At 70.6% G+C, this 55,578-nt stretch carries 38 protein-coding genes, 1 pseudogene and 3 riboswitches (1 of these 42 cut by a window edge); of the genes and pseudogenes, 18 read left to right on the top strand and 21 right to left on the bottom strand.

The features are described from left to right. Positions 1–106 precede the first annotated feature (106 nt). From D7Y04_RS37540 to D7Y04_RS37525, 3 genes are all read right to left on the bottom strand, one after another. Positions 107–2,263, bottom strand: coding sequence for an FG-GAP-like repeat-containing protein (locus D7Y04_RS37540; protein ID WP_121762442.1), 2,157 nt, complete (start codon positions 2,261–2,263; stop codon positions 107–109). Positions 2,264–2,360: 97 nt separating this feature from the next. Beyond that, positions 2,361–3,164 carry a MopE-related protein gene (locus tag D7Y04_RS46865; RefSeq protein WP_158627656.1) on the bottom strand — a complete coding sequence of 268 codons (804 nt, stop codon included), beginning with the start codon at positions 3,162–3,164 and terminating at the stop codon, positions 2,361–2,363. A gap of 833 nt (positions 3,165–3,997) precedes the next feature. Continuing rightward, entirely contained in the window at positions 3,998–5,134 is a 1,137-nt protein-coding gene (locus D7Y04_RS37525) for an ATPase, T2SS/T4P/T4SS family (RefSeq protein ID WP_147477278.1), read from the bottom strand. Positions 5,135–5,302: 168 nt separating this feature from the next. Here D7Y04_RS37525 and D7Y04_RS37520 point away from each other — a divergent pair, with 168 nt between their 5' ends. Next, positions 5,303–6,145, top strand: a complete 843-nt coding sequence (locus tag D7Y04_RS37520; protein WP_121762453.1) for an imm11 family protein — start codon at positions 5,303–5,305, stop codon at positions 6,143–6,145. 31 nt (positions 6,146–6,176) lie between these two features. On the opposite strand, the gene rapZ is transcribed toward D7Y04_RS37520, so the two are convergent. Both rapZ and hprK read right to left on the bottom strand, forming a co-directional pair. Then, positions 6,177–7,040 (bottom strand): RNase adapter RapZ, encoded by an 864-nt coding sequence (rapZ, locus tag D7Y04_RS37515; RefSeq protein WP_120581487.1) that lies wholly within the window; start codon positions 7,038–7,040, stop codon positions 6,177–6,179. Then, positions 7,037–8,002 carry an HPr(Ser) kinase/phosphatase gene (gene hprK, locus D7Y04_RS37510; RefSeq protein ID WP_120581488.1) on the bottom strand — a complete coding sequence of 322 codons (966 nt, stop codon included), beginning with the start codon at positions 8,000–8,002 and terminating at the stop codon, positions 7,037–7,039. Before hprK ends, rapZ begins: the two co-directional genes overlap by 4 nt. A 48-nt stretch (positions 8,003–8,050) precedes the next feature. Between hprK and D7Y04_RS37505 the strand changes: the two genes are divergently transcribed. The 3 genes from D7Y04_RS37505 to D7Y04_RS37495 all read left to right on the top strand — a co-directional run bounded on the left by D7Y04_RS37505 (position 8,051) and on the right by D7Y04_RS37495 (position 10,806). After that, on the top strand, positions 8,051–9,601 hold the full coding sequence (locus D7Y04_RS37505; RefSeq protein ID WP_121762452.1) for a hypothetical protein: 1,551 nt from the start codon (positions 8,051–8,053) through the stop codon (positions 9,599–9,601). A gap of 62 nt (positions 9,602–9,663) precedes the next feature. After that, complete coding sequence (locus tag D7Y04_RS37500) at positions 9,664–10,014, top strand: histidine triad nucleotide-binding protein (protein WP_121762439.1); 351 nt, start codon at positions 9,664–9,666, stop codon at positions 10,012–10,014. A 21-nt stretch (positions 10,015–10,035) separates the two neighbouring features. Further along, a complete protein-coding gene (locus tag D7Y04_RS37495) occupies positions 10,036–10,806 on the top strand; it encodes a YoaK family protein (protein WP_121762438.1) in 771 nt (256 codons plus the stop codon). Here the strand turns inward: D7Y04_RS37495 and D7Y04_RS37490 are convergent. Beyond that, a complete protein-coding gene (locus tag D7Y04_RS37490) occupies positions 10,803–13,061 on the bottom strand; it encodes a spermidine synthase (RefSeq protein ID WP_121762437.1) in 2,259 nt (752 codons plus the stop codon). The two genes, D7Y04_RS37495 and D7Y04_RS37490, sit on opposite strands and share 4 nt — an antisense overlap. A 215-nt stretch (positions 13,062–13,276) precedes the next feature. Between D7Y04_RS37490 and D7Y04_RS37485 the strand changes: the two genes are divergently transcribed. Further along, on the top strand, positions 13,277–13,627 hold the full coding sequence (locus D7Y04_RS37485; protein ID WP_121762436.1) for a hypothetical protein: 351 nt from the start codon (positions 13,277–13,279) through the stop codon (positions 13,625–13,627). A 37-nt stretch (positions 13,628–13,664) separates the two neighbouring features. On the opposite strand, the gene D7Y04_RS46035 is transcribed toward D7Y04_RS37485, so the two are convergent. From D7Y04_RS46035 to D7Y04_RS37435, 9 genes are all read right to left on the bottom strand, one after another. Next, positions 13,665–17,306: a serine/threonine-protein kinase gene (locus tag D7Y04_RS46035; protein ID WP_233601756.1), complete on the bottom strand. Its 3,642-nt coding sequence runs from the start codon at positions 17,304–17,306 to the stop codon at positions 13,665–13,667. 85 nt (positions 17,307–17,391) lie between these two features. Further along, positions 17,392–19,086 carry an FHA domain-containing protein gene (locus tag D7Y04_RS37475; protein ID WP_120598185.1) on the bottom strand — a complete coding sequence of 565 codons (1,695 nt, stop codon included), beginning with the start codon at positions 19,084–19,086 and terminating at the stop codon, positions 17,392–17,394. 256 nt (positions 19,087–19,342) lie between these two features. Continuing rightward, a complete protein-coding gene (locus D7Y04_RS37465) occupies positions 19,343–20,116 on the bottom strand; it encodes a cell surface protein (protein WP_121762435.1) in 774 nt (257 codons plus the stop codon). Then, a complete protein-coding gene (locus D7Y04_RS37460) occupies positions 20,116–21,426 on the bottom strand; it encodes a hypothetical protein (RefSeq protein WP_121762434.1) in 1,311 nt (436 codons plus the stop codon). The genes D7Y04_RS37465 and D7Y04_RS37460 overlap by 1 nt, the downstream gene beginning before the upstream one ends. A gap of 170 nt (positions 21,427–21,596) precedes the next feature. After that, a riboswitch (cobalamin riboswitch) is annotated at positions 21,597–21,757 on the bottom strand. A 19-nt stretch (positions 21,758–21,776) separates the two neighbouring features. After that, positions 21,777–22,100: a hypothetical protein gene (locus tag D7Y04_RS37455; protein ID WP_121762433.1), complete on the bottom strand. Its 324-nt coding sequence runs from the start codon at positions 22,098–22,100 to the stop codon at positions 21,777–21,779. Between the two features lie 143 nt (positions 22,101–22,243). Further along, positions 22,244–22,921, bottom strand: a complete 678-nt coding sequence (locus D7Y04_RS37450) for a cell surface protein (protein WP_121762432.1) — start codon at positions 22,919–22,921, stop codon at positions 22,244–22,246. An 8-nt stretch (positions 22,922–22,929) separates the two neighbouring features. Continuing rightward, complete coding sequence (locus D7Y04_RS37445) at positions 22,930–24,399, bottom strand: hypothetical protein (protein WP_121762431.1); 1,470 nt, start codon at positions 24,397–24,399, stop codon at positions 22,930–22,932. Positions 24,400–24,554: 155 nt separating this feature from the next. Further along, a riboswitch (cobalamin riboswitch) is annotated at positions 24,555–24,778 on the bottom strand. 43 nt (positions 24,779–24,821) lie between these two features. After that, entirely contained in the window at positions 24,822–26,429 is a 1,608-nt protein-coding gene (locus D7Y04_RS37440) for an MXAN_6577-like cysteine-rich protein (RefSeq protein ID WP_121762430.1), read from the bottom strand. Continuing rightward, entirely contained in the window at positions 26,410–28,404 is a 1,995-nt protein-coding gene (locus D7Y04_RS37435) for a TonB-dependent siderophore receptor (RefSeq protein WP_121762429.1), read from the bottom strand. The genes D7Y04_RS37440 and D7Y04_RS37435 overlap by 20 nt, the downstream gene beginning before the upstream one ends. Before the next feature lie 63 nt (positions 28,405–28,467). Further along, a riboswitch (cobalamin riboswitch) is annotated at positions 28,468–28,679 on the bottom strand. Between the two features lie 406 nt (positions 28,680–29,085). Between D7Y04_RS37435 and D7Y04_RS37430 the strand changes: the two genes are divergently transcribed. The 7 genes from D7Y04_RS37430 to D7Y04_RS37400 all read left to right on the top strand — a co-directional run bounded on the left by D7Y04_RS37430 (position 29,086) and on the right by D7Y04_RS37400 (position 37,027). Further along, positions 29,086–29,328 (top strand): hypothetical protein, encoded by a 243-nt coding sequence (locus tag D7Y04_RS37430; protein WP_120579228.1) that lies wholly within the window; start codon positions 29,086–29,088, stop codon positions 29,326–29,328. Between the two features lie 35 nt (positions 29,329–29,363). Then, on the top strand, positions 29,364–29,678 hold the full coding sequence (locus D7Y04_RS37425) for a helix-hairpin-helix domain-containing protein (RefSeq protein WP_167548296.1): 315 nt from the start codon (positions 29,364–29,366) through the stop codon (positions 29,676–29,678). A gap of 234 nt (positions 29,679–29,912) precedes the next feature. Continuing rightward, positions 29,913–30,473: a MarR family winged helix-turn-helix transcriptional regulator gene (locus D7Y04_RS37420; protein ID WP_121762428.1), complete on the top strand. Its 561-nt coding sequence runs from the start codon at positions 29,913–29,915 to the stop codon at positions 30,471–30,473. Positions 30,474–30,708: 235 nt separating this feature from the next. Then, positions 30,709–33,852 (top strand): DUF4175 family protein, encoded by a 3,144-nt coding sequence (locus D7Y04_RS37415; protein WP_121762427.1) that lies wholly within the window; start codon positions 30,709–30,711, stop codon positions 33,850–33,852. Positions 33,853–33,860: 8 nt separating this feature from the next. Continuing rightward, a complete protein-coding gene (locus tag D7Y04_RS37410) occupies positions 33,861–35,621 on the top strand; it encodes a tetratricopeptide repeat protein (RefSeq protein WP_199749795.1) in 1,761 nt (586 codons plus the stop codon). Between the two features lie 334 nt (positions 35,622–35,955). Further along, the gene (locus D7Y04_RS37405; protein WP_121762425.1) at positions 35,956–36,669 is read left to right on the top strand and encodes a DUF4142 domain-containing protein; all 714 of its coding nucleotides are present in this window, start codon (positions 35,956–35,958) and stop codon (positions 36,667–36,669) included. Positions 36,670–36,748: 79 nt separating this feature from the next. Beyond that, the gene (locus D7Y04_RS37400) at positions 36,749–37,027 is read left to right on the top strand and encodes a hypothetical protein (RefSeq protein WP_120598838.1); all 279 of its coding nucleotides are present in this window, start codon (positions 36,749–36,751) and stop codon (positions 37,025–37,027) included. A 57-nt stretch (positions 37,028–37,084) separates the two neighbouring features. Here the strand turns inward: D7Y04_RS37400 and D7Y04_RS37395 are convergent, their stop codons facing one another. Then, a complete protein-coding gene (locus D7Y04_RS37395) occupies positions 37,085–39,115 on the bottom strand; it encodes a S9 family peptidase (protein ID WP_121762424.1) in 2,031 nt (676 codons plus the stop codon). Between the two features lie 182 nt (positions 39,116–39,297). On the opposite strand from D7Y04_RS37395, the pseudogene D7Y04_RS37390 reads away from it, so the two are divergent. Then, a pseudogene (locus D7Y04_RS37390) lies at positions 39,298–39,861 on the top strand (DsbA family protein); the annotation flags it as partial. 6 nt (positions 39,862–39,867) lie between these two features. Here D7Y04_RS37390 and fliB read toward each other — a convergent pair. Together fliB and D7Y04_RS37375 are read right to left on the bottom strand one after the other, a co-directional pair. Continuing rightward, positions 39,868–41,313 (bottom strand): flagellin lysine-N-methylase, encoded by a 1,446-nt coding sequence (gene fliB / locus D7Y04_RS45285; RefSeq protein ID WP_199749794.1) that lies wholly within the window; start codon positions 41,311–41,313, stop codon positions 39,868–39,870. A gap of 10 nt (positions 41,314–41,323) precedes the next feature. After that, entirely contained in the window at positions 41,324–45,106 is a 3,783-nt protein-coding gene (locus D7Y04_RS37375) for a TIGR02266 family protein (protein WP_121762423.1), read from the bottom strand. Between the two features lie 179 nt (positions 45,107–45,285). Between D7Y04_RS37375 and D7Y04_RS37370 the strand changes: the two genes are divergently transcribed. After that, on the top strand, positions 45,286–46,431 hold the full coding sequence (locus tag D7Y04_RS37370) for a hypothetical protein (protein ID WP_121762422.1): 1,146 nt from the start codon (positions 45,286–45,288) through the stop codon (positions 46,429–46,431). A gap of 43 nt (positions 46,432–46,474) precedes the next feature. On the opposite strand, the gene D7Y04_RS37365 is transcribed toward D7Y04_RS37370, so the two are convergent. Further along, positions 46,475–47,869 (bottom strand): hypothetical protein, encoded by a 1,395-nt coding sequence (locus D7Y04_RS37365; RefSeq protein ID WP_233601754.1) that lies wholly within the window; start codon positions 47,867–47,869, stop codon positions 46,475–46,477. Positions 47,870–48,133: 264 nt separating this feature from the next. Between D7Y04_RS37365 and D7Y04_RS37355 the strand changes: the two genes are divergently transcribed. The 4 genes from D7Y04_RS37355 to nagZ all read left to right on the top strand — a co-directional run bounded on the left by D7Y04_RS37355 (position 48,134) and on the right by nagZ (position 53,354). Beyond that, complete coding sequence (locus D7Y04_RS37355; RefSeq protein ID WP_120561185.1) at positions 48,134–49,162, top strand: MoxR family ATPase; 1,029 nt, start codon at positions 48,134–48,136, stop codon at positions 49,160–49,162. Between the two features lie 13 nt (positions 49,163–49,175). Next, complete coding sequence (locus tag D7Y04_RS37350; RefSeq protein WP_120580093.1) at positions 49,176–50,057, top strand: DUF58 domain-containing protein; 882 nt, start codon at positions 49,176–49,178, stop codon at positions 50,055–50,057. Beyond that, positions 50,054–52,153, top strand: coding sequence for a BatA domain-containing protein (locus D7Y04_RS37345; protein ID WP_121762419.1), 2,100 nt, complete (start codon positions 50,054–50,056; stop codon positions 52,151–52,153). The genes D7Y04_RS37350 and D7Y04_RS37345 overlap by 4 nt, the downstream gene beginning before the upstream one ends. Before the next feature lie 136 nt (positions 52,154–52,289). Further along, positions 52,290–53,354 (top strand): beta-N-acetylhexosaminidase, encoded by a 1,065-nt coding sequence (gene nagZ / locus D7Y04_RS37340; protein ID WP_370457302.1) that lies wholly within the window; start codon positions 52,290–52,292, stop codon positions 53,352–53,354. 9 nt (positions 53,355–53,363) lie between these two features. Here nagZ and D7Y04_RS46030 read toward each other — a convergent pair whose 3' ends face one another. Together D7Y04_RS46030 and D7Y04_RS46025 are read right to left on the bottom strand one after the other, a co-directional pair. After that, positions 53,364–54,230 (bottom strand): kelch repeat-containing protein, encoded by an 867-nt coding sequence (locus D7Y04_RS46030; protein ID WP_233601762.1) that lies wholly within the window; start codon positions 54,228–54,230, stop codon positions 53,364–53,366. Positions 54,231–54,978: 748 nt separating this feature from the next. Continuing rightward, on the bottom strand, positions 54,979–55,578 hold the 3' portion of the coding sequence (locus D7Y04_RS46025) for a hypothetical protein (protein WP_233601753.1). 135 nt of this gene lie beyond the right edge of the window; only the last 600 of its 735 coding nucleotides appear in the window; its start codon lies beyond the right edge, outside the window; it ends in the stop codon at positions 54,979–54,981.

The following is a 55,578-nucleotide window of genomic DNA, read 5'->3' as shown; positions in this document are numbered from 1 at the left end:
GCTCTTCGTTGAGGGCCACCTTGCGCTCCAGCATGGCCGCGTCTTCTGCACCGCGCCACTGCCTTGGCGCACGCGCCAGCCAAGCAGGCGGCTGATGATCAACTTGCTAAATGAGGGGATCCTTCAGCTGAAGCCCATCACCGTTGATGTCCGCGACGCGTACACCATTGTCGATGGAATGACGTGTGTTACCCCAGCCTTCGGGCGGAGGATTGAGGTATTCGAGTGCCGGACCCACCTTGGCTTCGGCCGAGAAAACCTGCGTGGGCTGTGGCACGAAGCCCAGCCCCGTGTTGAGTGAGAGGGTCGCGTCGCCGCCGACTTGAGGATAGGACACGAGATCCGTCAGGCCATCGCGGTTGACGTCCACGAACAAATGCCGCTGACCGCTCGTCTCCTCGCGGGGAATGGAAGTCTCTGTCCATTGGGAGGTCCCATCCGCCTTCATGCCCAGGAAGAAGTAATGGCCACCCTCGATGTATGGAATCGCGTCATCATCCGGTTCGCTCTCCCAGCGGGGGATGAGGAGGCCCGTGCGCCCCGAGCCGTCCAGGTCGAGCGGGAATGCCGTTGTCAACGCGGGGAAGCTCGGGGGGGCGAGGCCCATGGAAAGGGGAGCACCGCTGTTGATGGGGCCCAGCCGGTACCCAAGTCCCACCAGGCCCTGACCGCCCAGAGGGCCACCTGTCGGACGCAGCAAGTCCAGCCGGCCGTCTCCATCCAGGTCCACGGTCCAGAAGTTGCGCAGCGAGGTTCCCAATTCGGCTTGCTGCTCTTCGCGGCTGAACATGCCTCCTCCCCAGCTCTTCATCAGGTGAAGCACCCGCTGGCCCGTGGGGGCGTTGTTGGTGGAGACAATGAAGTCCAGGAGTCCATCTCCGTCCCAGTCGGTGAAGCGGCCATCGGAGGTGACCTCTCCGGCAGACGGGGGCACAGGCAGAGAGAGCAACGCCTGCTCAGCGTCGAAGCCCGTGCCATTGCTGTAGCGCACGAACCACTGCACGGCCGAGGTCCCGACCCGCTTGCGGTAGACGAGGTCGTCCCGTCCGTCCGCATTGACGTCAGCCCCCAGGAAGGACTGCAGGTCATCATATGCGCCTGGATTCAGGGGTTCCGTCGTCAGCGCGTAGTTCCACCGGTTTCCCCAACTGTTGGGGTCGAGGCTCGGGGCATAGGTGAAATGGAAGGGGTTTCGGCAAATGTTGCTTCCGTCGCACTCCGTCACTTCGCCCAATGTGCTGCTTCCCGCAGCGCTGCCGTTCGGTTCGTTCGGCAGACCGTCATAGCGGTAGGCCAGCGTATACGAACGAAACAAGGAGCGCGTCTGTCCCATCCCCGTTGGCCCCCACGACTCGACTCTCTTCAGCCGGCGCCGAAGCTGGAGGGAGAAGCCGCCCGTGAAGCTTGCCACCACGTCCGTACGCGGCTCGTACAGGAAGGAGACGCTCGCGAGCGCCGGAGGCGCCCCCGCCACGGAGGAGCCCGTGTATCGGATCTCCACCGGCAACTGCTCCTCTGCCGCCGATGGGATGTCGTAGGTGACCGTCAGGAAATTACCGCTGCGATCCTCGACGCGTGACAAAGCCCAAGCGAAGGTGCGCGTCCCTCCACCCGGGATGGACTGCTGGTGGGTCGCGGAGCCACCGCCACCCAGGGTCAGGATCAGGCCGTCCTTCGTGTACATCTTGAATGTGGCCGGACCATTGTCGCCAACCCCCAGTGAGACAACACGCGCATAGACGTCGTTCTCGGTGCGGTACTCGGCCCCGTCGGCACCGTAGACGCCAGCGACGACCATCAACCGTTGTCCGTCCAGACAGAAGCGATCGCTCGCGTCGAAGCGGAGCCGGTCGGAGGAACCATCGTGGGCCATCGTCTTGCGGCAGCGCGTGATGCGTGAAAGGCCGGAGAGGTTCCAACCCATTCCGAGCAGTCCATTCCCGCTTTCGCTGCTGTAGCTCAGCGCCAAACGTGGCTCGATCCCCAGTCGCCCTGGAGAAGTCCACAGCGGGAGCGTGTAGCGAGCGGTACCCACCGACGTGACCCATGCAGCCGGCGTCGTGGAGCCCGCGGCAATGGATGAAGCCGTCTGGGTCTGGAGGATGGTGTCGGAATCGATGACAGGGGGCGATGCGTCACCGAGGTGCTGGCGCCGCGCAACCTCAGTACGACGTGCGTCGTGGCTGGGAGCGGAAGGGCTACAACTGGCCAGGAGTTGCGTGGCATAGATCCAGATCACCGCGCAAGCAGAGATTCTTTTCATAGTGATTTCCGATAAACCCGAGGATTCTCAATCAAGAAGACTGACACGCCGGAGGATTCGCATGACTCCATGCGCTGAGTCAGGAACGCAAAATGGTTCACGGCGTCAAACATGCTCCACAGTCATGGCTCCCACCGCAGCCATCCGGAGCGACACCACACGTCGTAGAGGCGCAGGCCTTGGACTGTGGAATGGGCGTGCACCCACAGGACATGTCATCAAACCGGCAGACATTGTCTTCATCCACGGCGGAGTCGCAGTCGTTGTCCCGACCGTCGCAGCGCTCAGGCTCCGGAGTCAGCGGGACGCATGTCTGGGGATGCCCCTCCTGACACGCGGGGACGGATACCGCGCATTGCCCCTGACCACAGCTCAGCGTTCCCAGCCCTTCATCCGTCACACTGTCGCAGTCGTTGTCCCGCCCGTCACAGACTTCAGGCGAGGGCGGCAGAGGAACGCAGGTCTGCCATGCGCCTCCCTGGCAGGCATATTTCGAGGTATGACACTCTCCAACACCGCAAGAGATCCGGCCGAATTCGTCCTCATCGCGCACGCCGTCGCAATCGCTATCGGTGCCATCACACGTTTCCGGAGTGGGAAAGATGACCTGCTCGCAGGCGTAGGCGCCGCTGGTGCAAACCAACCGTCCAGCGGAGCACGCGCCCGGCTTATTCACGGTGCAGCCTTGGGGGGCGATGTTGTCAACGACGCCGTCAAGGTCATCATCACACGCGTTGCACGTCTCAGGCCTCGGTGCCAACGGACTCCGGCAGACATCAAAACTGCCATTCCCCAGGCACCTCTGGGTTCCCTGGCCGGTCGCCCCACAGCTACATGCGCGCTTGCTGGTGATCGCGATTTCGCAGGGTCCATAGATCCCGCGCTCATCGGCGTACTGCATGCCCGAACAACCAATGTCCGCCCCCGAGGTGAAGGTGCATTGCTTGGGCGGGGGAGGCGTCGAGCATGGGGGGTTCGGGCAGCAGGTCTCACAAGTGGCGGAGGGGCTGGCCTGGTCTGAAGGGGTATTGGCATTGCTGGCGGCAGCCCACAGTGCCAGGGAAATCATCAGCAGCCGTGCAGCTGCACTTGCCGCAGCCCCCCGGAACAGCCTCCACGGAAACAATGTATGCATGGATTTCAAAACAACCCTCGCGAGCCTGGACGGTTCAATCCCCGAGCACATGAACAGGGCGCCAGCAGCCCCGTGACACCCTGGAGGGGGCACCTGTGGCTCCGGCGACCGTTGCAATTTCGAGCCCAGAGTGGACGTGTCAGACGCTTCTGACTGACGCCGGTGCGCAGGGGCTCCGGAGCGGGACCCGGGTCCGCCGCGCGGGACGCCGCAGGTGGCAGGAGTCCCAGGACCCTCCCTTCCGAGTCAGACCTGATTGACTTCCACGCGCACCTCGCAGAGGTGACTTCGCGGTGGTTCACGGCTGAACCACCGGGCGCTCATTTTGATAAGTCTCCTCCGTCGATGGACCGCGCGCTCTTCAGCGAAGGCGGCGCGGACGTCAGTGGTGCGGTCCCGCTCCGTGCAGGGGGGACGCGTCGCCCGGTGAAGCCTGGGAGTCACTGCTCGCGACGTACGACGCAGGCCGTCTGCCTCCAGCGGCGCAGGCGACACTTCAGGCCGCGTTCATCCAGGCCGTGGAACCGCTGCGGCTTACGGACGGCAGCGTTCCGTTGCGTTGGGGCATGCGGCAGCTGACGACGGCGCGCCGGCCTTGATCAGCTCTTCGCCCACGGAACGATGTGCAGTGTCTTGCCATCCTCCGCAGGCTTCGTCTGGTGGAGCGTCATCGCCAATGCGCCCGCCGCGTCGCGCGTGTGGTGCACGATGAGCGCATGGACGGGCAGGCCCGGCATCGCTTCCGTCAGCCAGGCGTAGCCCTCCTCGGGGGTCTTCGCTTCCAGGACGCAGGCCGCGGCGTGTCCCGTTTGCGCCGCGGTGCAGAGCATCTCCATGTCCTTCAGCGTGCGCACCTCGTCCGCGAAGACGAGGTCCGGGTCCTGCCGCAGGAATGAGCGCAGCGCCTGCGCCAGCGGCAGCTCTCCGCTCACCTTCACCACACCGATGGCGCCTCCCGGCCCTCCCTTCGGCTCCTCCACCGCCGCCAGCGCGTGCACGTTGTCCTGCAGCGCATCCATCACCGCTCGCAGGGTCGTGCTGCGGCCCGTGTTGGAGGCTCCCGTGAGCAGCACCACCTGGCCGTTGAACAGCGTCTTGTCCAGGCGGTTGAAGAGCCCCTTGAGGAACTCCGCCGCTTCAGCGGAGAGCGGGAGGCTGGAGATGCTTGGGTACGCCAGACGCGTCTCCCGGTCCCTCGCCAGCGCCGTGGTCCAGGTGCCCAGTGCGTCTTCGCGAAACGACACGCGGAACTCGAGGTCCGGATCCACCGCGCCCACCGGGAAGGCCACGTGGCCCCGGTCCGGCATCACTGGATCCGCGCCCCGCTTCGCGTGCGCCGTCAGCGCCTTCCCCAGCGGCCGGTACAGCTCGTACGCCATGGGCTGACGCACCGGCACCCGCTCCGCGCCCAGCACCCCCATCGTGCCCGGCGTGTCCTTCGCGATGAAGAACAGCGTGATGCCCGCGTTGATCACCCGGCTGGCCGTCTCCGCTGGGGCTTCATCCCCGTCCTCGTCCGTGACGCTGTCCGTGTCGTCCGCCGCCCAAACGGAGAACATCGCCGCGCCCGTCCTGCCCGCGACGTCGAAGAGGGCCGCCGCCAACGCTTCGGCCGTCTTCGGGGTCGCGACCGCTCCGGACGGCGCCCGGCCTGCCTCCCCCAGCTTCCGGAGCAGGCTGGCGAACACGGCTTCCGGCGTGGCGGGGGCTTCGGACTTCGGGCTCGGAGTCGTCATGGGCGCGGACCATGACATGGCCCGTCATGGCCCGACCACGCTGGAAACAGCCCCCGGAAAGCCCCCTCCTCCTTGGAAACCGGTACGGCCGCCGGCCTGCCTTGAGAACGAGCGAGGAAGCCCACAGGAAGGGCTCCCCTCCAGCAGGCGCTTGGGTAACATCGCTTGATGTTCCGGCGTCTCACCAACGCGCTGCGACGGCTGTGGCTCCGCCCCACCGAAAGCAGCCCCCCGAACCGGCAGAGCCTGCCCGACGGTACCGACCCCACCGTCGCCACGCCCCGGCGCTCGCGCGCGTCGGTCGCGGAGGAGTCCTCGCCTCCGGTCCGCACCAGCCGCCCACGCCGCCCGGCCGTCCGCATCGTCGCGCACGGGGCCGCTCCGCACGTCAGCAACCGCAAGACGTCCAGCCGCGCCGGCGTCACCCCCCCGCGCTTCTACGACCTGCACGACGACTTCCGCGCCCCCGGCCGCTGGGAACCCGGCGACCCGCTGGACCCGGAGGACAAGGAGGTGGGCGACATGTGGATGTTCACCGCCGGGCGCCCCGTGAACCCGCCCGGCCCCCTCCACATCTCCAACGAGCTGAAGGCCGCCCCGCTGGACTTCAGCCTCGCCGGCGCCAGCCTCACCCCCGTGGTGCACCCGCGCGTCGCCGCCGTGCTCGCGCGCCTGGCGCCGGAGGACGTGCAGCTCATCCCCGTGCACATCGAGGGACAGATGGAGCCGTACTTCCTCGTCGTCGCCACGCGCCTCATCCGCTGCGTGGACGAAGCCGCCTGCCTGGAGGTCCACCACTATGGCCCCGGCGACGGCGTCCCCTCGCGCGTGGGCCAGTACCGCTCCGTCCGAGGCCTGCGAATCGACCCCGACCAGGTGGGCCGCGCCCGCGTGTTCCGCCCCTGGGGCTGGCCCGTCACCCTCGTCGTCTCCGAGGTCGTGAAGGAGGCCCTGGAGAAGGAGGGCATCACCGGCGCCTGCTTCACGCCCGTCACGGACACCCGGCACTGAAGCCCGGGGTCCGCAAGGACGTTCCAGCGCCCTACTCCTTCTCGATGTCCCGGTCCCACAGCTGCACGCGGCCGTAGTCCGCGGACAGCCGGCGCACCATCTCCGCCGCCAGTGACACCGAGCGGTGCTTGCCGCCCGTGCACCCCAGCGCCACCGTGAGATACGCCTTGCCCTCCTTCTGGTAGCGGGGGAACAGGAACCGGCAGAGGTCCACGACCTTCTCCAGGAACTGCTGCGTCTCCTCGCGCTCCAGCACGTACCCGGACACCTTCGGGTTCTTGCCCGTGAGCCCCTTGAGCTCCGGCACGAAGTACGGGTTCGGCAGGAAGCGCACGTCGAACACCAGGTCCGCCTGCGGCGGCACGCCGTACCGGTAGCCGAAGGACATGATGGACAGGCTGGGCCCCGTCGTGGGCTCCGGGCTGAAGCGCCCCTGCACCATGCGCTTCAGGTCGTGCACGTTGAGCGCCGACGAGTCGATGACCTGGTCCGCCATCTCCCGCAGGTCCTTCAGCGCCTCGCGCTCCGCGTGGATGCCCTCCGCCACCGTGCCGTCCGGGGCCAGCGGGTGACGGCGGCGCGTCTCGCTGAAGCGGCGCATGAGGCTGTCGTCGCTGGCGTCCAGGAAGAGCACGTCCACCTGGTGGCCCGCGCGGCGCACGTCCGCGAGCACGCGGGGCGCGTCCTTGAGGAAGACGCCTTCGCGCGCGTCGATGACCAGCGCCATGCGCTCGATGTTGCCGCCCCCCGCCAGCTCCGTGAGCTTGGGCAGGAGGAGCACCGGCAGGTTGTCGATGCAGAAGAAGCCGGCGTCCTCCAGCGCGCGGATGGCCGTGGACTTACCGGAACCTGACATGCCGGTGATGACGATGATCTGCTTCGCGGGGGCGGTCACTCGACCTCTTCTCCCAAGGTGCGGCGCATCGCCCCCTGGGCGATGGCTCGATTGAGTCGTTCGGCGAACTCTCGCGCCGAATGGTGGCCCTGAAGCTTCAACAGCTGGTTGCGAGCGGCCACCTCCACGATGGTGGCCATGTTGCGTCCAGGACGCACGGGGACGACCGACAGGGGGATGTCCACGCCAACAATCTGCAGGTGCTTGTCCTCCACGCCCAGCCGGTCGTACTCCTGGTGCGGATCCCATTCCTGCAGCTCAATCACAAGCTCAATCTTCTTCTGTTCCCGGACGGCGGACACTCCGAAGAGGTCCTTGATGTTGATGATGCCCAGTCCGCGAATCTCCATGTGGTGCTTGATGACCGGATTGCCCGCGCCGTAGACGGCCCCCTTGCGCCGGGTGACATCCACGATGTCGTCCGCCACCAGCCGGTGGCCCCGCATCACCAGGTCCAGGGCGATTTCACTCTTGCCGATGCCGCTCTTGCCCAAGAGCAGGATGCCCACGCCGAAGACGTCCATCAGCACGCCGTGCAGGCTGCTGGACTCCGTGAGCGCGTCCTCCAGGAAGTTCTGCACTCGCTGGATGAACTCGCTGGAGAGCAGCGGCGTCTTCATCAGCGACAGGCCCGCGGCCTCGCAGGCGTCCACCAGCGCGCGCGGCACGTCCAGCGCCTTGGTGACCACGACGCACGCCAGGTCCTCTTCGCTGAAGAGCTTGGCCAGCGAGGCGTGCTGCGCGTCCTCCGCCAGGGTGGCCAGGTAGGAGATTTCAGTGTTGCCGAAGACCTGGACGCGGTGCGGGTGGAGGTGCTCGGTGAAGCCCGCCAGCGCCAGGCCCGGCTTCTGGATGCGCGAGGAGTCCACCGTGCGCGCCAGCCCCTGGGTGCCCGCCATCAGGGTCAGCCGCAGGTCGTGGCCCTGGTCCTCGAGGAGCTGGGAGATGCGAATGGATTTCATCGTCGGGACCTGGATATCACCCACCGGCCTCCGGAGGTGAACCGCACCGTGTCCGCCGTCCCCCCCGCCTCCCCTACAGCCGCCAACCCCCGGCCCGGAGCGCGGGTCGGTGTCCCAACGGATGCGCCCGCGGGGGCAAGCTCCGGAGCTCCCACCGAAGCCCCCTTCGAGCGCCGGCTGGGCCTCTTCCTGCTGGGGGGCGTGCTCGTCCTGGGCGCGGCCTTCCGCCTGTACTGGGCGCTCCACGACGACGGCATCTACTGGCCGGACGAGGTCTACCAGAGCCTGGAGCCGGCCCACCGCCTGGTCTACGGCTACGGCCTGGTCGCCTGGGAGTTCGTCCAGGGCGCCCGGAACTGGGCCCTGCCCGCGCTGGTGGCGGGGGTGCTGGGGCTGGGGCGGATGGTGGGGCTGACGGACCCGGCGGGCTACCTGGGGCTGGTGAAGGGCTTCTTCGCCCTGGTGGGCACGGCGACGGCGTGGGCCACGTGGCGGCTGGCCCGTGCGTCCGGGGCCTCCACCCTGGCGGCCTCCGGCGGGGCCGCCCTGTTCGCCCTGGCGTCGGTGCCGCTGTACTTCGCGCCCCGGGCCATGAGCGAGAACGCGTCCGTGCTGCCGGTGGTGCTGGGCCTGGCCCTGGCGCTGCCGAAGGCCGCATCCCGGCGCTCGCTGCTCACCGGGGCGTCCCTGCTGGGGCTGGCCGTGCTGCTGCGGCTTCAAAACGGTGTCTTCTGCGTGGGCCTGGTGGCGGTGCTCCTCTGCCGGCGCCAGTGGCGTCAGGCGGGCGTGGCGCTGGCGGTGCTGTCCGGGTGGGCGCTGGCCTTTGGCCTTCTGGACAAGCTCACCTGGGGGCGGTGGTTCCACTCCGCCATCGTCTACCTGGACTTCAACGTGGTGCAGGGCAAGGCGGCCCAGTGGGGCACGGAGCCCTTCGAGTACTACCCGCGCATCCTGCGCACGGCGATGCCGGTGCTGACCGTCTTCACGGCCGCGCTGGTGGTGCTGGCCGTGCCCCGGGCGTGGGGGCTGTCCTTCCTGGCCGCGGCGTTCTTCCTCCTGCACGCGAACCAGCCGCACAAGGAGCTGCGCTTCCTGGTGCCGGTGCTGCCCCTGTTCGCGGCGCTCGCGGGCGTGGGGCTGGATTCCATCCTGCGGGTGCTGCGCGGCGCTCCGGCGAGGGCCACCGCCACGGTGGCGGTGGTGGCGGGGGCGCTCCTATCCGGCGCGGGCGCGGGGGCGCTCACCTTCGGGGACGTGGGCCAGTACGAACGCGTGCGCCCCAAGGACAGCGCCTGGGATGACCAGGGCGCGGTCAACCGGCTGCTGGAGGCAGCGGGCCGGCGCGACGACGTGTGCGGCCTCAAGGTGGAGGCGGTGCACCTGGCGTGGACGGGGGGCTACAGCTACTTCCACCGGAAGGTGCCGCTGTATCCCCACAATGGCCCCGGGCGGGACTCCCGCCGGTTCAGCCACGTCATCACCCGGGCGGGCTTCGAGGGCGCGGGCACGCTGCTGGTCCAGGATGGCCCTCTGGCGCTGGTGAAGCTGCCCGTGGCGGACTGCATGCCAGACCCTGGATATTCGTGGCGACTGCCCTGAGCGGGACAATTGGGACGAGGAAGACCCTTCCGGCTCCACCGGCGGGTTGGTAAGCCAAGGCCATGCCCGAATCCGACTGCCTCTTCTGCAAGATTCGCGATGGCCTCATCCCGGCGAAGATCGTCCACCAGGACGAAAACTGCCTGGCCTTCGAGGACATCAATCCCCAGGCCCCCACCCACGTGCTGTTCATCCCGCGCAAGCACATCGCCACGGTGAACGACATCACGGCCGAGGACCGGGAGCTGGTGGGCAGCCTCTACATGGCCGCGGCGAAGGTGGCGCGTGAGCGGGGCTTCGCGGACACGGGCTACCGCGTGGTGATGAACACCCAGCGCGACGCGGGCCAGACGGTGTTCCACATCCACCTGCACCTGCTCGCGGGCCGCACCCTGCACTGGCCGCCGGGCTAGCCGGCCTCCGGGCCGCCCGTCATGTTCAGTGCCCAGTCGTCGCCCCAGTCCCGCCGCGCCTACTCCCTCCTCGCCGTGCTGCTGGCGTCCGTGGCCGGCGCGGTCAACGCCATGGGGTTCGTGGCGCTGGGCGCGCATGCGTCCCACATGTCCGGCAACATGGCCACGCTGGGCGAGTCCCTGGCCCAGGGCCGCTGGGAGACGGCGCGGCTGCCCGCGCAGCTGATGGGGCTGTTCGTCGCCGGGGCCTTCTGCGCGACGGGGCTCCTGGATGCCTCGCGCCACCGCACGCGGGGCCGTCACGTGGCCGCGCTGCTGGTGGAGCTGCTCGTGCTGGCCGCTGTGGGCGTGGGCCTTGCGTCCAAACCGGACACACGCGCGCCCGAGCTGCTCTGGGGCTTCGCCTTCGCCATGGGGCTGCAGAACGCGCTCGTCACGCGGGTGTCCGGCGCGGTGGTGCGCACCACGCACGTGACGGGGCTGCTCACGGACATCGGCATCCAGTTGGTGCAGATGCTGGCGTGGGTGCGCGACGGCCTCCACGGGAAAGGCGCGCCAGGGCTGTGGCACCGCGTGCGGCACCTGCCCTCCGCCGTGGAGTTCGAGCGCACGCGGCTGCACCTGGGCCTGGTGCTGGCGTTCCTCGTGGGCTGCACGCTGGGCCCGTACCTGTTCCTGCGCCACGGGGCCGTGACGCTGGTGCTGCCGTGCACGGTGCTGGGCGTGCTGGCCGCGCTGGACGTGCGGCTGACCGTCAAGCCCGCGCCGTCCTCCACCGCGCCGGACCGCTAGGGCGACGCGGGCTGGACCACGGGCTGCGCGGGCTGGACCTGGGCCTGCGCGGGCGCGTCCATGACGTTCGGATTGGCCCCGGCAGGGCCCTGGGCCCTGGGACGCAGCGCCTGGAGCACGCTGCTGCGCTCATCCGTCCAGACGTATTCCGGCTCGCCGCGCAGCACCAGCTGGCGCACGCGCGCCCGGGTCTTGCTGAAGGTGGCACCCCCGAAGAACTCCTTGTCCGGGCTCAGCAGCATCCACGAGCTGGCCACCGCGTCGCCGTCGCTGTCCCGCGCGACGAGCGCCGCGGTCAGGCCGGCGGCCCGCGCGTGCGCCAGGCTGATGGGCACCAGGTCCAGGTGCTGGTTGCTGATGTGCATCGCCAGCAAGCCGTGCGGCGCCAGGTGCTGGAGGTAGAGCGCCACCGCCTCCTTCGTCAACAGGTGCACCGGGATGGCATCCGAGCTGAAGACGTCCAGCGCCAGCACGTCGAACTGGCGCGAGCCCTGCTCCAGCTCCTTCTCCAGGGAGATGCGCGCGTCGCCTTCCACGACCTCCACGTGCGCGGGCGTGTCCGTCAGCGTGCTGAAGAAGCCGCCCTGTCCCTTGGCGAGGTCGATGATGTCGGGGTTGATTTCATAGAAGCGCACGTCGTCCCCGGCGGCCATGAGCGTGGCGCTGTTGCCCACGCCCAGCCCCAGCATGCCCACGCGCAAGCCGGTGGGCAGCCCCTGGACCTGACGCAACCGGCGCTGCTCCGCGAGCGCGAGCCCCAGGCCGGCGTCCTTCGTGTAGTACGCCGTGGGGAGGTTCCGGCGCTCCGGGCGGATGTACTGCCAGCCGTGGGTGATGGCGCCGTGGCGCAGGACGTACTGGTGCTGCTGGGGGTCGTTCGCGGACAGCTCCAGCACGCGCACCACGCCGAAGAAGTTGCGCCCGGCGAAGCGCACGCGATCCAGGTCCGTGAGGACGAGCACCGGCAGGTGCACCGCCACGCCCACCAGCAGCGCCCCGCGGAAGAGGCGCTGCGTGCGCGCCACCGACGTCTCCTCCTTCGGCCTGCGCATCAGCCCCGCGAAGGCCACCGCGCAGCACGCGGCCAGCGCCAGCGGGTGCTCCCAGTAGGTGGTGAAGACGGCGGGCGCGACCAGGTTGACGAACACGCCGCCCAGCACGCCGCCCACGGACACCCAGAGGTAGAAGGCGCTCAGGTAGCGCGGAGCCGGGCGGCGCCGGTACAGCTCGCCGTGGCACACCATGGCGCCCGTGAAGAGCGCGGACGCGTGGAAGAGCACCTGCCACCCCAGGCCCAGCGCGGGGCCCTCCTTGTGCGCGTACGTCACCAGCACCACGGAGGCGATGAGCCCCACCGAGTACGGCGTGCGCGCGTAGAAGGACTCGCGCGAGAAGGCCAGGATGAAGGTGACCAGGTACACCGCCAGCGGCATCACCCACAGGAAGGGGCCCGCCGCCACGTCCTGGGACAGCTTGTTCGTCGTGGCCAGGAGCAGCACCGACGCGCACGTGCTCAGCGCCAGCCACGTCAGCGTGGGCCCCACTCCTGGACGCTGTGATGCCGAGGCAGGAGAGGCTTCGGTGACAGCTTCGGAGGGAGCTTCCGCACCCGGGTTCGTGGAGGCCTCGGGGGCGCTCGTCGCGGGGGCGCGGCGCAGCAGATCCCGGGCGCAGGCGAGGACACAGAGGACGAAGAGGACGAAGCCCACGGCCCAGCCCCACGCCTGCGCGCTCCGGCCCACCCAGGGCTCCACGAGGAACGGGTAGCCCAGCAGCGCCAGCAGCGAGCCCGCGTTGGAGAGCGCGTAGAGCACGTACGGCGAGCGCTCCGGCCGCGCGCGCGCGAACCACGACTGGAGCAGCGGACCGGTGGTGCTGAGCACGAAGAAGGGCAGGCCCAGCGTGGCGGCCAGCATCCGCATCAACCGGAGCACGGGCAGGTGGTCGTCCACGGGGCGCCAGCCGTCCCCCGGCGCCAGCGGCGAGCCCGTCCACGAGGCCCGCGCCGCGAGCGCCGCCAACGCCACCACCAGCAGGCTCAGGTGCAGGGCGGCCTGGGCGCGCGGGCGCAGCCGGGAGGCCACCGCGTGCGCGTAGGCGTAGCCCGCGAGCAGCACGGCCTGGAAGAACAGCATGCACGCGGTCCACACCGCGGGCGTGCCGCCGTACCAAGGCAGGGCGTAGCGGCCCGCCAGTGGCTGGACGCCGAAGAGCAGGAAGGCGCTGGTGAAGATGGCGAGGGCGTAGCGCACCATGCGGCCTCGGGGGCGGGGGGAAGACGCACGGCGTAGGGGTCCCGCGCTCAGGGTGTTTCCCGCCTGGGCGACAGTCTTGTCAACACGGGCACGTCCCGGAGCCCGGCGGGCGGCCAGGCGGGCATCCGTCGGGGCGGGTGGGTGGCCCCGGAGGACAGCGTTCCTAACTTCCCGGACGGGCAGGCGCGGACTTCCTCGCGCCCGAGGGGGAAACCATGACGGGCTTCAAGCGCGCGGTGGGATTGGGACTGTTGGTGGGTGGCGCCCTGGGAGGCTGGGGCTGCGGCAAGGAGCCGCCTCCAGCGGAGACGCAGGGGTTCCAGGACCCCGTCCAGCTCCAGCACCGTTCCCGCGCGGAACCGGCCGGCAAAGCGGCGGGCAGCCCGCTGCGCGATGAGAGCGGCGGCAAGCCGTACAACAGTGACAGCCTGGGCTCGCTGGGCGGCGGCAGTGGGGAGCTGGGCACGGGGCTCGCGGAGAGCTACCGGGGCACGGCCTCGGAGGGCACCGGTGGCTCCGGGCGCGATGCAGGCACGGAGATGATGGACGCGGGCACGCGGCGTTGAGGCACGTCGCAGACGAGGGCTGCCTCGCGGGCGCCTACTAGTCCTGGAGGCGCTTCACGTTCCTCAGCTGTTCATGCAGGTCCTTCACCTGCTTGAGGGTCGGCGTCTCACTGCCGCCCACGGCGAAGTCGTCCGCCAGCCTGTCGAAGAGCGTGCACTGCATCGGCATGGCGTCGCAGCCATGGTTGTTCTTGAGCGTCCGGTGGAGCGCCTTCGTCTGCGTCCATTCCTTTTCCAGCTCCGGAGGGAGGCTGCTCTCCTTGACGGGAGCACGGGCCGGCGCGGCGCGCTTGCCGGGGCGTGACGGCGCCGCCTTCTTCGCGGCGGGAGCGGCCGCGCCCTGCGTCGGCGGCGCCTCCGTGCCGAGCAGGACGTCCAGCTCCATCTCCGGCGTGTCCGTGGAATCCGGCTCGGTGGGGGCCTTCGGAGTCTCGGCGGACGGCGGCGTGGGCGTGGCCTCCGCCGGCGCGGAGGTGGGCGCCGTGGCCACGTTCTGGGCAGGAGGCGCGGGCGGACGCCCCTGGGGGTTCGCGGGCCGCGTGGGGATCTGCTGCACCGGGGTGGGCGGAGGCGGCGTCGACGTGCGCGACTGCTCCAGGCCCACGGCCACGCGCAGTTCGGGGACGAAGTAGAGCCCCGCGCCCACGATGGACAGCGCGACGAGCATCAGCAGGATGAACACCAGCGCCGAGCGCAGCGCCCCGCCCTTGCGGACCGGCGCTGGCTCGCGCCGCGCGGCACGCGGCGGCTCCGAGGGTTCCGGCCGCACCGGCACGGCCTTGCGCCGGGTCGCATCGTCGCGCGTCGCGCGCGCGGTGGACGACTCGTCCGGATCCGCGGCGGGCGCGGGGGCGCGGGTGACGGCGCGCATGCTCGACGCGGTGCTCGAGCGCGGGGGCGGCGTGCCCGGCGACGAACCGCGCACGGCGCGCCGGGACCCGGTGCGGCCCCGGGCCGGAGCGGTGGGGCCGGTGTCGGCCTCGCGCTTGCCGGTGGAAGAGGAGGTCTCGCGCAGCTGCGCCTCGTCCAGCATCACCCGGGCCTGGGGCTCCTCGCGGCGCGAGGCACGGGGCATGGAGATGCGCGGGTGCGTGTCCGCGTCGCCCTCGCGCGCGGCCGGGGCGTCGTCCGGCTCCGCGGAGATGTACGGCACGCTGGAGTCCGCCTCCAGGGCGCGGGCATCCACCGAGACCAGGTCCTCCGACGGCCGGGTGTCCTGCATCGTGGGCCGGGGAGTCGGACCGGAGTCGAGCGGCTCAGAGTCCCGCGAGTCCTCTTCGGCCTCGAAGGAGCGCAAGTCGCTGGACTGGATGGAGGGCACCTGGATGGTGGGCGCCGCGTACGACGGCAGCGGCACAGACGCCGGAGCCGGAGCCGACCGGTTGCCATTCGACGGCGTCGTCACACCGGGGCGCGAGGACGCCAGGGACGGCATCGCGGCCGTGGGGCGCTGGCCTTCCGGGACGCGGGCTTCCACGGCACGCGCGGACTCGGCGGCGCGGGGCGCATCGAAGCCGCGGGACGGCTCGGAAGCCCGGGGCGAATCAAAGCCCCGCGACGACTCCGACGCGCGCACCGGCTCGTAGCTCGGCAGGGGCTCCGAGGCGCGAGCCGCATCGAACGCGGACGGCGGCGCGGGACGGCTGCCGTTCGACGGCGTCATGGCTCCAGGGCGCGCGGACGCCAGGGACGGCATCGCGGAGGTGGGGCGCTGCCCCTCCGGGATACGCACCTCCGCGGCGCGAAGCTCGGCTCCCGCGGAGCGGCCCCCTTCGGGGATGGGCTCCGGCCACGGATAGGCGCTCTCGGGAAGCTCCTCGTCATCGGCGAACGGTCCGTCCGGCGGAGGCGGAGGCTCCATGAACGGCAGCGACTCACCCGCCGATTCGAACCGCGCCGCCCCGGAGTCGAAGGAAGGCAACGGCGGAGGCGACACCGGCCGCGACGCATCCACCGGCACGACGGGAACGGGACCATCCGAGGGCCGTACGGCGGGAATCGGCGCCATCGGAGGAGGCGGCACGCCCCGAGGGCCCACCGAATCAGAGAAGGGCAACGAAGCGCCCCGCCCTCCCGCGTCCGCGAACGGCCGCGACACCGGCACTGGAGGCGCGTCACGCGACGGCAGCCCCGGCTCCGCGTACGGCAGCGACGTGGCACGCGGCGCGGTGGGCTCCGCGTACGGCAGCGACGTGGCGCGCGGCGCGGTGGGCTCCGCGTGCGACTCGGAGGCAGGCAGCGCGTCCGCTCGGGGCGCGGTGGGCTCTCCCAGCGGCGGGGCCGGGATCTCCGCCTCCACGACACGGTCCGAGGGAAGCCGGATGGCCGGCAGGCCCTCGAGGATGGTGGGCCGGTCCATCGCGTCCTGGCGGACCTCCACCGTGGGCGACGGCTCCGAGGACGCGGGGCTGGGCCGCATCTTCGCGCGGGCCGCTTCCTCCAGCGCCTCCACCGGGAACGCGGGGCGCGTGGACTCGTCCACCATCACGCCGGGGCGCGTCTCACCGTCGTCGCGCGCGCCGCCGCCGTCCTCGCGGCTCCGGGGCGTGGGATGGAAGGACAAGGGCTCCACCGGACCATCCAGGCGGATGGTCTTGGCCGGCAGCGTGGGCGCCTGCATCGTCGCGCGCGGCGCGGGGCCCAGCGACTCGTACGTGCCGCTGGCGCGCACGTCGCGCGACACCTCGCGCAGGGACGTCAGCAGGCGCCGCTCGGACTGGTAGTCCGCGGAGAACAGGTCGCGCATGAAGCGGCTGACGCTCTCCGGGCCCGCGCTGGTGTCGATCTCCGTCAGGCACGCCTGCAGGCGCACCCGGAAGTCCTCCGCCGTCTGGAAGCGCTGGCCCGGCTCCACCGCCAGCGCCTTCGCCACCAACTGAGACACCGCCGGCGGCGTCAGCGGCTCCACGTCGCTGAGCGGCGCCACCTTCGGGTTCGCCACCGCGGACATCAGTTCGCCCGGCGGCAGCGCGTCGAAGGGGTTCTTGCCGGAGATGAGCTCGTAGAGGCACAGGCCCACCGCGTACAGGTCGCTGCGGCGGTCCACCGGCTGGTGCCGGGCCTGCTCGGGCGACATGTAGAGGAACTTGCCCAGGATGATGCTGGGGTTCGTCTTCGCCGCCGACAGCCGGCTCTTCGCCAGGCCGAAGTCGATGACCTTCACCTCCCCCTCGTAGGAGATGAGGATGTTCTGCGGCGAGATGTCCCGGTGGACGAGCTTCAGCTCCTTCTCTTCCTCGTCCCGCTTGCGGTGCGCGTACGCCAGCGCATCCAGCACCCGGCCCATCACGTACAGCACGAAGGTGAGCGGCAGCGGCGTCTGCCTGTCGCGCACGCGCGCGGCCACCTTGCGCAGGTCCTTGCCGTCCACGTACTCGAGGGCCATGTAGGCCTCGCCCTCGTTCACGCCCATGTCCAGCACCTGGGCGATGGACCCGTGCCCCAGCCGCACCAGCGTGCGCGCCTCACCGACGAAGCGGTCGACGAAGTCCTGGTCCTCCGCGAACTGCGGCAGGATTTTCTTGATGACGCACAGCTTCTCGAAGCCCTGCGCGCCCTCCAGGCGGGCGAGGTAGATCTCCCCCATGCCGCCGGTGGCCAGATGCGACAGGAGCGTGTACCGGCCGAAGGGTTGCGGCCGGAAGGGACGCAATCGGGCGGGCTGGTTCGAAGAGTTCATGCGGTGCGGGGGTCCACCACGGAAAGCCCATTGAACCCCGGGCAGGGGGCCCGCTTCAACCCGTCAACCGGCCGCGCCGGCCGCCTCACCGGATACCGGGGTTGGTCAGCATGCCCATGTCCTCTTCAATCACCTCGAAAACCGCCACCTTGTCGCGGGGCAGCCGCACCACCCGCTCGCCCAGGGGCATCACGTCGAAGCGGGCCCCGGTGGCCGCCAGCAGCTTGCCGGTCATCAGCACCTGGCCGGGCGCCGCGGTGGCGGCCAGCCAGCCAGCCACCCCCATGCCCTCTCCCACGGCGCTGTACTCCGTGCGGGCCTCGGTGCCGATCATCCCCACCAGCGCCTTGGTGGAGTGCAGCGCGATTCTCAGGTCGCACCGCTCGTCCTGGGGCCTGCGGGCCATGCCGCGCTCCCAGTCCGCGCGCAGGGCCAGCGCCGCCCGCACCGCGCGGACCGCGTCGTCGCCCTTGGCGTAGGGAACACCGAAGAGGGCGCGCATGGATTCGCCCATGAAGCCTTCGACGGTGGCCTCGAAGCTGAAGACGATGCCGCTCATGCGCGCGTGGAAGTCGTTGAGCAGCTGCGTGGCCCGCGCCGCGCCCAGCCGGCCAATGACGGCGCCGAAGTCCGCCAGCTCCGCGTGCAGCACGGTGAGGTTCTTCTCCTCCAGGCCCGGCAGCTTGCCGCCCGTGCGCTGGGCCTCGGCGGCGCGGCGCTCGGCCACCTCCGGCGAGTGGTAGCGCTCCAGGTTGCGCCGCATCCGGTCCGTGCTGGAGCCGTCGCGCACGGCGAAGCGCTGCACGCCGGCGGCCACCAGGTGGGCCACCGCGGTGCACGCGTCCAGCATCAGCTCCAGGCTGGTGTCGCCCCCGCCGGGCACGTTGACGTAGAGCACGCCCGCGAAGGGCGGCTCGGTGCCGATGGGGATGCACAGCACCCGGTCCACGCCGTACATGATGACGCTCTCGCGTCCGGCGAAGCGGCGGTCGTCCTTCACGTCGCCCACGGCGATCGCGCGGCCCTGGCGGATGGCCTCGTCCACGATGGCGTCCGACACGGGCACTTCACCCTTGGCCAGCCGTCCCCGGTGGCGCACCGCCGCGGGAACCAGCGGCCCGGTGGCGTGCTTGAGCAGCACCACCGCCGTGGTGGCGTCGGTGCGCTCCAGGAGCCGGTCCATCGCGGACTCCAGGAACGCGGTCAGCGTGCGCGCGGTGGCCAGCGCCTCCGCGGCGTGCACCAGCAGCACCAGCGTCTCGTAGGACACGCGCGGGCTGGCCACGGCGGAGCCCGCGGGCACGGGCGAGGGACCGGAGAACGCGTCGTCGAACGGCAGCGGCCCCACGTTGTCCAGCAGGCGCAGCACGTCCGCGTCCTTGACGTTCTTGGCCAGCAGCACGGACGGGCCCACGTCCGTGCCGTGCCCGAAGCGCACGACGCCGCCCGCGCCCAGGTCCATCATCTCCGTGGCGGCGTTCTCCACGGTGTGCGGCTGGCGCACCGCCAGGGTGTTCTCCCCCAGCGCCACGGTGTCGCCCGCGTTCAGGTGCTTGCTGCCCTGCAGCGGCGAGCCGTTCACCCGGCTGCCGTTGCGGCTGCCCAGGTCCTCGATGCGCAGCACGTCAGCTTCGACGTAGAGCCGCGCGTGCCGGCGCGACACCAGGTCGCCGCCCAGCACGATGTCGTTCTCGTCCGCCCGGCCGAGGCTGGTGACGCCCTCCGGCAGGTCGTACGACGTGTCGAAGTAGCCGGGGCCGTTGATGATGATCTGCCACATCGGGCGCAAGACATTACACGACCTCCCAATCTTCCGAGAGTCCGAGACGCTTTCCCGTGGAAGACGGGCGTCCAGCCGGGGCCTCGGCCGCCCTCCCGCGTCGCGTCATACCCGGGGGACCCGCCGGATGCGGGGGTCGGAGTTCACCTGGGGCGGTGGATGAAGAGGGAATCACCCACGCGCAGTGTGAGGAATGCCGTCAACGGGCAGGACGCGGGGCCCTGGAGCACGCCGCGGGTGGGTGCAGGTGCTCACCTCACGGCACGCCACCGTCAGGGAGTTGGCCGTTCACCACCGACAGCGCATCCAGGTCGAAGCCGCCGGACGTGCCGCCGTAGCTGTTGAGCCCCGTGTCGGTGAGGCGCACGAAGCGCGCACGGGAAAGGCCCACGTCCGCCAGGTCGAAGCCGTCCCCGCCCGCCACGGCCGGGTCGGTGGGGGACACGCCGTTGTCCGGGGCCGAGAGCACCGGGTGCGTCCCGGCGCAACCCGGGTAGCCGCCGTCCTTGTCGGTGGGGGCGCAGGGGAAGTCGAACCACGTGACGCCGTCGTCACTGACGGACACGCTGGCCGTCTCCGCGTAGATGTCGCCGCCGTACTTCTGGAAGGGGTTCTCGAACACGAGCAGGTCCACGCCCGGGCCGTCCACCGCGAACAGGTCGGTGAACTCCAGGGTGATGGTGCCGCCCCGCCCCAGCGACAGCACGTCCAGCGAGCCCGCGAACTGCCCTGCGCCCACGGGAGGTCCGAGCACGACGTCCGGGAAGCGGTCCTGCCCGAAGCCGGCCGAGTCGCCGAGCTGGTACGCCGTCACGCGGTCCGCGAACGGATCCACCGGCCGCGAGCCCGCGTCGACACCGGCATCCGTGTCGGTCCCGGCGTCGACCTCCATGCCTGCATCGGGGACACCGGCATCCACGTGGGCGCCGGCATCCACGATGTCCTCACCCGGAAGCGGACCGGGCTCCGAGTCGCCCGTGCACGCGCCCAGGGCCAGCAGCGCGCCGAGCGCGAGCAGCGGGCGCTTCATCACTGGCCCTGCCGGATGCGCACGAGGCGGCGACCGTTGACGTCCTTCACGCCCACGAGCAGGTCCGCGCCCAGCGACGACAGCAGGTCCACGGTCGTGCACGCATCCGGCGCGTTGAGCACCGCCGCGCGCGTGCCCACGCTGATGGGCTGGCCGCCACCCAGGCCCGGCGTGAGCGAGAAGCGCGACACGTCGGTGACGCCGAAGCCCGCGGCGCCGTAGCCACCGCGCACCACCGCCACGCCGTTGCCGAAGCTCGCGGCGTTGTTGAAGTCAGAGCCCACGTCCACCTTCGGCTCGTTCGTGAGCACCACCGGCGTGCGATTGGCCAGCGCCTCGCCCAGCTTGGTGTTGGACACGGCGTAGGCCACGTTCACGTACGTGTCCGCCTCCGAGTAGCCGAACACCGCGATGCCGTTGTCCGCGACGGCGGTGAAGCCGCTGGCGCCCACCTGCGCCGGGAAGTCCGCCACCTTCACGGCGACGTAGGGCTTGGCGGAGGTCACCAGCGCGTAGACGCCCAGGCCGCCCGTCACCGTGTCCAGGCCGCCGCCGTTGACGAAGAACGCGTCCGTGGTGCCCGCGGCGGTGTAGTTGCCCGGAGCGTCGAGGTAGAGCGCCGCGTCGCGCGCGGACGGATCCACCACCGCCACGGAGCCCGGGAAGCCCGCGCCGGACTTCGTGTAGCCCGCGAGCAGGCGCGTGCCGTCATAGGCCAGGAAGTAGGACGGGAAGGTGTCGGCCGCGTTGGCGCGGTCCGCGGGCGCGAGCACCGTTTCGAGCGCGGCGGTGCCCAGCGTCACGTCCGGCCAGGTCCCCAGCGCGAAGAAGTCGCGGCCCGTGGCCGTCTCGCGAAGCGCGAAGAGCGAATACGTGGGGCCGGGAGTGGACACCACCGCGCGAACCTCCGTGGACAGGTCCGCGGACTCCGCGACGCTGAAGCCCGCCTGGAGCTGGAGCGTGCCCAGCACCTGCTCGCGAGGCAGCGGGGCGCAAGCGACCGTGCCGCCATCCGTGCCCGCGTCCGTGCCGGTGCCCGCGTCCGTGCCGGTGCCCGCGTCGGTCTGCGTGCCCGCGTCCGTGCCAGTGCCCGCGTCGTCCTCGTCGATGTCGACGACGACCTGGGTGCACAGATCCGAGACACAGGCCCAGGCCTGGCCCGCCGGGGCCGCGCCCTTGTCGCGGCAGTCGAAGGCGTCCACGCACTCATCATCGCCGCAGCCCGTGCCGCCCAGCACCACCGCCAGCAGGGCGCCCATCAGCGCCGCGCGCTGGCCCTTCGTGCTCATCCGCTTCATGTCGGTCCGCATCGCGTCCTCGCTCCTGGCCTTCCCGCACGAAGGCGGAAAAAGGCATTCCCCTGGCGGGAGGCCGCGCGGACGAAAGGCACCGGACCGCCGGGCGCGCATCGCGTCCTGGAGTCCTGCCTTCGCCGTCAGCTCCCCGCGGAGGTTCCGGTCTGTCGCCGGGCCCTCCGTGGAGAGGACGCCGGGTCATCGCCAGGTCTTCGGACTCGCTGAAACGGTGTTCGTGCGAACGCTGTTCCTGCTTACCGCTGCGGGGCAGTCCCGGACTCACACCGGGTTCCCTGGAAGCCCTCACGCCCCATGGCGTGAAGGCATCGATGATGGGGCGGGACTATGGCGCCACAGGGGCAAAGTCAATGCGACGCGGGCTCGGCGCGTCGGTCACGCATCAACACGTAGCGTCGCGTGCTGCCGTCCACGACGACAGTGGACACCACCCGCCAGCCCTCGCCCCCCAGCCGCTGGAGCTCCACGAGGTCCTCATCCGGACTCTCGCGCTTGACGAAGGTGTACTCGTACGCCGGTGCCGGAGGAGACGCGGGCGGCGGCGGAGGCACGTCCTTCCTCGGCGCGGCGCGGGACGTCTGCGCCCAGACCACCGAGGGAAGGAGGAACGGAGCGGCCACGCCAAGCAGGACGCCCAGCAGCACGAGGAGTGAGGCGGAACGACGGTTCATGGAGGCACATCCGGGGGAGGGACAGCGGGCATCTAATGCCGCCACCCCCACCCCGGAAGCCTCGCGCGGTCCAGACTCGCCGTATGGGCGCGCGAGGCCACCGGGACCGTCCGCTGGAGAACGGCCCCGGAGTTCGTGCGCGACTACGGCAGCTGCACGCCGTTCACCACGGCGACGGCATCCAGGTCGAAGCCGCCGCTGGTGCCCGCGTAGCCGTTGGCGCCCGAGTCGCGGATGCGCACGAAGCGGGCACGGGTGAGGCCCACGCTCGCCAGGTCGAAGCCGTCCCCGCCCGCCACGGACGGGTCGGTGGCCGGGATGCCATTGGCGGGGTGCGAGTACACGGGCGTGACGCCCGCGCAGCCCGGGTAGTTGTTCGCCACGTCGGAGGACGCACAGGGGAACTCGTGCCAGGTGACGCCGTCGTCGCTGACGGCCACCACGCCCGTCTCCGCGAACGGCTTGCCGCTCGGCTTGAGGAACGCGTTCTCGAAGACGAGCAGGTCCACACCCGGCCCGTCCGTGACGGCGATGTCCGTGAACTCCAGGACGATGACGCCATTGCTCCCGAGCGACAGCACGTCCAGCGAACCCGACGACGCGCCGTCCCCTTGCGGAGCGCCCAGCACGATGCCCGGCAGCTGGCTCTGACCGAACCCGGCGCCCGTGCCCGGAGAGAAGGACACGATGCGGTCCGCGAACGGGTCACCCACCAGCGGCTGGGCCTGGATGGAGTCCTGCCAGTCCTCGCCGCCGCACGCCACGGTGAGGAGCGCGGTGAAGCCCAGCGCGAACGACTTCGGAAGAAGGGTCTTCTTCATGGGCGTGCTCACCGGAACTGCGGGGCCTGCTGGATGCGCACCAGGCGCGGGCCGTTCTTGTCATCCACGCCGACGAGCAGGTCCACGCCGATGGCGGTCATCCCGGTCACGCGCGTGCACTGATCCGCATAGACGAGGACCGGCTGACGGGCACCGACAGTCACGGTCGCACCTTCATCCGTCACGGTGAAGGCGAAGCGCGAGACATCCGTGCCGGCGAAGTTGTAGTCGGGCGGGACGTAGTCGCCGCGGAGCACGGACACGCCCTCGCCGTGGCCGGAGGCGGCCACGAAGTTGGAGCCCACGTCGAGCGCGGGCGCATCCGCCACGACGAACGGCGTGCCGGACCTGAGCGCCTCGGTGATGGCCGCCGGGGCCACCGCGCGGCCTTCGTTGAGGAAGGTGTCGTCGGAGAAGTAGCCGAGCATCGCGACGCCGTTGGTGGCCACTGCGGTGAAGCCGCTGCCGCCCGTCTCCGGCGGGAGCGTGCCCACCTTCAGCGCGGTGAACGGCGAGCTGTCCGTCTTCAGCGCGTAGACGGCGAGGCCGGCCGACACCGTGTCGAGCCCGCCACCGTTGATGAGGAATGCACCCGGCACGACGCCCGCGGAGAAGTTGCTCGGCGCGGAGACGTAGGTGGAGTTGGCGGGCGCGGAGACGTCATACACGCCCACGGAGCCCGGGAAGCCCGCGCCGGACTTCGTGTAACCGGTGAGGACGCGCTGGCCATCCGTCTCCACGAAGGGACTGAGGAACAGCTTGGTGCCAGCGGCCCGGTCGGCGGGAGCGGCCACGTCGAACAACTGCGCCGTTCCCAGCGACACCTGCGGCCATGTGCCCAGCGAGTACAGCGCGTGCGGCCCCGTGGAGCTGCCCGACACCACCGTGTAGAGCGAATACGTGGGGCCGGGCGTCACGCCCACCGGACCCGCGGACGCGGGAAGCGAGGCGGACTCACCGGCCACGAAGCCCGACTGGAGCTGGAGCGTGCCCAGCTTCGGATCGTAGGTGGTGGTCTCGCACGGATCCGTACCGGCGTCGGTCTCCGTGCCCGCGTCGGTGGTCGTGCCGGCATCGGTGGTCGTACCGGCGTCGGTCTCCGTGCCCGCGTCGGTGGTCGTGCCGGCATCCGTCTCCGTGCCCGCATCAGTGGTCGTACCGGCGTCGGTGCCCGTGCCTGCGTCCGTTGTCGTACCGGCGTCGGTGCCCGTGCCTGCATCCGTCGTCGTACCGGCGTCCGTCGTCGTACCGGCATCCGTGGTCGTGCCGGCATCCGGCACGGGGATGGACGTCAGCTCGCACTTGTTCTCGGCGCAGGTGAAGCGCTGTCCCGCGGGGGCGGCGCCCTGGTCGCGGCAGTCGAAGTCATCGACGCACTCATCGCCGCAACCCGTGCTGGTCAGCGCCATCGCGAGGGTCGTCAGCACCCACGCGAAGCCCTTGAGTCCCCGTCCCGTCATCATCCGCTCTGTCTTCATCCGCGACTGCTCCCTTGCATCGCCCCCACGGGCGAGATGAATCCAAGGGGCGTGGACGGAGAGCGGACCGCGAGCGAGGGACACGTCAGGACACGACACGCCGCGCGAGCGGAAGACCTCCGTCACCTCCCCTCGGAGGCTCCGGTCTGGCCATGCCCGGGGGCATGGGTCGTGGCAGGTCTTCGGACTCACAGGCGCGGGAGGCCCTCATCGGGTCACCCACCTACTGACCGTCGCTTCCCAGCCCATTCAAGGACCAGTGCTTGCGAGGACGGCGTTCGTTCCTGCTCACCGCTGCGGGGCAGTCCCGGATTCACACCGGGTTCCCTTTAAACGCCGCACCCTACGAGTGCGGCGTACCATCGACGCGCGCTGGAGTACGGCGGACGGCAGGGCTTGTCAATACAAGCAGGGCCAACGCCTCACGGCACCGCGACGATGTCGATGGCATTGGATACGACGCGCCGAGGGTCCACCGGACACGCATCCAGCGCCGGGCCCGCTGCTTGCGGTGTGGAGTTGCCGCGCCGCTCGACGAGCTGGCCGTCACGCACCTCCACCACGAACACGCGGCCCGCGTTCACGTCCGTGACGTACACGGCATTGCCCACCACCGCAAGCCGTCCACCCACCGCGAGGTCGCAGCCGTTCTCCGGCCCCCCGGTGCACCCCGGTGACAGCGCATACGACGCCACGGGCTTGTCATCCTTCACCAGCACCAGCCCCGTGGCCCGCACCGCCTTGGCGCGGTAGCCGCTCGCGGTGTCGAACACCGCCTCGCCCAGGCAGCTCACCACCAACTGGTCGCCCACCGCCTGCACGTCGCCCGCGTTGAGGCAATCCTTCGCGCCCAGGTCGATGGCGTGCACTCCACCATCCGCCGGGTCGATGCGCGCGAGCATCCCAGGGCCGTTGGGCAGATAGTCATTCGCGGGGTTCAGGTTGGTGAGCGCCACGTAGACGCCCGAGTCCACGGACACTGCCGCGTACGGAAGCGCCATCGTCGTCCCACCGTCGAAGGACTTCAGGTCCAGGCCGGTGAGCGGAACGGTGTCCACGAGCCGGGGCTTCTCCGGGTCGCTCACGTTGACGCGAGCCACGGCGTTGCCCTGCTTGAAGTCGGAGCCGGCCGTGCCGAACAGCGGGATGTAGAACGTGTCGCCGCGCTTCGCGATGACCTGAGGGCTGGTGTTCGCGCCCAGGTTCACCTGCCCCACCGTGCGCAATCCCAGCCCACCGCCCTGCGCGGCCCCTTCCCGCTTGAGCACCTGGAGCGTGTTGTTCACCGAGTCGAGGACATACACATACGGAGGGTCCACGAGGATGTCATTGGGCGAAGCCGCCACCGCGCCCAGCGAGTCCTCCTCCGCCACCGTCCCCAGCGCACCCGCGGGTGCCTGCGACAGCACCGAACGCGCCGCGTCCGCCGCAAGCACCACGCCATCCCAGGCCGCCAGCGACTGCACACCCGAGCCGAATTGCCGCCGGGGCCCCATCCGGTCCGTCCCCGCCTGGATGCCCACAAGTTGCCCATTGGTGTAGCAGGCCGTCACCACATCATACATGCACCGGCCCGAGTGGCAGGACTGCACGTCCGGACACACCGCGCCGCAAGCACCACAGTTGAGCGGATCATTCGCGAGCACGACACAGCTGTCCCCGCACCGCTCGGCACCGGCGGAGCATCCCTCGCGGCAGGTGCCGGATTCGCAGACCTGACCGGAGGGACACGCGGCGCCGCAAGCGCCACAGTTCAGCGGGTCGCTCGCGAGCGCGACACACGCGTCACCACACGTCTCCGTGCCCGACTGGCATCCGCACACGCCCGCCTGACACGTCTCCCCTGCTCCGCACGAGGCACCACACGCGCCGCAGTTCGACGGGTCACCCTGGAGATCCACGCATTCGGCGCCGCAGACGCTGAGGCCGGACGTGCACAGGACCTTCTCCTCCGGGCAGCCGGTGAGGAGCGCCGCGGCCAGGGCCGACAGCAGCAACGCGAGCCGAGCATCAGGGAGGGGACGCGACATGGGAGTCCTCGGAGGGAGAAGGGTCGAGCGCCACGGAGAGCGTCACGTAGGCGGCGCGGCCGGGCAGCGGCATGCCCGTGTAGTCGGCGGTCCGCGCATCGAGCAGGTTCTTCACGTCGAACGACACGGTGAGGTCCGGCCGGTGCAGGAAGGTGCTGGAGGCCCCCACGCTCACCCAGGTGCGCGAAGGAAGGGACAGCCGCGCTTCGCCCACGCGGTTGATCAACTGCGAGGACTGGACGAGGACTTCGGTGCGGCCGTTGAGCCAGTCCGGCCCCACGCGCAGCCGGCCCACCCACTTATGGCGAGGGCGATACGGCAACTCCTTGCCGAAGTAGCGAGGGTCGCCATAGCGGTTCTGCGTGCGGGTCCACGCATAGCTGCTGGTGACGGTGAGCCACGCGCGAGGCCGCGCCTCCAGCTCCATCTCCGCGCCCCACACGCGAGCGGCGGCGAAGTTGTAGGGCTTGGCGAGATTCGGTGGATACAGCTCGTAGGCGATGAGGTTCTCGTACACCGCCGCGAAGCCGCCCGCGGTGACGCTCCAGACGTCGTCGTGCCACAAGGCCGCTGCGTCCACGGACAGGGCGCGCTCGGGCTTGAGCTCCGGGTTGGGCAGCAGCAGTCCCTGACGGATGTAGAGCTCCAGGAACGACGGCGCGCGGTGGGACTGGCCCGCGTTGGCGCGCACACCGAAGCCGTGGCCCAGGTCCACGCTCGCGCCCAGCTTCGGCGACAGGAGCGAGTAGTGCCCCACGCGCTCCACGCGCACTGAAGGCACCAGCTTCAGGCGTTCGGAGAACAGGGACAGTTCGTCCATGGCCATGACACTCGCGCGCCACCACGACGCGGCCTGCCCACCCACGGCCTGTGTGACGGACTCCGATGTTCCGGCGAGCGTGACGGCGAGCGCATTGCGTCCCAACACCGCGCGCCCCTCCACCTCCACGCCACCCACGGTGTAGCGCTGCGCGCCGGAGTCCACGCCAGTGGTGCCACCCGTGACATCCAGCCAGTCGCGACGGAAGAAGCCGCGAGCACTGCCCTCGCCCGTGTCACCAAAGGGCCGTGCCCAACGAGCGCCCAGCGACAGTCGCGTCTGGTCCTGGCGGCGGGACACGGTGGGGTTCTGCACGGTGCCCGCGAGCGCGCGGCCCTCCAGCGACAGCTCGGCGAGCACATCCACGCGTCCGCCGCCGTCCAGACCATGCCGGTACTTCAGGAGCGCGCCGCCGCCGCGAGCGTCATTGCGCGTGCGCACCTCCTGCGTGAGCGGGTTGTCGTCCAACGCGGGCAGTTCGTCCACGCGGTAGCTGAAGTCGCCCTGGGAACGGCCGCCATGCAGCAGCAACAGCGCCTGGCCATCGAGCAGCGAGCCTGACGCGGCGACGTGGGCCATCACGGTGTCGAAGCTGCCGTAGGTGACCTCGCCACTGGAGAGCAGCCGTGACGAAGGCGCGCGGGTGACGAGGTTGACCGCGCCGCCCAGGCCGCCCGCGCCGTAGCGGGCACCTGCCGCGCCGCGGAGGATCTCCATCCGCTCCAGCAGCGCGACAGGGATGAGCGAAAGGTCCGCGACGCCGCCCGCGCCGTTGAGCGGGATGCCGTCCAGGAACACGAGCACGCCATTGGACGACGCGCCGCGAACCACCAGGCTCTTGCTCTGCCCGTATCCGCCGGAGTCCTGCACGACGAGGCTCGCGGATCCACCGAGCAGCTCCGCGGTGTCGCGCGCTTCGCCCACGCGCTCGCGAGCGTCGATGACGGTGATGGCGCCGGTGGGGTCGCGGCGTTGAGCGGAGTCGACGGGTGCTTCGGGGACTTCCTTGCCGATGACCTCCACGGTGGGGAGGACGAACTCAGGAAGCGGCGGCTCGCTGCTCTCGGGCGCAGGCGTTTCCTGCCCGGCCCGGGCCTGTCCCTGGAAGCTGAGCACCAGACCGACGACGGTCCGGGCGAGAAGCGAGCGCCACATGCTCCGCCTTCCGCTCCCTCCGTCGAAGAGAGAAGGCCTCACGGCAGCACCGCTGCCGCACCCCTGGGCAGGTCTCCTGGCTGACAGGCTCCAGACCTGGGCGCACGCTGCACCCTTCTGGAAGGAACCCTCCACCTTCCCTTCGCATCCGCTGACGCGAAAGTGGTGACAGCCGAGGCTTCCGGCCCTGGACCTCAGGGCAACCCGTTCACAGTGGCGGGACCGCGCCGGACTCGCACCGGCTTCCCTCTTGAAGGCCCGGCATGGGCACCCAAGGGCCCGGCCCTTCTAGGAGGTCACCCCCAGCCCGTCAAGGCACGGCCCGCGAAGCCACGTCCTCGCCCCAATTGTCGCAGCAGTGCCGCGACAATCTCCGCGTCGGGAGCTTGCCTCCAGTTGTCTCCGCACCGCGGAGACAATTCGGTCGCCATCCCTGCTCCTCGGTAACCGCGGTGCGGAGGCCACGCCCCGACTCTCACCGCGCAAGACACGCACTGGAGCATCCACGCCCATCCCCGCGCGTGGACGCCGCGCGCACCGCCGCACGGTGCGCTGACTTCACTTCAGAGGAGCACGCCGCTGGCACGCGGGCTGCTCAAGCCCGGACGCGACCTCAGGCGGTCGAGCCAGCGAGGTGCCCGGGCCGTGGTGGCGCGGGATTCTGAAGGGGGAAGCGTGTCGATGCTGATGGCGGGGAAGCGGTTGGCGGTGTTCTCCATCCGCGAGGGCAAGGGCGGGAGCATCTGGGTGCGCGCGGGCAGCGCTTTCGTCAACAAGGACGGTTCGCTCAACGTGCTGCTGGATGTGCTGCCCCTGGACGGGAAGCTGCACGTTCGCGAGGCGGCGGAGAAGCGCGACACGGCGGCCGGCAGCCGCTTCGGAGGTGAGCCTTCGCTGGAGGCGGGCGCGGAGGGCCACTCGTGAAGTGGGTCTGGGCGTGGGTGTTGGGCTGCGTGCTGATGGGGCCGGGGCGTGCGGATGCCGCCAGCCCGCGCATGCAATACGTGGGGGTGGTCAACCTGAACGAAGCCACGGCGGCGGAGCTGGACCTGCTGCCGGGCGTGGGTGAGAAGGCGGCGCAGCGCATCCTCGAGCACCGCAAGAAGCGGCCCTTCGGTCGCGTCGAGGAGCTGGTCCGGGTCAAGGGCTTCGGCAAGAAGAAGTTCCTCAAGCTGAGGGCCCACCTGGCCCTCACCGGCCCCACGACGCTCAAGAAGGAGCAGGTCCCCGCCCCCCTGCCGCCGGGAAGGGAGGCAAGCGCTACGAACCCATGACAAATACAACCATCGGTTGATTCAGGCTCAGGAGGGCCGCCATTCCCGGGCTCCGGCATGCCCGGGGATGGCGGCTTTCCGCCGACTCCCAAGGCCTCCAGACGGGCGGCCCCGGCCTGACGCGAGCACCCATTCCGGATTTTGCTGGAACGCCCAAGCCGACGCGCTAGGACACGCCCACCTTTGGAACACAACGAAAAGACAGGGAGGCATGAGGTGAGGGAGGATGCGCCCATGAAGGACATACAAGCCCCGGAGTCGATACAAGGCCCGGACGGCAGCAGGTCCCGGGGTCCGCAACAGCCGCAGCCGTTGGGCGAGGTGCTGGAGTTCATGCGCCTCCTGTGGGCCGTGGATCATGGTCTGCAGTCCACGTCCAAGCGAATGGAGTCCACGCTGGGACTCACCGGCCCGCAGCGGCTGGTCATCCGGCTGGTGGGCCGCTTCCCGGGCATCACCGCTGGCGCGCTCGCCAACATCCTCCACGTGCACCCCAGCACGCTCACCGGCGTGCTCAAGCGCCTGGAGAAGCGCGGGCTGCTGGAGCGCAAGTCGGATCCGCTCGACGGTCGCAAGGCCCTCTTCGCGCTCACCGACTCCGGCCGCGCGCTGGACATCCCGTCCGAAGGCACCGTCGAGTCCGCCGTGCAGCGCGTGCTCGCCCGCCTGCCCCGCGACCGCATCGTCGTCACCCAGGAAGCGCTCAAGGCGCTCGCCGAGGAGCTGGGCGGCCTCTCCGCGCCCCTGGAGGACACTCCGGCTCCTTCCCGCCCCATCCCTCCCGCCGAAGGCTGAGCGCGTCCCCCTGCCCTCCCACCGTCCCTACCGGACGGGGAGGGCCCGGGTCCCCCTTCCGCGTTGTCCCCAGAACCCTGCCGTCCGCCCCTCCTTCGTGCGGCGGACACAGGCTCCTCCCTTTCTGTCCTCCGCCCCGGCGATGCACGCGCGAAGACGGCGGGAGTGCGTCACAATTGGGAAATAGCCCGCCCCGCCCGGGGTTGGCTCGCGACCGACGAGCGGACAAGCCAGCGTGAACCTCGAGACACCGCAGAGCCCAGCCCCCGAGCTGCCGCCCCCGCCGCCTCCTCCGGCCCCGCCTCCCCAGGCCCGGCGTGAAGCGCGCTCCGGAGGCGTGGCGGAGCTGCTCGCCCAGGTGCGCACCCGCCAGCGCCGCCAGCTCTGGGCCCAGGGCCTGCTGCTGGGCGCCGTCGCGGCCCTCGTGCTCCTGTTCGCCACGGGCCTCCTGGGCCGGGCGGTGCCGGGGCTCGCCCAGGGGCTCATGTGGATCGCCCTGCCCGTGGGCGCGGCGGTGGTTTACGTCTTCGGCGTCGTGCTCGCGCACCGGCAGGTGGGCGACGACGCGCGCACCGCCCGGCTCGTGGGCCAGCGCCGCCCGGAGCTGTCGCTGGACGTGCTCGCCGCGGTGGAGCTGTCGCGCGAGCGCCGTGAGGAGGCCGGCTGGTCCCCCCAGCTCGCGGACGCGTTCCTGCGGCAGATGGACGAGCGCGCCCGCACGGTGGACCCCGGGCTCGTGGTGGACCGCCAGCCGCTGCGCCGCGTGGCCATGGCGTGCGGCGGCGTGGTGCTGGCGCTCGCGGTGCTGATGTTCTTCGTGGGCGGCCGCTGGGTCGCGGGCTGGAAGCACCTGCGCGAGCAGGCCGCGCGCCCGGAGACCGCCGCGCAGGCGGAGCCCATCACCGGCGACATCGAGCTGACCTACCGCTATCCCGCGTACACCGGCCTCGCGCCGCGCACCGTGCCCGGCACCAACGGCGAGGTCAGCGCGCCCGCCGGTACCGAGGTCGTGCTGAAGACGCGCTCGGACCGCCCCATCGAGCGCGCGGAGGTCGTGGTCAATGACCAGGTGCTGCCTCTCACCGTCACCGGCGGCCGCGAGCTCACCGGCAGCTTCGTCGCGAAGCAGGGCGGCCACTACCACTTCGTCTTCTATGCCTCGCGCGCGAAGCCGCTCGCGGTGGGCCCGGACATCCCCCTCACCGTGGAGGCGGACAAGGCCCCCCAGGTGACGTTGCTCACGCCGTCCACGGAGATTGAAGTCGACCCCGGCCAGACGGTGACGCTCAAGTACGAGGCCACCGACGACTACGGCCTGTCCGGACTGTCGCTGGTGTACCGCATGCCCGGTGCGAAGCAGGAGACGCGCGTGAACCTGCCGCGCGAGGACAGCCGCCGCAGCCGGGGCACCTTCAACTGGGACCTGGGCCCGCTCAAGCCCGCGCCCGGCGACCGCATCACCTACTACGTGGAGGCGAAGGACAACGACGCGGTGGAGGGCCCCAAGAAAGGCGTCAGCCGCACGCAGACCCTGCGCGTCTACAGCGCCGCCGAGCACCGCCGCGCCGCCCTGGAGAAGGCCGAAGTCCTGTGGGGCCGCTTGGTGGACCACCTGGCGGACCGCCTGGAAGGCCCGGACCGCGCGAAGCAGAAGGACGCGACCGCGGTGGAGACCGCGAAGTCCGTGGACACCAGTGGCCAGCAGCTCGCGGACGACTTCCGCATGCAGGGCTCCGAGCTGTCCCGGGAGAAGGACGTGCCCAAGGAGATCGTCTCCGCGCTCCTGAACATCGGCGGGGAGCTCAAGCGCAGCGTGGGCACCACCTCCGACTTCCGCCGCCTGTACCTGCGCACCCAGCGCGCGCGCGGCGAGGACTGGGGCACCGGCACCCGGCTCACCGCCGTGGTGGAGGACGAAATCGAGGGCCTGGAGCGCGACATCCTCTACCTGGAGTCGCTGCTGGACCGGCAGAAGCTGGAGGCGCTCCAGGAGATGACGAAGCAGCTGGCCAACGAGCGCCGCGACCTGTCGCGCCTCATCGAACAGTTCAAGGCCAACCCGGACGAGGCCGCGCGCGAGCAGGTGATGCAGCAGATCCAACAGCTCAAGTCGCGCATCCAGGAGCTGATGCAGCGCATGGCGGAGCTGCGCAAGGGCATCCGCGACGAGCACCTCAACGCGGAGGCGCTGTCGGAGATGATGCAGCAGGAGGACATGCAGGGCGCCATGGATGAAGTCGAGCGCCTGATGCAGGAGGGCAAGTCGGACGAGGCCCTGGCGAAGCTCCAGGAGCTGGGCATGCAGATGGACGAGATGCTCGAGTCCATGGACAAGTCCCAGGAGGACTTCGGCGCGGAGCAGTACCCGGAGCTGGCGGAGAAGTTCGGCAAGTTCATGGACGACCTGCAGGGCACCATGAGCGAGCAGCAGAAGGTCGCCGAGCAGACGCGCGCCCTGCGCGACCAGGCCCGCAGCCAGAACCGCGACCGGCTCAAGGAGAAGGGCCAGGCCCTCAAGGACGAGCTGAACCGCAAGCTGAAGCAGGTGCAGGAGGACTATCAGAAGCTTGATCCAGGCCGGCTCAACAGCCGCGCGGCCCGCCCGCTGGAAGAGGCCCAGTCCGAGCTGCGCAACGTGGAGAACGCGCTCAAGGTGGACGACTTCGACCTCGCCGCGGAGTCCGCCGCGCGCGCCGAGGATGCCGCGCGCCAGCTGTCCAGCATGGGCGAGCAGCAGCGCCAGCTGGATGAGATGTTCGGCAACCCGCCGGAGGTGCGCCAGCAGTCCGCGAAGCTCGCGGAGCAGCTCAAGAAGGACTCGCGCGACGTGTCGGACGTGAGCCAGCAGTTGCAGAACCTCTTCCCTCCGCCGGGCTCGCAGCTGTCGCCGCAGGAGAAGCAGCAGCTCCAGCAGCTGGGCCAGCGCCAGCAGCAGTTGGAGCAGCGCGCGCAGGGCCTGCGCCAGCAGATGGAGGACATGGAGCAGACCGCGCCGCTGTTCGGCGAAGAGGCCGGCCAGCAGATGGATGAGATTGGCCAGCGCATGGGCGAGGCGTCCCAGCGCATGCAGGGCAAGGACCCCGGCCGCGGCTACGGCGAACAGCAGGCCGCCATGGAAGGCCTCAAGCGCTTCCAGCAGCAGATGCAGCAGAGCCAGCAGGGCCGCAAGGGTGGCCGCGGGCTGCCCATGCCCATGGGCTCCGGCCGCCGCCAGGAGGGCAACGGCCGCAACCCGCAGGACAAGGTGGAGCTGCCGGACGAGGACGCGTTCCAGGCGCCTCGCGAGTTCCGCAAGGACCTGCTGGACGCGATGAAGCAGGGCGCGCCGGAGAAGTACCGCGAACAGGTGAAGCGCTACTACGAGGAGCTGGTGAAGTGAGCCGCCGCATGCACGCGACCATCCCGGGCCTGGGCGTCCTGTGCGCCCTCCTCCTCGCCGTCCCCACGGCCTTCGCGCAGCCCCCCGACGCCGCCCTCAAGGAAGAGGTGAAGCAGCGGCTGGGCAAGGTGGAGCAGTCGCTGGATGACTGGGACGTGGGAAGCGCTCGCCGCGAGCTGGCCGAGGTCGAGAAGCGCGTACCCTCCGAGCTGGAGCCCCTGAAGTACTTCCAGGGGCGCGTGGCCTTCGAGGAGGGCCAGTACGACGACGCGGTGACGCTGCTGGAAGGCGCCAACATCGAGGACAAGCCGGGCAGCTACCTGCGGCTCGCCAAGGACACGCGCACCATCGTCAAGGACCACCAGCGCGCGGAGAGCGAGCACTTCATCTTCTTCTACCCGAAGGGCAAGGAGGAGATTCTGGTGCCCTACGCGCTGGAGACGCTGGAGGCCATCCACCGGGCGCTCGCGGAGGACCTGGGCTGGACGCCGCCGGGCAAGGTGCGCGTGGAGGTGGTGAACAACGCGCGCGAGCTGTCCCGCGTCAGCACGCTGACGGAGAAGCAGATCCGCACCACGGGCACCATCGCCATCTGCAAGTTCAACAAGCTGATGGTCACGAGCCCCAAGGCCGTGGCGCAGGGCTACGACTGGCAGGACACGCTGGCGCACGAGTACGTGCACCTGGTGGTCAGCCAGATGTCCCACAACACCGTGCCCATCTGGCTGCACGAAGGCCTGGCCAAGTTCCTGGAGTCGCGCTGGCGCGGCAAGGGTGGCCTGGCCATGACGCCGTCCACGCAGGCGCTGCTGGGCAAGCGCGTGAAGGAGGACAAGCTCATCCCCTTCGAGAAGATGCACCCCTCCATCGCCATGCTGCCCACGGCGGAGGACGCGGCCACCGCGTTCGCGGAGGTGTTCTACGCCATCGACTACCTCCACGGCACCAAGGGCACCGCCGGCCTGCGCGCCCTCTTGCAGGAGCTGAAGGCGGGCCAGCCGGACAAGAAAGCGGTGGAGGTGGCGACGGGCATGCCCTTCCCCCTCTTCGAGAAGACCTGGCTGTCCTACGTGAAGAAGCAGCCCTTCCCCCAGGAGCTGGTGCCGCGCGACGACCGCGTGGTGCTCAAGGAGGACGCCAAGGGCGCTCAGAAGGACAGCGAGAAGAAGGGGCGTGAAATCTCCTTCGGCGGCTTCTCCGAGGTGACCGAAGTGCCCGCGCGCAAGTTCGCGCACCTGGGTGAGGTGCTGCGCGAGCGCAACCGCGTGAAGGCCGCCGCGGAGGAGTACTCGCGCGCGCACAAGCTGGTGGGCGACAAGTACGAGTCGGTGTCCAACAAGTTCGCGCTCGCGCTGCTGGAGCTGCGCCGGTTGGATGAGGCGGAGTCCGTGCTGCGCGGCTCGCTGCGGATGCACCCGGGCTCGCCCTCCACCAACGTGCACCTGGGCCGCATCCTGCTGTTCCGCAAGGACTACCCGAAGGCGAAGACGGCGTACCTGGAGGCGCTGGCCTCGGATCCGTTCGACCCGGAAATCCATGTGGCCCTCACGCGCATCCACGGCGCGCTGGGTGAGACGGCGCTCGCGGCGCGCACGCGCGGGGCCGCCGCCAACCTCACGGGCCTCAAGCCCGACGACGTGGACCGCGCCGCCCAGGCCTTCCTGCGCGCCGAGGACGAGCTGTCGGAGACGAAGAACGTCCCCGTCGGCATGCCCGACGCCCCGAAGCCGAAGGCCGCTCCGAAGCCGGCGCCGCAGCCCGCGAAGTAGCCCTCCTCCCCGGCGGCCAGCCAGCCGGGGCCCTGCCTCCGTTCTCTTCCCTCCCTCGCGGGATGCCTAGCTTTCCGGGCACGAGGAGGACGGGATGGCGTTCCCAGACAGCCGTGTGGTGCTGAACGTCCGCGCCCGCTCCCTGGGGCAGTGGTGCTGTCCACTGCCGCACCGGGTCCGGGACGCAACGTGAATTGGCACACGTCCGTCCTCCCACCCGCTGGGTTCGCTGTCGCGCTCTGCTCCAACGTGCGCCGCGCGGATCCGGAAGTGTGTCCGGTCCACCGACCTTGACCCGCCTCACATCCGAGGCCCTGAAAAGGAGCAGCACCCAATGAAGCGCACCCTGCATGGAGTCACCCTCGCCGCGGTTCTCTTCACCGGCGGTGTCTCGCTGGCCCAGAGCGCCACGTCCGCCAACCCGCCAGTCGGAGAGAAGACGCCCACCGTCGCCAAGGGCACGGTGGAGTTCAAGGGCTTCATCGTCCCCGCGGATCCAAAGGCCTTCCTGGAGCGCCTGCACTACATCAACCAGTCGGAGATCAAGCAGGCGAAGCTCGCGCAGCAGAACTCGCAGAACCCGGACGTGCAGAGCTACGCCAAGATGATGGTCGACGCGCACACGACCGCCGACCAGAAGGTCATGGACTATGCGAAGTCGCAGAACATGAAGCTGGCGGAGATGCCCAAGGCCACCAACGACATGGAGAAGAAAGCCATGGCCGCGGACAAGGCGGACATGGAGAAGCTCCAGGCGCTGAAGGGCGCGCCGTTCGACTCGTCCTATATGTCCGCCCAGGTCGGCGCCCATGACGCCGCCATCGGCAAGGTGATGGCCGCCCAGCAGGGCATGGGCGCCACGGGTGAGCTGGCCACGCTGCTCACGAACCTCACCCAGGAACTGCCCCGGCATCGCGACATGGCCTACCAGACGCTGGGCAAGCTGGACGACGCCATGGGCGTGGGCGGCGCCGGCATGCAGGGCGGCACCACCGACCACGGATCCATGGACCACGGCTCCACCGGCGGTGCGACGAAGACGAAGTAATGCAGCAGCGGTGAAGTGCGCGGCGCCTCCCTTGAAGTGCATTCACGGGAGGCGTCATCCACGTGCATAGTGCCGGGCCATGTCACGACTGATTGCCCTGGCCTCCTGTGTCTCCGTGCTGCTCCTCACCGGCTGCTCCAACGACGCCGACGCCATCTGCGACTACCGCAAGCAGTGCTTCGACTCCGACCTGGACACCGGCAAGTGCGCCGAGAAGGTTGGCGCCTGGGAGGAAGAGAAGGAGAGCGAGCAGGACAAACGCCGCGAGCGCACCGCGGAGTGCTCGCAGTGCATCTCCGACCGCACCTGTGCGGAGGTCATCGCCAGCTGCATCGACGACTGCTTCGGCATTCCCTGAAACCTGCATGAAACCCTGGGGCGCGACGCCCCAGGGTTCACCTTTCGCCGGGCAGCGCTACTTGCGCGTCCAGCGGTCCAGCCAGCCCAGCACCTCGTCGTGCCACTGGATGCTGTTCTGCGGCTTGAGCACCCAGTGGTTCTCGTCCGGGAAGTACAGGAAGCGGGACGGGATGCCGCGGCGCTGGAGCGCGGTGAAGGTGGCGATGCCCTGCGTGTCCACCACGCGGTAGTCCTTGCCGCCGTGGATGACGAGCATGGGCGTCTTCCACTTCGCCACCTGGTTCACCGGGTTGAACTTCTCGTACGACTCCGGCTTCTCCCAGGGCAGCGCCTTGTGCTCCCACTCGGGGAACCACAGCTCCTCGGTGTCGTAGTAGGCGGCGCGCTCGTCGAAGATGCCGTCGTGGTTCACGAGGCACTGGAAGCCGTCCGCCCAGTTGCCGGCGATCCAGTTGATCATGTACCCGCCGTAGCTGCCGCCCAGCGCGCACCGCTTCGTCTTGTGGATGAACGAGTACTTCTGGAGCGCGGCGTTCAGGCCCTTCTGCAGGTCCTCCAGCGGCTTGCCGCCCCAGTCCCCGGAGATGGAGTCCGTGAAGGCCTGGCCGTAGCCGGTGGAGCCGTGGAAGTCGATCATCACCGCCACGTAGCCGCGGCCCGCGTACACCTGCGGGTTCCACCGGTAATGGAAGTGATTGCCGAAGCTGCCCTGCGGTCCGCCGTGGATGAGGAAGGCCAGCGGGTACTGGCGCTTCGGGTCGAAGTCCACGGGCTTCACCACGTAGCCGTGCACCGTCTCGTTGTTCCAGCCCGGGAAGTTGAACTGCTCGAAGGCGCCGAACTTCAGGCCCGCGAGCGCGTCCTTGTTCACCTGGGTGAGCTGCCGCGCGCCGGTGCCGTCCGCCTTCACCGCGTACAGGTCCGCCGGCGAGTCCAGGTCATCCATCGCGTAGACGACCTGGCCGTCCGCCGCGGGCTGGGCGCCGTCCGCGTTGCCGCCCTGGGTGAGGCTGCGCGCCTTGCCGGTGGCCACGTCCAGGGCGAACACGGTGTTCTGCCCCACGTCGTTGGCGGTGGTGAAGAGCGTGGCGCCGTCCTTGCTCCACGCGAGCGAGCCAGCCGAGCGGTCCCAGTCCTGGGTCAGCACGCGCTCCTGGCCACCCGGCCACGTGCGCAGGATGACGCGGAAGCGGTCGGCCTCGAAGCCGGGGCGGGACATGGCCACGTACGCGAGCGTCTTGCCATCCGGGCTGAACACGGGGCTGGTGTCCGTGGCGCGGTTCTTCTCCGTGAGCTTGCGCGGCTTCGTCTTTCCGTCGACGGGCGCGAGGAACAGGTCCAGGTCGGTGGACCACGACTCGGTGGCGCCCACGTCGCGCGCGGCGAAGACGATGCTCTTGCCGTCCGGGGTGAAGGTGAACTCCTCCGCGCCGCCAAAGGGCTTGCTCGGCGCGTCCGCGTCCATGCCCTTCATCACGTCCACGGCCGTGCCGCCGGCCACGGGGACGACGAACAGGTGCGAACGCGTGCCGTCCTTCCAGGTGTCCCAGTGACGGGCGAAGAGCTGATCATACGCGCGGCCGGTGGTCTTCTTCTTGGAGGACTCCGCGGCGCGCTGGGTGTTGCACGCGAGGTCCGCGCAGTCGGGGCGCGCGTCCAGCGCCACCGCGAGCTGCTGGCCGTCACGCGACAGCACGAAGCTGTTCACGTCCAGCGGCAGCTTCGTGACCGGAAGCGGTTCGCCGCCATCCACCGGCAGGCGCCACACCTGCGATGAGCCGCCGCGCGACGACAGGAAGTAGAGGCTCTTGCCGTCCGGTGCCCAGACGGGGTCGGTGTCGCTGCTCGGGTCCGACGTGAGCTGGCGCGGCGCGGAGCCGTCCAGGTTGGCGAGCCACAGGTCGGTGCGGCCGCGGTTCGCCTCCAGGTCGGTGGAGCGCAGGACGTAGGCGACCTGACGGCCGTCGGGCGAGACGCGCGGGCTGCTGAGCCGGCGCAGCGTGACCAGGTCCTGTTGATTGAACGGATGCGGCGCGGGCGCGGGGTTGGCGCCGAGCGCCAGGGCCGCGAGGAGCGACAGGGGCACGGAAGGTTCCTCCGGAGAGATGGAACCCGGACCGTGCCTTCGGGAGGGCGGACTGTCCACCGATGGATGCGGGCCCCGGTGGAAGGGGTGGAAGGCCCTGACGCACGGTGCTAGAGATTCAGCCCATGAGCGCACCCATCGTTGTCCACATCTGGTCCGACTTCGTTTGACCCTGGTGTTACGTCGGCCTCGGTGAGGTCGAGAAGCTGAAGAAGGAATACGACGTCCAGGTGGAGTGGCACCCCTACTTCCTGCGCCCGGAGACGCCTCCGGAAGGGCTGCCGTTGCCCGACTACGTGCGCCAGGGGATGAAGGATCCCAACAACCCGCTGAAGCTCCGAGCCGCGAAGGCCGGGCTGACGATGGTGCAGCGGGACATCATCCCGTCCACGCGCCGAGCGCACGAGGCGGCGGAGTACGCGCGCGCCCAAGGCAGGCTGGAGCCCTTCCAGGCCGCCATCCTGCGGCGCTACTGGAGTGAAGGTCAGGACCTCTGGCAGTGGGACACGCTGCGGGCCGCGGGCGTGGAGGCCGGGTTGGATCCGGACGAGCTCCAGCGCGCGGTGGAGGAAGGCCGCTACCGGCAGGTGGTGGAGGAGTCCGTGCGCGAGGCCCAGGAGATGGGCATCCGCGCGGTGCCGACCTTCATCCTGGGGGAGAAGGTGGCCATCCAGGGCGCGCACGAGTACCCGTCATTCCAGCGGGCCATGCAGCAGCTGGGCGCGAAGCCGAAGCAGCAGGGCTGACGGGAGCTACAGGCCCTTCACCAGGATGAGCAGCCGCGCGAAGGTCTCCGGACCTTCGCCGGCCAGCCCCTTGGCGAAGTCCAGGAACGAGGGCGCCTGCTCCACGTGCTTGGCGACGACCTGGAACGCCTCCACGGCGGCGGCGTCCAGCGCGGCCTCGGGCATGCCGGGAGCCTCTAGCAGCGCCACCACGGCCGGGTGCCCGAGCAGCACCCAGCGCACCACGGAGGCGCGCAGCACGAGCAGGAACACGGAGTTCAGGAGGCTCTCGGCCTCGGTGAACGGGTGGCGCAGGACGTGGTTGAGCGCGTGGTGCAGGAAGTACTGGTGCACGCGCTCGCCGTGCAGGGACTCCAGGGCGGAGCGCCGCGCGGCATGGAGCTCCCACGCCTGGTCTGGATGCGTGTCCGCGCCGCCATAGGACGCGCGCACATCGCTCATGAGCGAGAGGAAGCGCGGGCTGCTCACGGCGGCCTCGCGTGAACGGAGCACGGCGCCGCAGATGCCGGCCCACGGGCCTCCCGGCAGCTCCAGCGCTTCGAGCTGCGCGCTCAAGGACGCGAGGGTGTCCGTGGATTCGTACTCGCGCAGGACATGCGCGAGCCGCGCTTCGGCCGCTTCCGCGCGGGTCTCGCTCTCATCCAGTGCGGCAGCCGCCACGGGCTCGTGCACCGGAGGCGCGGAGGCTTCGCTTGCATGGGGACGCCACGACGACGCACTTGCATCCAGCGCGGTGGCCGCCATGGGCTCACGTATCTCGGGCTCGGAGGCGTCGCTCGCGCTGGGATGCCGCGATTCCTCGCCTGCCGATGAAGCGAACGCCGTGGTCCCCGGGAAGTAGAAGTCGCCCAGGTCCAGCGCCATGCGGCCCAGCGCGTACAGCCTCGCGGCGAACGGGATTTCGCGCCGATTCAAGAGCCGCAGCATCGCTTCGCGCACGGTGTCCGCGTGGGCCGTCCACGCGTCGTCTCCGGCCGCTACCTGCCGCGCGACCTGCGGACGCAGGGCCTGTTCCTCGGGCACGGGCTCGCGCACCAGCGCGTCCTCCGCCAGCAGGCACAGGCGCGCCGTCTCCGGACACGCGAGCGACCCGGCCATCTCCACCTGCGCGCCCCAGCGCGTGAGCACTCGCGGGAAGACGGAGCAGCCGTCCGGCAGCACTGCTTCACCGTAGCGGCGCTGGAGCGAACACAGCTTCGCCTCATCCAGGAAGGCGCAGTGCCCGTCCGCGCGCTTGCCCAGGATGCCCGCCTGCTGACCCGAGGCTCCATCCGGGTTCGGATTGATCAGCGCCGCGACTCTCGCTTCGTCCGGTGTGCCCGCAACCTTCTGGCGCAGCAGGCTCCAGCGCGATTCGCTGATGGGCACGGTGAGCCCCGCGCAGCAGGTGTCCTCGCACGCTTCCGCGATGCAACGGAAGCGCGCCATGTAGCGGGGGGCCGAGGCGGTCATGGAACCCAGTCTACTTGCGGCCCAGCGCCTTCTTCACGAACCCCCAGAAGCGGCCCGCGCGATCCTTGAGGTCCGCGCCCCGGCGCTCCTCGGCGGCGCTCACCGCCTCCTTGCTCACCTGGAGCTGCTTCTGGAGCTCCTCCGGCGAGTAGCGCGTGGCGAGCGTCGCCTTCACTTCCTTGCGCGTCGAGTATTCACGCGCCTCCACGTGCAGCACGCATTCGGAGTCGAGCTTGAGCGTCACGGCCACGCGCACGGAGCCCTTGGGGCCTCGTGGCAGACCTTCCATGCGCACGGTGCCCAGGTATTCGTTGGCGGAGATGTGGTTGTCCTCGCCCTGGAAGACGGACAGCTCCATCCGCTCTTCGTTGTCCTGCGACGTGCTGATGGCGAACGAGCGCTGCGTGGGCAATGGGCTGTTGCGCTCGATGACGCGCTTGAAGCCACCGCCGGGCATGGCCACGCCAATCGTCATGGGCAGCACGTCGATGAGCACCACGCTGCTCACCTTGTCCACCGAGCCCGAGTACAGCGCCGCGCCCAGCGCCACGGCCTCGTCCGCGTTGACGCTCGCCTGCGCGTTCTTGCTGAAGAGGCCCTTGAGCTTGTCGCGCACCAGCGGCATGCGGCTCATGCCGCCCACCAGGATGATGTCGTCCACCTCCGAGGCCTTCAGCTTGGAGTCCAGGAGCACGTCGCGCACCACGTCGATGGTGCGGTTGAGCAACGGGTCGCAGATCTTCTCCAGGTCCTGGCGCGACATCGTCACGCGCAGGTCCCGGGGACGGCCCGCGTCGTCCATCATCAACATGGGGATGTGGACTTCGAACGTGCTGCGCTCGGACAGCGCCATCTTCGCGCGCTCGGCGGCGTCGCCCACGCGCGACAGGGCGATGCCGTCTCCGTTGAACGCGATGCCTTCCTTCTCCTGGAAGCGCTCCAGGAGGAAGTCGACGATGAGGTTGTCGAAGTCGATACCGCCCAGGAAGATGTCGCCGCCGGTGCCCAGTACCTCGAAGACGTTCTTCTCGATGCGCAGGATGGTCGCGTCGAAGGTGCCGCCGCCCAGGTCGTAGACGAGCACCTTCTTGTTGAGCTCGCGGTTGAGGCCGTACGCGAGCGCCGCGGACGTGGGCTCGTTGAGGATGCGCTCCACCTTGAGGCCGGCCATCGCGCCCGCCTTGCGGACCGCTTCACGCTGGGGCTCGGAGTAGTAGGCCGGCACCGTCACCACGGCGCGCTCCACCTTCTGGTTGAGGTGGGTTTCCGCCATCTCCTTGCACTCGCGCAGGATGATGCCCTGCACCTCTTCCAGCGACAGCACGTCACTGCCCAGGCGCACAGCGGCGCGGCCGGCGGCGTCGGGGGTGATTTCGTAGTGGAAGCGCTCGCGCACCTGCTTCACCACGGCGCTGTCGTAGGGACGGCCCACCAGGCGCTTCGCGCCGTAGATGGTGTGCGTGGGCCGGAGGACGAGCTGGTTCTTCGCGCGGTGGCTGACGAGCAGCTTGTTCTGCGCGCTCAGCGAGATGACGGACGGGATGGTGTTGTAGCCCTCGCGCGAGCGCAGCACGACGGGCCGGCCGTTGGACAGGAGCGCCACGCAGGAGTTGGTGGTGCCCAGGTCGATGCCGATGACCGGACCCGTGCCGGCAATTGTCTGCGGCGGCGTGAGGTAGATGGGGCGCACCTGGCCGTTGGCGTCCAGGGGAGGCGGCGCGGAGGACACCGGCGCGGCGGCGGGCGCGAGCGTCGCGGGAGCGCTCGGCGCGGCGGGCGCGGGCGGGGCCTGACGCACGGAGGGAGGAAGCGTGCTCGGCTGCGGCGGAGGGGCCACGGGCCGCGCGGCGGGACGGCCCGCCGAGGACACGGGCTCGCGCGCCAGTTCCAGCGGCCCGTCGTCGTCGATGGACAGGTCCAGGTCGAACTCGGCGCTGCCGCCGGACGGGCGCGGCGCGGGAGGCTGCTGCGGCACGGGAGGCTGCTGCGGGACAGCGCGACCCCAGGACGACGCAGGCTCCTGGGAGAGGTCGGGAGCGCGGCCCGCGGCGGAACCGGGCTCGCGGCCCAGGCCGGGCGCCGCGGGACGGTTGGCGAAGGAGCCGGGCTCCAACGGCAGCTCACCGGGAGCGCGCGCCGAGGGACGTCCCGCCACGGATCCAGGCTCGCGGCCCAGTCCCGGGGCACGGCTCGCCGCGGATCCAGGCTCCAGTCCCAGACCCGGCACGGAGGGACGCCCGGCGGCGGATCCGGGCTCACGCCCCAGGCCCGGCGCTGCGGCACGTCCTGCGGCGGATCCAGGCTCCAGTCCCAGGCCTGGCACCGCGGGACGACCTCCAGAAGAGCGAGGCTCAAGTCCCAGGCCCGGCGTCGCGGGACGACCTCCAGAAGAGCGCGGCTCAAGTCCCAGACCCGGCACCGCGGGACGACCTCCAGAAGAGCGAGGCTCAAGTCCCAGGCCCGGCACGGTGGCGCGACCCGCCGCGGATCCAGGCTCGCGTCCAAGACCCGGAGCACGGCCGGCGGCGGATCCAGGCTCACGCCCCAGACCCGGCGCGGCGGCACGGCCGGGCGAGGACGCGGGCTCACGCCCCAACGGCCGCTGACGGCCCGGCGAGGACGCGGGCTCGCGTGCCAGTTCCAGCGGAGCCTCGTCGTCCAGGGATGACAGGTCGAAGTCGAACTCGGCGCTGCCGCCGGAGGGCTTGGCGGGAGCCACCGGCGGCACGACCGGCATCGCCGCGGGCGGAGGCGGCGGGGCCGCGCGCTGCACAGGCGGCGGAGTCACCGGCGCGGCGCGAGGCGGCGGCGCGGGGGCGACATCCGAGAAATCCAACTCGAACCCACCCGCGTCGCCCGCGGCCGAAGCCGCGTCGTCCTCCACGGAGAGCCCCACTTCGATGGGCACCTCTTCCAGCGGCTGGCCCATGGCGATGGGCTCATCCACGACCGGAACCTCGAACTCGAAGTCGAGCCCCGGCAGCGGCTCGTCGCCTCCCGACAGCACGCCCTGCACGGTGGGCGGAGGCGTTCCCGCGATGAGCTCGTCCAGCGGGATGTCCACGTCGTTCGCGGAGTCCGCCTGCGCCAGCCCCATGTCCTCGTCCGGACCTCCCAACGAGAACGGCTCGTCCTCGCCGCCCAGCGACAGCGGCTCGTCCGCGGCGGGAGCGGGGCTGGAGGACGGGGCATCCAGATCATCGAACAGCGAATCGAGCGCGGCACCACTCGGGGCCGGCTGCGCGGGACGCGCGGGCGGTGCGACGGCGGCGGGGCGCGCGGGGACGGCGGCGGGCCGGGGCGCGGCGGCAACCGGCGGCACGGCCACGGGCGGACGCACCGGCGCGATGCCCGGCGCGGTCAACGGCGCGATTCCTGGCGCGGCCAACGGCGCGATGCCCGGCGCCACGACCGGAGCAATGGACGGCAGCGGCGCGGCGGCGGGCACGGCACCGCCACCCGGCTTGCGCTGGAGCATCAGATCCACGAGCGCGCGGCTCGCGGTATCCAGCTCCTGGAACTGCAACCCCATACCCGGAGGCCCCGCGGGGTCGTTCACATCGCGCACCCAGCGCACGGTCGCAGTGCCTTGGAGCACGCGCACGCCGTTGGCGATCTGCACCTCGAAGCGCACGGGCGTGCCCACCGGCTGCGGCGTGCGCGAGCGGATGAACATGCCCCCGGGGCTGATGTTGGTGGCGAACTCCTCGGTGAAGCTCCCCACGGTCTCATGCTTGAGCTTCACCAACAGACCGACCGACTTGCGGTCCGAGGTACGCCGACCTTGATCCATGGTTCAGCACTGTCGCGTCCGGGGGCCATTCCCTCAAGGGGGTTCTGGCCCCCTGCCCGTCCGGCCGGTGCCCGTTCGAGACATTCAGGTGCGCATCTGACTTACCTGTATGTCCCCGCTATCCTGGGACTTCGTTTCCCCCAGGAAGAGGTCCGGGTCCGCCGGACGGGAGTCCCCCGATGAACGCGGTTCCCCATTTCGCCCCGGTTCCCCTGCAAGCGCGGTGGTTGGTGGACCGACGGCATGACCTGCTCTCCACGGTCGGGGGACTGGGCGCGAGCCTGGCGCTGATGGCGTTGCACGTGCTGGGGGGCGTGAGCGGGCCGCCGTTGTGGTGGGCATGGGTGCTGCTGTTGGACGGGCCGCACCTGTTCGCGACGGTATCGCGCACGTACCTGGACGCTCGGGAGCGGAAGGCGCGAGCCCGGCTGCTCTGGGGCAGCCTGGCGTGGTTCGCGGCGGGGCCGGCCGTGTTCGCGGCGTCGGTGCTGTCCGGGCAGCGTTGGCCGTTCGCGGTGTTCGTGACGCTGGCGGCACTGTGGGCGTACTGGCACGTGGTGCGGCAGCACTACGGCATCATGGTGCTCTACCAGCGCAAGGCCGGAGAGCGGAACGCGTGGGACCGGCGGCTGGACAGCGTGACCCTGTACGTGGGGTTGCTCGCGCCGTTCGTGGCGTTCGCGCTAACGCATCCGGGGGCTCGGCGCAGGTTGGGGCTGATGGCGGAGCCGACCTGGGAGGTCGGGGTGGCGCACGCGTGCTTCGCGTTGGTGCTCGCGGTGGTGGGGGTGCTGGCGGCGAGGCAGGTGTGGCGGTGGCGCCGGGGCCTGGGGGTGAACGGGCCCAAGTTGTTGATGCTGGGCGCGGCGCTGGGGCTGACGTCGCTGGTGTTCTGGCCGTCGGTGTCGCGGCGGATGGACTTCCTGATGTTCACCGTGGCGGTGACGGCGTTCCACAACGTGCAGTACCACGGCATCGTCTGGTTCTTTCACCGCAACCGCTACCACGCGGAAGGCGTGGACCATGCCGCGTTCGGTTGGGCGCCGAAGGTGAGCCAGCGATTCATCGTCTACGCGCTCTGCGGGCTCGCGTTCACGCTGGTGTACCGGACGATGGGCTGCGGCATGGGCGTGCATCCGGGCTGCGGCGCGTTCGACGCGAAGGTGGCGATGGGAGGCAGCGGGCTCACGCTGAGGGACCTGATGGAAGGCTTCATCTGGGGCTTCGCGCTGCACCACTACTTCCTGGACCAGTACATCTGGCGCGTGCGCAAGGACGCGGGTCTGAACCAGGACCTCAAGCTGAACACCGCGGCGGTGGCCTGACGCCCGGGCTCGTAGGCACCGGGCGTCAGAGCCGCCACTGAAATCACGGCGTCACGAGCCGCAGGAACGCATCCTGGTTCCAGGTGCTCCCCGCGCCGTCACGCTGCCAGCCGGACACCACCAACCCGGACTCCGGCGCCGCCACCAGCGCCGTCGTCGCCAGCGAGCACGTGCCGCTCTCGCACGCCTCCGGCGCCAGCGACTTCGTGCCCAGCAGCGCGCCGTCCGCCGCGTAGCGAGTCACCGTATTGCCGCACGCAGTGGCCACCGGGCCCGCGGGCTCCACCGCCGCCACCGTGCCCACCGACGTCGCGCCGCACGTGGGCTGCTTCACCCAGCGCTCCTGCCCGTCCGCCGTCGCCGTCAGCACGAACGGGCCGCCCTCATCCAGCGCCACGCCGTTCCACACCAGCAGGCCCACCGCCTCGCCGGCCACCGCCACCGTGCCGTCCGCGCCCACCGACACGGAGCCCACGCGGCCGTTCACTCCCGGCACCTCGCGGCCCCACGCCAGCGCACCGTCCGCGCCGAACGCCAGCACCACGAAGCCGCCCGTGCCCCGCGCGTCGAACGTGCGCCCGTCCACCGTCACCGGGCCCACCAGCCGCCCGGCCACCACCGACGTGCCCGTCCCCGACAGCGCCACCGCCGACAGCAGCGTGCCCTCCCTCGCGCCGTCGAACGTCTTCGTCCAGCTCGCCGTGCCATCCTCCGCGTAGCGCACCAGCTGGGGCGTGTGGGCCTCCGGCGTCCACTCCTCGCCCAGGGCCACCACTCCGCCCGCCGCGTCCGCCGCCACCGCGTAGACCTTCTGGCCCACGCGGCGCTGCCACTCGGGCTCGCCCGCCTGGGAGAACTTCACCAGGAAGCCGTCCTGCGCCTCGCCCAGCCCGAAGTCCGCCGAGTACAGGAACGCGTTGCCGGACAGGAACACCGCGCCGTCAGTGCCCGTGGAGCCCGCCACGCGCAGGTCCGACAGGCGGTTGCGCTCGAACTCCTTCGCCCACTGCTTCGTCCCGTCCGCCGAATAGCGGGACAGCGTCAGCACCAGCCGCTCCCCGTCCACCTGGTCCCGGTCCTCATCCGAGCGCGGCGTGCCGGACGTCACCCACAGCACATCCCCGCCCCGACCCACCGCCAGCCCCGAGCCCGTGTCGTCCTGCGGGCCGCCCTGCTTGAGCGACCAGGGGCTCGCCGCCGGGGCCGCGGGCGCCGGAGTCTCGGCAGAGGGCGCCTGCGTGGGTGCCTGGGTTCCGGGCGAGGGAGCAGCCGTCTCCGGGGCCGGCGCGGGGACGGTTCCCTGGGCTTCCGTACCGCCAGTCACATCCCCAGTTTCGTCCGCCGGAGCACCACCGCCACACGCAGTGCTTCCCAGCCCGAGGAGTCCCGCGCCCAGAAGTGCCCACCCGCCCCAGATGACTCGCCGTGCTGAACGCATGCCGTGCTCCCATGCCTGCCCTGCTGAATCGCAGGTGCCTTGGGAACGTAAGCAGTGTGTCCACGGAGTGGCATTCCCCCCTCCCCGGGGGGACTTGAAACAGGCCGGGGGGCGAACGGGGGGCCAGGCGCGGGGCCGGGCGGACCCGTAGCCATTCCTGGCGGAATACCGGCCCCCTGGAACGGTTGGCACCCCACGCTCGGGGCCCCAGGGCGACGGAAACCGTTGGTCCGCCCCCTCCGCGCCGATTAAGAGAACCCTTCCATGGAAAGCGCCGCCCCCGCCCCTCTCCCCCCGTCCGACGCAACCCCCGAGGACCTGCGCGCCGTCGAGGAGCTTGCCCAGGCCCGCAACGCCATCGTCGAGCAGATTGAAAAGCGCGTCGTCGGCCAGCGGGACGTGGTGGAGCACCTGCTGATTTCGCTCTTCAGCCGCGGCCACTGCCTCTTCGTGGGCGTGCCCGGCCTGGCGAAGACGCTGCTCATCTCCACGCTGGCGGACGTGCTCAACCTGTCCTTCAACCGCATCCAGTTCACGCCAGACCTGATGCCGTCGGACATCACGGGCACGGACATCCTGGAAGAGGACAAGACCACGGGCCGCCGGTCGTTCCGCTTCATGCAGGGCCCGCTGTTCGCGAACATCATCCTCGCGGACGAGGTGAACCGCACGCCGCCCAAGACGCAGGCCGCGCTCCTCCAGGCCATGCAGGAGTACCGCATCACCGCCGGCGGCCGCACGTACCCGCTGGAGCTGCCCTTCCTCGTCTTCGCGACGCAGAACCCCATCGAGCAGGAGGGCACCTATCCCCTCCCCGAAGCGCAGCTGGACCGCTTCATGTTCCTGGTGGACGTGGGCTACCCCACCGCCGAGGAGGAGGTGCAGATCGTCAAGAGCACCACCGCGGGCGCGCCTCCGAAGCTGGAGAAGATTCTGTCCCCCGAGCGCATCCTGGCCCTCCAGGAGCTGGTGCGCCGCGTGCCGGTGCCGGACCACGTGGTGCGCTACGCGGTGGAGCTGGTGCGCCACACGCGTCCCAAGGAAGCGGGCGCGCCGGACTTCGTGGCGAAGAACGTGTCCTGGGGCGCGGGCCCGCGTGCGAGCCAGTACCTGGTGCTCGCGGCCAAGGCGCGCGCCATCCTCAACGGCCGCTTCGTGGCCACGGTGGAGGACGTGCGGGCGCTGGCGAGGCCCGTGCTGCGCCACCGCGTGCTGCCCAACTTCACCGCGGAGAGCGAAGGCATCACGTCGGTGAAGCTCATCGACCAGCTCCTCACGGTGGTGAAGGGCTAGGCGCTTCCACCCCATGTCGCTGCTCGACGCCCAGACGCTGTCCCGCCTCCAGGGCGTGAAGCTGCGCGCCCGCGCCGTGATGGAGGGCGTGCTGTCCGGCCTCCACAAGAGCCCCCATCAGGGCCAGAGCGTGGAGTTCGCCGAGCACAAGGAGTACGCCCCCGGCGACGAGCTGCGCCACCTGGACTGGAAGGCCTACGGCAAGTTCGACAAGTACTACGTCAAGCGCTTCGAGCACGAGACGAACCTGCGCTCGGTGATGGTCGTGGATGCGTCCGCGTCCATGGGCTACCAGAGCGGCGCGATGTCCAAGCTGGAGGTGGCCAAGACGCTCGCGGGCGCGCTCAGCTACCTGCTCGTGCGTCAGCAGGACGCGGCGGGCCTGGCCGTCATGGTGGGCGGCGCGTTCAAGGACGTGCCGCCCCGCGCCTCCGCCGGACACCTCAACGTGCTCCTGGACGCGCTGGAGCACACGGAGGCCAAGGGCCCCACGGACCTGGGCAGCGCGGCGGATCATCTCGCGGAGGTGCTGCCCCGGCGCTCCACGGTCATCGTGCTGTCGGACCTCCTGGATGAACGGCAGGAGGCGCTCAAGCGCATCCTGGCCTTGCGTCAGCGCAAGAACGACGTGGCGGTGTTCCACCTGGTGGACCCGGCGGAGCTGACGTTCCCCTTCGACGACCCCACGCTCTTCCTGGACATGGAGGGCGAGGGCCGCATCGAGGTGAACCCGCGTGAAATCAAGCAGAGCTACCTGGAGGAGTTCGGCGCGTTCCTCGCGGACGTGAAGGCGAAATGCGCTGAAGCCGACGTGGACTACGAATTGGTACGCACCGACGAGCGGCTGGATGAGGTGCTGCTGCGCTTCCTGGGACGCCGCGGGAGGCGCCGGTGACGTTCGGCAACCCGTGGTTCCTCTTGGGCGCGCTGGGTGCGCTCATCCCCGTGCTGGTGCACCTGTTCGACCGGCGCCGGCCGAGGGCGCATCCGTTCGGGCCTCTCGCGTTCGTGCTGCGCAGCCAGAAGCGCACGGCGAGCCGGCTCAAGCTGAAGCGGTTGCTCCTGTACGCGCTGCGCACGCTCATCCTGCTGGCGATTCCCATCGCGCTGGCTCGGCCGGAGCTCACCCGCGACGCGCAGGCTGCCACGGTGACGCGCGGGCCAGCGGCCACGGCGGTCATCCTGGACGCCTCGCTGTCCATGCGCTGGTCGGACGGCACGTCGAACTTCGAGAAGGGCCGCGACGAGGCGCGCGACGCGCTCAAGGACCTGCTGCCGGAGGAGCCCGCGACGGTGATGGTGTGCACGGCGTCCCCGGAAGCGCCCCCGCCGCCGGGCTTCGACCGGGCACGGCTGCGCGCGCTGGTGGATGAGGCGAAGCCCACCTACGGCACGGCGGACCTGTCGCGCTGTCTGGACATGGCCGCGCGGTCGCTGGAGGAGAATCCGATGCCGGGCAAGCGCCTGGTGGTGGTCTCCGACATGACGGTGTCCGGCTTCCGGCTGGAAGCGCCGCCGCCCACGGTGAAGGGGCCCACGGGCGCGATGGTGAAGCCGGAGGTCGTGCTGCGCGACGTGGCGTCCGGGCGCGAGTCACTGGACAACCACGCGCTGGTGGACCTGCGGGTGGAGCCCGCGCTGCAGGCGGGGCCGCGCGCGTACCAGTTCACGTTCACGGTGCGGAACTTCGGCGCGAAGCCGGCCAAGGACCTGGAGGCCGCGGTGCGCGTGGGCGAGTCCACGCTGGCCAAGGGCTTCGTGGACGTGCCCGCGGGCGGTACGACGCAGAAGACGCTGACGGTGCGCTTCCCGCAGGGCGGTACGGTGGTGGGACAGGTGACGCTCGCGCCGGACTCGCTGGCGGAGGATGACCGGCGGTCCTTCGTGCTGCCGGTGCCACGCGGGTTGAAGGCGCTGGTGGTGAACGGCTCGCCGCACGCGACGCGCTACCGGGACGAGGCCTTCTTCGTGGAAGCAGCGCTCACGTCGCCGGGCTCGCCGGTGGACGTGGCGGTGCGCGACGCGGAGGTGGGGCTGCGCGAGGACTTCAGCGCGTATGACCTGGTGCTGCTGCTCAACACGACGGCGCCGTCGGCGGAGGAAGCCCAGAAGCTGACGGCCTTCGTGGAGAACGGCGGCGGCCTCTTCGTGAGCGTGGGCGACCACGTGAACCCGGAGGCGTACAACCAGCGGTTGGGCACGCTGCTGCCGCGCCCCCTGCGCCTGGTGCGCACGAGCGCCGAGCGCGAGGACCCGGACGCGGAGACGAAGACGGCGAAGCTGGCGCAGGTGAAGGTGGACCATCCGCTGTTCGCGCCCTTCACGGGCCGCGCGGAGGAAGGGCTCATCGGGGCGCGCTTCTACAAGTACATGCTGCTGGAGGCGGACAGCCCGTCCGCGCCGGGCACCAGCCAGGTGCTGGCCACGTACGAGGACGGAGCGCCCGCGGTGGCGGTGGCGCGCCGGGGCAAGGGGCGCGTGGCGCTGTTCACCAGCACGGTGGACCGCGACTGGAGCGACTTCGCCATCCGCACGAGCTTCCTGCCGCTGATGCAGCGCTTCGCCGCGTACCTCACGGGCTCACTGGAGGAGCGCGAGGAGGTGCGCGTGCGCGTGGGCGAGACCGTGACGCTGCGCCCGGAGGGCACGCAGAAGGTGGCGGGTGTGCGCGCGCCGGACGGCAGCGAGCTGCCGGTGAAGGCGCAGCCGGACGGTTCGTTCGTGGCGGGGCCCACGGTGGAGCCGGGAGTGCACGCGGTGCTGGGCGCGGATGGGAAGCCCGTGGCCGCGCTGGACTTCGCCGCCACGCTGGACCCGGCGGAGAGCGACCTGACGCGCGTGCCGCAGGACACGCTGACGGCCTACTTCGGCGAGGACACGGTGAAGGCATCCACGGGAGACGCGGACAAGCCCGCGGTGCCGCTGTGGACGTGGCTCATCCTGGCCGCGTGCCTGGCGTTCTTCTTCGAGGGCACCCTGCTCCGGAAGTAGCCCTGGCCGCTCCGCGCCCTGACAGGCAGCCGACGCTCGGTGAACGCATCCACTGCCCCATGGGCGGCGGGCTCTGCCACACTGCGCGGCCGTGAGCCCTGCTTCCGCCCTCTATCGCGACTGCGCCCGCCTCTTCATGGTGGGCTTCCCTGGCACCCGCATCGACGCCGACCTCGCGGCGCTGATGGATGACGGCATCTACGGCGCCATCCTCTTCAAGCGCAACGTGGGCACCGCGGCGGAGACCGCGGCGCTGTGCCGTGAAATCAAGACACGCGCGGGCCGGCCCTTCATCCTCTCCGTGGACCAGGAGGGCGGCCGCGTGGCTCGCCTTCGCGGTGAGCCCTTCACCGCCCTGCCTCCCATGCGCGAGCTGGGACAGCGCGGCGACGAAGCCCTGGCCGAGCGCGTGGGCCGGCTGCTCGCGCACGAACTGCGCGCCGTGGGCTTCGACTGGGACTTCGCGCCCGTGCTCGACGTGGACACCAACCCGGCCAACCCCGTGATTGGTGACCGCAGCTTCAGCCGCGACCCGGTGGAGGTGGGCCGGCTGGGCGTGGCGCTCGCGAAGGGGCTGGAGGCCGGCGGCGTGGCGTCCTGCGGAAAGCACTTCCCCGGCCACGGCGATACGACGACGGACAGCCACCTCACGCTGCCGAAGCTGCCGCACGACCTGGAGCGCCTGCGCCGCGTGGAGCTGGTGCCGTTCCAGGCCTTCGCGAAGGCGGGGCTCGCGTCGCTGATGACGGCGCACGTGCTGTTCGACGCGCTGGAGCAGGGTGTGCCGGCGACCATGAGCCACCGCGCGCTGAACGACCTGCTGCGCAAGGAGCTGGGCTTCGACGGCGTGGTCGTCAGCGACGACCTGGAGATGAATGCCATCGCGGACCACTACTCCGTGGCGGAGGCCGCGGTGCAGGGCACGCTCGCGGGCGTGGACCTGTTCCTCGTGTGCCACAAGGCGGACGTGCAGCGCACCGCCATTGAAGCGCTGGTGAAGGCGGTGGAGTCCGGCCGCGTCCCGCGCGAGCGCATCACCGAAGCGCACCGGCGCCTGGACGCGCTCGCCGCCCGCTTCGCACACCCCGCCGAGGACCGGCTCGCCACGCTGGGCGACGCGGAGCACCGCTCGCTGGCGCAGGGCCTTGCCAGTGCCTTCACTGGCAAGGACCCCACGGAGGTCATGCTCGCGTCGCGGTAGGCCGCAGGGCTACTCGGTGTACAGCTCCGCGGAAGAGACGGAGCCGCTCGCGAAGCCTCCCAGCACCAGGAACTGGCCCGAAGGCAGCAGCACGGCCCCGGGCTCGATGCGGGCGCGCGCCAGGCTCGACGTGGCCGTCCACGTCCCGGAGACCGGGTCGAACAGCTCGGACGCGCGCGTCTCCGAGGTCGTTCCGAACACGGCGCTACCGCCCGTGACGAGCACCCGGCCCGAAGGCAGCAGGACCGACGCAGCCCGCGTGCGCCCTTGCACCATCTTCCCCACCTCGCGCCAGGACTGGGTCGCCGGGTCGTACACCTCCGCCGTCGTGATGAGCTGCGTCTTGTTCGAACCGCCAGCGACCAGAACCTGCCCTGACGCGAGCACCGTCAGGGAGTGCATCGAGCGGGGCTGGACCAGACTCCCCGTGGCGGACCACGTCCCCGTCGCCGGGTCATAGAGCTCCGTCGTGCCGAGCGGGATGAAGTCCGACGAGGTTCCTCCTGTCACCAGCACCTTGCCGGAAGCCAGCAGGGCGGCGGCATGCAGGCGGCGGCTCACGGGCAGGCTCGCCGTGGCCCGCCACGTCCCGGTCGCAGGGTTGTAGAGCTCCGCCGTGGCCGTCGGGGAGCCACCATTGGCCTTGCCCACCAGGCCTCCCACCACCAGCACCTCTCCGGAGGGCAACAGCACCGCCTCGTGCCCGAAGCGACCCAGGGCCATGCTGCCCGTCTGCGTCCAGGTCCCCGTCGCGGGGTCGTAGAGCTCCGCCGTGGCCAGGGGCGGAATGTCCGTGATGCGGGTGTAGCCCCCCACCGCCAGCACCTTGCCGGAGGGCAGCCGCGTCAGCGTGTGTTCACGGCGGCCAATGGTCATGCTGCCGGTGGGCGTCCACACGCGCGTCGCGGAATCGTAGAGTTCCGAGACGGGCTTCGCGGCCATGTCCCCCTCCCCCACCGTGTAGCCTCCCGCCGCCAGCACCTGCCCCGAGTGCAGCAACTCCCCGCGCACATACGCCCGCGCGGAGCTCAGGGTGCCCGCGGAGCTCCAGCCGGAGAACGCGCAGGCCGGCAGCCCCGTCACCGTGAAGGTCTTCACGGCGGACAGCCCCAGCGCGTTCTCCACCGTGGCGGTGACGGTGGGCTGCGCGCCCGAGGCGATGCAGGACGGCGGCAGCCACACGGCCTCACTCGACGTGGCGCCCGACACGGGCGGCTCGAAGGTTCCGCCGCCCGCCGTCCACTGGAAGGTGAGAGCACTGGCCTGCGCGTCCCGAGCCATCACCCGGAAGGTCATCCGGGCGCTGGCCGGCACGGTGGCCGCGGCCGGTGAGGCACTGACGATCTCCGGGTGGAATCGCGGGCTGTTCCGCGGTCCCACGCAGATGCGCAACGTTCCAGTCCCCACGCCACCCCGTCCGTCCCGCACCGTCACCGTCAGGGGGCAGCGGTTGCAGTCCTCCGCGGCGGGCGGAAGGGCGCTGGGAGTGAAGGACGTGAAGGACTGCCTTGCATCCGTCCAGGTCCCCTCGCAGCCGGCGGTCCACAGGTATGACAGCGCTTCCCCATCCGCGTCCGCCGCCAGGGCCGTGACCACCGTCGTCCCCCCCACCTCCACCGCCGTCTCAGACGCGACGATGCGCGTCACCCGAGGCCACAGGTTGAAGGAGGCCTGCACGAGCGCCTCTCCGGTCGGGGTCGTCACCGTCAGCGTGACGCTCAGCCGGGCCTCCGCGCCCTGGGCGTCGCGCACCGTCAACGTGAGGACCACGGGCCCCTCCGTCGAAGGCGCGGTCCAGTTCGTCGTGGCGCTGGCCGAGGCGCTGAAGGTGCCCGCCGCGGCGGTCCACGCGTACGTCAGCGTGTCCCCCGCGTTGGGGTCCTTCGCCACGGCCGTCAACGTGATGCTCCCCCCCGGGCGCGACGGTGCTGGACGACACGGTGAGCGACTGGATGACGGGGGCGTCGTTGTCGAAGGGCGGCGGCGGCTCCAGGTCCTGGAGGGTGAGCATCACCGTCGTCTGCCCCGCTCCGATGGTGACGCCGGACGCCCGTCCCTCGAAGCGGAGCACTCCCGCGGCGTCGAAGGCCTTGGCGACGAACTCCCGGCCGTTGCCTACCGGAATGGAGGACACCGTGCCGCTCCAGCCACTCCCGTCCTTGGCGAGCGCCCCCGTGATGGGCGCCATCCCCGGCCCCGACACCCCCACGGTGACCTGGGTGAT

The sequence above is a fragment of the Corallococcus sp. AB038B genome (assembly GCF_003668955.1).
GTDB lineage: Bacteria > Myxococcota > Myxococcia > Myxococcales > Myxococcaceae > Corallococcus > Corallococcus exiguus.
Note: the sequence above shows the minus strand (reverse complement) of the source record. Positions and strands in the feature narration are given on the sequence as shown.

What these genes read in the sequence shown, in the direction of transcription:
- D7Y04_RS37410 (WP_199749795.1), top strand. Translation starts at nt 33,861, where the DNA reads ATGCACGCGACCATCCCGGGCCTGGGCGTCCTGTGCGCCCTCCTCCTC.
- D7Y04_RS37495 (WP_121762438.1), top strand. Translation starts at nt 10,036, where the DNA reads ATGTTCAGTGCCCAGTCGTCGCCCCAGTCCCGCCGCGCCTACTCCCTC.
- D7Y04_RS37525 (WP_147477278.1), bottom strand. Translation starts at nt 5,134, where the DNA reads ATGACGACTCCGAGCCCGAAGTCCGAAGCCCCCGCCACGCCGGAAGCC.
- D7Y04_RS37450 (WP_121762432.1), bottom strand. Translation starts at nt 22,921, where the DNA reads ATGAAGAAGACCCTTCTTCCGAAGTCGTTCGCGCTGGGCTTCACCGCG.
- D7Y04_RS37420 (WP_121762428.1), top strand. Translation starts at nt 29,913, where the DNA reads ATGAAGGACATACAAGCCCCGGAGTCGATACAAGGCCCGGACGGCAGC.
- D7Y04_RS37400 (WP_120598838.1), top strand. Translation starts at nt 36,749, where the DNA reads ATGTCACGACTGATTGCCCTGGCCTCCTGTGTCTCCGTGCTGCTCCTC.
- D7Y04_RS37490 (WP_121762437.1), bottom strand. Translation starts at nt 13,061, where the DNA reads ATGGTGCGCTACGCCCTCGCCATCTTCACCAGCGCCTTCCTGCTCTTC.
- D7Y04_RS46035 (WP_233601756.1), bottom strand. Translation starts at nt 17,306, where the DNA reads ATGAACTCTTCGAACCAGCCCGCCCGATTGCGTCCCTTCCGGCCGCAA.
- D7Y04_RS37435 (WP_121762429.1), bottom strand. Translation starts at nt 28,404, where the DNA reads ATGTGGCGCTCGCTTCTCGCCCGGACCGTCGTCGGTCTGGTGCTCAGC.
- D7Y04_RS37365 (WP_233601754.1), bottom strand. Translation starts at nt 47,869, where the DNA reads ATGCGTTCAGCACGGCGAGTCATCTGGGGCGGGTGGGCACTTCTGGGC.
- D7Y04_RS37475 (WP_120598185.1), bottom strand. Translation starts at nt 19,086, where the DNA reads ATGTGGCAGATCATCATCAACGGCCCCGGCTACTTCGACACGTCGTAC.
- D7Y04_RS37440 (WP_121762430.1), bottom strand. Translation starts at nt 26,429, where the DNA reads ATGTCGCGTCCCCTCCCTGATGCTCGGCTCGCGTTGCTGCTGTCGGCC.
- D7Y04_RS37465 (WP_121762435.1), bottom strand. Translation starts at nt 20,116, where the DNA reads ATGAAGCGCCCGCTGCTCGCGCTCGGCGCGCTGCTGGCCCTGGGCGCG.
- D7Y04_RS37540 (WP_121762442.1), bottom strand. Translation starts at nt 2,263, where the DNA reads ATGAAAAGAATCTCTGCTTGCGCGGTGATCTGGATCTATGCCACGCAA.
- D7Y04_RS37520 (WP_121762453.1), top strand. Translation starts at nt 5,303, where the DNA reads ATGTTCCGGCGTCTCACCAACGCGCTGCGACGGCTGTGGCTCCGCCCC.
- D7Y04_RS37370 (WP_121762422.1), top strand. Translation starts at nt 45,286, where the DNA reads ATGAACGCGGTTCCCCATTTCGCCCCGGTTCCCCTGCAAGCGCGGTGG.
- D7Y04_RS46030 (WP_233601762.1), bottom strand. Translation starts at nt 54,230, where the DNA reads ATGACCATTGGCCGCCGTGAACACACGCTGACGCGGCTGCCCTCCGGC.
- D7Y04_RS37485 (WP_121762436.1), top strand. Translation starts at nt 13,277, where the DNA reads ATGACGGGCTTCAAGCGCGCGGTGGGATTGGGACTGTTGGTGGGTGGC.
- D7Y04_RS37405 (WP_121762425.1), top strand. Translation starts at nt 35,956, where the DNA reads ATGAAGCGCACCCTGCATGGAGTCACCCTCGCCGCGGTTCTCTTCACC.
- D7Y04_RS37500 (WP_121762439.1), top strand. Translation starts at nt 9,664, where the DNA reads ATGCCCGAATCCGACTGCCTCTTCTGCAAGATTCGCGATGGCCTCATC.
- D7Y04_RS37425 (WP_167548296.1), top strand. Translation starts at nt 29,364, where the DNA reads ATGGGGCCGGGGCGTGCGGATGCCGCCAGCCCGCGCATGCAATACGTG.
- D7Y04_RS37455 (WP_121762433.1), bottom strand. Translation starts at nt 22,100, where the DNA reads ATGAACCGTCGTTCCGCCTCACTCCTCGTGCTGCTGGGCGTCCTGCTT.
- D7Y04_RS37460 (WP_121762434.1), bottom strand. Translation starts at nt 21,426, where the DNA reads ATGCGGACCGACATGAAGCGGATGAGCACGAAGGGCCAGCGCGCGGCG.
- D7Y04_RS37445 (WP_121762431.1), bottom strand. Translation starts at nt 24,399, where the DNA reads ATGAAGACAGAGCGGATGATGACGGGACGGGGACTCAAGGGCTTCGCG.
- D7Y04_RS37375 (WP_121762423.1), bottom strand. Translation starts at nt 45,106, where the DNA reads ATGGATCAAGGTCGGCGTACCTCGGACCGCAAGTCGGTCGGTCTGTTG.
- D7Y04_RS37355 (WP_120561185.1), top strand. Translation starts at nt 48,134, where the DNA reads ATGGAAAGCGCCGCCCCCGCCCCTCTCCCCCCGTCCGACGCAACCCCC.
- nagZ (WP_370457302.1), top strand. Translation starts at nt 52,290, where the DNA reads ATGGTGGGCTTCCCTGGCACCCGCATCGACGCCGACCTCGCGGCGCTG.
- D7Y04_RS46865 (WP_158627656.1), bottom strand. Translation starts at nt 3,164, where the DNA reads ATGCAGTACGCCGATGAGCGCGGGATCTATGGACCCTGCGAAATCGCG.
- D7Y04_RS37430 (WP_120579228.1), top strand. Translation starts at nt 29,086, where the DNA reads ATGCTGATGGCGGGGAAGCGGTTGGCGGTGTTCTCCATCCGCGAGGGC.
- hprK (WP_120581488.1), bottom strand. Translation starts at nt 8,002, where the DNA reads ATGAAATCCATTCGCATCTCCCAGCTCCTCGAGGACCAGGGCCACGAC.
- fliB (WP_199749794.1), bottom strand. Translation starts at nt 41,313, where the DNA reads ATGACCGCCTCGGCCCCCCGCTACATGGCGCGCTTCCGTTGCATCGCG.
- D7Y04_RS37350 (WP_120580093.1), top strand. Translation starts at nt 49,176, where the DNA reads ATGTCGCTGCTCGACGCCCAGACGCTGTCCCGCCTCCAGGGCGTGAAG.